The organism is Micromonospora andamanensis (genome assembly GCF_016863495.1).
GTDB lineage: Bacteria > Actinomycetota > Actinomycetes > Mycobacteriales > Micromonosporaceae > Micromonospora > Micromonospora andamanensis.
This window is the reverse complement of record NZ_BOOZ01000011.1, coordinates 114239-170639: the sequence shown is the minus strand read 5'-3', so window position 1 is coordinate 170639 and position 56401 is coordinate 114239. Positions and strand designations below refer to the sequence as shown.

53 protein-coding genes, 2 tRNA genes and 1 pseudogene (2 of these 56 cut by a window edge) are annotated in these 56401 nt (G+C 69.0%); 15 read left to right on the top strand and 41 right to left on the bottom strand.

All coding sequences use genetic code 11. The annotated features are described in order from the left end of the window. Window positions 1-168, top strand: the 3' end of a protein-coding gene (locus tag Van01_RS12085; protein WP_204005875.1) for an aminoglycoside phosphotransferase family protein. Its footprint begins 615 nt before the window's first position; 168 of the gene's 783 nt are visible here — the last part of the coding sequence; its start codon lies beyond the left edge, outside the window; its stop codon occupies window positions 166-168. Between the two features lie 110 nt (window positions 169-278). Here the strand turns inward: Van01_RS12085 and Van01_RS12080 are convergent, their stop codons facing one another. The 6 genes from Van01_RS12080 to Van01_RS12055 form a co-directional block, all read right to left on the bottom strand. Continuing rightward, on the bottom strand, window positions 279-1043 hold the full coding sequence (locus Van01_RS12080; RefSeq protein ID WP_204005873.1) for an ABC transporter permease: 765 nt from the start codon (window positions 1041-1043) through the stop codon (window positions 279-281). Continuing rightward, window positions 1040-1852, bottom strand: a complete 813-nt coding sequence (locus Van01_RS12075; RefSeq protein WP_204005871.1) for an ABC transporter ATP-binding protein — start codon at window positions 1850-1852, stop codon at window positions 1040-1042. Before Van01_RS12075 ends, Van01_RS12080 begins: the two co-directional genes overlap by 4 nt. Continuing rightward, the gene (locus Van01_RS12070; protein WP_204005869.1) at window positions 1849-2229 is read right to left on the bottom strand and encodes a DUF1048 domain-containing protein; all 381 of its coding nucleotides are present in this window, start codon (window positions 2227-2229) and stop codon (window positions 1849-1851) included. The genes Van01_RS12075 and Van01_RS12070 overlap by 4 nt, the downstream gene beginning before the upstream one ends. Window positions 2230-2231: 2 nt before the next feature. Next, window positions 2232-2579: a PadR family transcriptional regulator gene (locus tag Van01_RS12065; protein ID WP_204005867.1), complete on the bottom strand. Its 348-nt coding sequence runs from the start codon at window positions 2577-2579 to the stop codon at window positions 2232-2234. 262 nt (window positions 2580-2841) lie between these two features. Next, window positions 2842-3570, bottom strand: coding sequence for an MBL fold metallo-hydrolase (locus Van01_RS12060; protein WP_204005866.1), 729 nt, complete (start codon window positions 3568-3570; stop codon window positions 2842-2844). A gap of 26 nt (window positions 3571-3596) precedes the next feature. After that, window positions 3597-4496, bottom strand: coding sequence for an SDR family NAD(P)-dependent oxidoreductase (locus Van01_RS12055; RefSeq protein ID WP_204005864.1), 900 nt, complete (start codon window positions 4494-4496; stop codon window positions 3597-3599). An 85-nt stretch (window positions 4497-4581) separates the two neighbouring features. Between Van01_RS12055 and Van01_RS12050 the strand changes: the two genes are divergently transcribed. Beyond that, a complete protein-coding gene (locus Van01_RS12050; protein ID WP_204005855.1) occupies window positions 4582-5172 on the top strand; it encodes an SbtR family transcriptional regulator in 591 nt (196 codons plus the stop codon). A 106-nt stretch (window positions 5173-5278) separates the two neighbouring features. Here Van01_RS12050 and Van01_RS12045 read toward each other — a convergent pair. The 4 genes and pseudogenes from Van01_RS12045 to Van01_RS12030 all read right to left on the bottom strand — a co-directional run. Further along, window positions 5279-5359: pseudogene (locus Van01_RS12045) on the bottom strand (VapC toxin family PIN domain ribonuclease); the annotation flags it as partial. Between the two features lie 30 nt (window positions 5360-5389). Continuing rightward, window positions 5390-6052: a hypothetical protein gene (locus tag Van01_RS12040; RefSeq protein ID WP_204005853.1), complete on the bottom strand. Its 663-nt coding sequence runs from the start codon at window positions 6050-6052 to the stop codon at window positions 5390-5392. 419 nt (window positions 6053-6471) lie between these two features. Then, on the bottom strand, window positions 6472-6771 hold the full coding sequence (locus tag Van01_RS12035; RefSeq protein ID WP_204005851.1) for a helix-turn-helix domain-containing protein: 300 nt from the start codon (window positions 6769-6771) through the stop codon (window positions 6472-6474). A gap of 3 nt (window positions 6772-6774) precedes the next feature. Then, entirely contained in the window at window positions 6775-6924 is a 150-nt protein-coding gene (locus Van01_RS12030) for a hypothetical protein (RefSeq protein ID WP_204005849.1), read from the bottom strand. Window positions 6925-7256: 332 nt separating this feature from the next. Between Van01_RS12030 and Van01_RS12025 the strand changes: the two genes are divergently transcribed. After that, window positions 7257-7535 (top strand): type II toxin-antitoxin system Phd/YefM family antitoxin, encoded by a 279-nt coding sequence (locus Van01_RS12025; RefSeq protein WP_204005847.1) that lies wholly within the window; start codon window positions 7257-7259, stop codon window positions 7533-7535. Next, window positions 7532-7942: a type II toxin-antitoxin system VapC family toxin gene (locus Van01_RS12020; protein WP_204005845.1), complete on the top strand. Its 411-nt coding sequence runs from the start codon at window positions 7532-7534 to the stop codon at window positions 7940-7942. The genes Van01_RS12025 and Van01_RS12020 overlap by 4 nt, the downstream gene beginning before the upstream one ends. A 225-nt stretch (window positions 7943-8167) precedes the next feature. Here Van01_RS12020 and Van01_RS12015 read toward each other — a convergent pair whose 3' ends face one another. The 4 genes from Van01_RS12015 to Van01_RS12000 form a co-directional block, all read right to left on the bottom strand. Beyond that, on the bottom strand, window positions 8168-8482 hold the full coding sequence (locus tag Van01_RS12015; protein ID WP_204005843.1) for a transcriptional regulator: 315 nt from the start codon (window positions 8480-8482) through the stop codon (window positions 8168-8170). Further along, on the bottom strand, window positions 8482-8874 hold the full coding sequence (locus Van01_RS12010; protein WP_204005841.1) for a type II toxin-antitoxin system RelE/ParE family toxin: 393 nt from the start codon (window positions 8872-8874) through the stop codon (window positions 8482-8484). The genes Van01_RS12015 and Van01_RS12010 overlap by 1 nt, the downstream gene beginning before the upstream one ends. Window positions 8875-9335: 461 nt before the next feature. Then, entirely contained in the window at window positions 9336-9671 is a 336-nt protein-coding gene (locus tag Van01_RS12005) for a PPC domain-containing DNA-binding protein (protein ID WP_204005839.1), read from the bottom strand. Window positions 9672-9687: 16 nt separating this feature from the next. Then, window positions 9688-10788 carry a helix-turn-helix domain-containing protein gene (locus Van01_RS12000; protein WP_275410312.1) on the bottom strand — a complete coding sequence of 367 codons (1101 nt, stop codon included), beginning with the start codon at window positions 10786-10788 and terminating at the stop codon, window positions 9688-9690. 739 nt (window positions 10789-11527) lie between these two features. Here Van01_RS12000 and Van01_RS33765 point away from each other — a divergent pair. Together Van01_RS33765 and murC are read left to right on the top strand one after the other, a co-directional pair. Next, window positions 11528-12001, top strand: coding sequence for a helix-turn-helix domain-containing protein (locus Van01_RS33765; protein WP_204005834.1), 474 nt, complete (start codon window positions 11528-11530; stop codon window positions 11999-12001). Window positions 12002-12360: 359 nt separating this feature from the next. Then, the gene (gene murC / locus Van01_RS11990; RefSeq protein ID WP_204005832.1) at window positions 12361-13806 is read left to right on the top strand and encodes a UDP-N-acetylmuramate--L-alanine ligase; all 1446 of its coding nucleotides are present in this window, start codon (window positions 12361-12363) and stop codon (window positions 13804-13806) included. Window positions 13807-13809: 3 nt separating this feature from the next. Here the strand turns inward: murC and Van01_RS11985 are convergent, their stop codons facing one another. Then, a complete protein-coding gene (locus Van01_RS11985; protein WP_204005830.1) occupies window positions 13810-15207 on the bottom strand; it encodes a UDP-N-acetylmuramoyl-tripeptide--D-alanyl-D-alanine ligase in 1398 nt (465 codons plus the stop codon). A 635-nt stretch (window positions 15208-15842) separates the two neighbouring features. On the opposite strand from Van01_RS11985, the gene Van01_RS11980 reads away from it, so the two are divergent. Further along, window positions 15843-16910: a DNA-methyltransferase gene (locus Van01_RS11980; RefSeq protein WP_204005828.1), complete on the top strand. Its 1068-nt coding sequence runs from the start codon at window positions 15843-15845 to the stop codon at window positions 16908-16910. On the opposite strand, the gene Van01_RS11975 is transcribed toward Van01_RS11980, so the two are convergent. The 3 genes from Van01_RS11975 to Van01_RS11965 form a co-directional block, all read right to left on the bottom strand. After that, window positions 16889-18310: a 5-methylcytosine restriction system specificity protein McrC gene (locus Van01_RS11975; RefSeq protein ID WP_204005826.1), complete on the bottom strand. Its 1422-nt coding sequence runs from the start codon at window positions 18308-18310 to the stop codon at window positions 16889-16891. The genes Van01_RS11980 and Van01_RS11975 overlap by 22 nt on opposite strands. Next, window positions 18307-19116 carry an McrB family protein gene (locus Van01_RS11970; RefSeq protein WP_204005824.1) on the bottom strand — a complete coding sequence of 270 codons (810 nt, stop codon included), beginning with the start codon at window positions 19114-19116 and terminating at the stop codon, window positions 18307-18309. Before Van01_RS11970 ends, Van01_RS11975 begins: the two co-directional genes overlap by 4 nt. 147 nt (window positions 19117-19263) lie before the next feature. Further along, window positions 19264-19908, bottom strand: a complete 645-nt coding sequence (locus Van01_RS11965; RefSeq protein WP_204005815.1) for a hypothetical protein — start codon at window positions 19906-19908, stop codon at window positions 19264-19266. A 287-nt stretch (window positions 19909-20195) separates the two neighbouring features. On the opposite strand from Van01_RS11965, the gene Van01_RS32990 reads away from it, so the two are divergent. Then, on the top strand, window positions 20196-20846 hold the full coding sequence (locus Van01_RS32990; protein ID WP_239099014.1) for a hypothetical protein: 651 nt from the start codon (window positions 20196-20198) through the stop codon (window positions 20844-20846). A 61-nt stretch (window positions 20847-20907) separates the two neighbouring features. Here the strand turns inward: Van01_RS32990 and Van01_RS11955 are convergent, their stop codons facing one another. Then, the gene (locus tag Van01_RS11955; RefSeq protein ID WP_204005813.1) at window positions 20908-21915 is read right to left on the bottom strand and encodes a sigma-70 RNA polymerase sigma factor region 4 domain-containing protein; all 1008 of its coding nucleotides are present in this window, start codon (window positions 21913-21915) and stop codon (window positions 20908-20910) included. A 1244-nt stretch (window positions 21916-23159) separates the two neighbouring features. Between Van01_RS11955 and Van01_RS11950 the strand changes: the two genes are divergently transcribed. The 4 genes from Van01_RS11950 (at window position 23160) to Van01_RS11935 (ending at window position 26799) form a co-directional block, all read left to right on the top strand. Further along, entirely contained in the window at window positions 23160-23339 is a 180-nt protein-coding gene (locus Van01_RS11950; RefSeq protein WP_204005811.1) for a hypothetical protein, read from the top strand. Continuing rightward, a complete protein-coding gene (locus Van01_RS11945; protein WP_204005809.1) occupies window positions 23336-23725 on the top strand; it encodes a hypothetical protein in 390 nt (129 codons plus the stop codon). The genes Van01_RS11950 and Van01_RS11945 overlap by 4 nt, the downstream gene beginning before the upstream one ends. Further along, window positions 23722-25227 carry an FtsK/SpoIIIE domain-containing protein gene (locus Van01_RS33480; RefSeq protein ID WP_204005808.1) on the top strand — a complete coding sequence of 502 codons (1506 nt, stop codon included), beginning with the start codon at window positions 23722-23724 and terminating at the stop codon, window positions 25225-25227. The genes Van01_RS11945 and Van01_RS33480 overlap by 4 nt, the downstream gene beginning before the upstream one ends. Window positions 25228-25368: 141 nt before the next feature. After that, the gene (locus Van01_RS11935; RefSeq protein WP_204005807.1) at window positions 25369-26799 is read left to right on the top strand and encodes a replication initiator; all 1431 of its coding nucleotides are present in this window, start codon (window positions 25369-25371) and stop codon (window positions 26797-26799) included. A gap of 181 nt (window positions 26800-26980) precedes the next feature. Here Van01_RS11935 and Van01_RS11925 read toward each other — a convergent pair whose 3' ends face one another. After that, window positions 26981-27217: a hypothetical protein gene (locus tag Van01_RS11925; RefSeq protein WP_204005805.1), complete on the bottom strand. Its 237-nt coding sequence runs from the start codon at window positions 27215-27217 to the stop codon at window positions 26981-26983. A 74-nt stretch (window positions 27218-27291) separates the two neighbouring features. Between Van01_RS11925 and Van01_RS11920 the strand changes: the two genes are divergently transcribed. After that, a complete protein-coding gene (locus Van01_RS11920; protein WP_239099013.1) occupies window positions 27292-28884 on the top strand; it encodes a tyrosine-type recombinase/integrase in 1593 nt (530 codons plus the stop codon). On the opposite strand, the gene Van01_RS11915 is transcribed toward Van01_RS11920, so the two are convergent. The 5 genes from Van01_RS11915 to Van01_RS11895 all read right to left on the bottom strand — a co-directional run bounded on the left by Van01_RS11915 (window position 28885) and on the right by Van01_RS11895 (window position 33403). Further along, window positions 28885-28961, bottom strand: a tRNA-Ile gene (locus tag Van01_RS11915). It lies immediately after the preceding gene. Between the two features lie 152 nt (window positions 28962-29113). Further along, window positions 29114-30811: a M16 family metallopeptidase gene (locus Van01_RS11910; protein WP_204005804.1), complete on the bottom strand. Its 1698-nt coding sequence runs from the start codon at window positions 30809-30811 to the stop codon at window positions 29114-29116. Next, entirely contained in the window at window positions 30808-31758 is a 951-nt protein-coding gene (locus Van01_RS11905; RefSeq protein ID WP_239099012.1) for a tetratricopeptide repeat protein, read from the bottom strand. Before Van01_RS11905 ends, Van01_RS11910 begins: the two co-directional genes overlap by 4 nt. Before the next feature lie 46 nt (window positions 31759-31804). Further along, window positions 31805-33040 carry an FAD-dependent oxidoreductase gene (locus tag Van01_RS11900; RefSeq protein WP_204005802.1) on the bottom strand — a complete coding sequence of 412 codons (1236 nt, stop codon included), beginning with the start codon at window positions 33038-33040 and terminating at the stop codon, window positions 31805-31807. A gap of 290 nt (window positions 33041-33330) precedes the next feature. Continuing rightward, window positions 33331-33403 (bottom strand) — tRNA-Asn (locus tag Van01_RS11895). Window positions 33404-33677: 274 nt separating this feature from the next. On the opposite strand from Van01_RS11895, the gene Van01_RS11890 reads away from it, so the two are divergent. Next, window positions 33678-34061 carry a hypothetical protein gene (locus Van01_RS11890; protein WP_204005793.1) on the top strand — a complete coding sequence of 128 codons (384 nt, stop codon included), beginning with the start codon at window positions 33678-33680 and terminating at the stop codon, window positions 34059-34061. 170 nt (window positions 34062-34231) lie between these two features. Continuing rightward, window positions 34232-35410 (top strand): ROK family transcriptional regulator, encoded by a 1179-nt coding sequence (locus Van01_RS11885; protein WP_204005791.1) that lies wholly within the window; start codon window positions 34232-34234, stop codon window positions 35408-35410. A gap of 125 nt (window positions 35411-35535) precedes the next feature. On the opposite strand, the gene Van01_RS11880 is transcribed toward Van01_RS11885, so the two are convergent. The 16 genes from Van01_RS11880 to Van01_RS11805 form a co-directional block, all read right to left on the bottom strand. After that, complete coding sequence (locus Van01_RS11880) at window positions 35536-36543, bottom strand: sugar phosphate isomerase/epimerase family protein (RefSeq protein WP_204005789.1); 1008 nt, start codon at window positions 36541-36543, stop codon at window positions 35536-35538. Window positions 36544-36792: 249 nt separating this feature from the next. Continuing rightward, entirely contained in the window at window positions 36793-38511 is a 1719-nt protein-coding gene (locus tag Van01_RS11875) for a ThuA domain-containing protein (RefSeq protein WP_204005787.1), read from the bottom strand. A 77-nt stretch (window positions 38512-38588) separates the two neighbouring features. Beyond that, the gene (locus tag Van01_RS11870) at window positions 38589-41429 is read right to left on the bottom strand and encodes a carbohydrate-binding protein (RefSeq protein ID WP_204006169.1); all 2841 of its coding nucleotides are present in this window, start codon (window positions 41427-41429) and stop codon (window positions 38589-38591) included. Window positions 41430-41703: 274 nt separating this feature from the next. Next, a complete protein-coding gene (locus Van01_RS11865; protein WP_204005785.1) occupies window positions 41704-42771 on the bottom strand; it encodes a polyprenyl synthetase family protein in 1068 nt (355 codons plus the stop codon). Continuing rightward, window positions 42768-44156, bottom strand: coding sequence for an alkaline phosphatase family protein (locus Van01_RS11860; protein WP_204005783.1), 1389 nt, complete (start codon window positions 44154-44156; stop codon window positions 42768-42770). The genes Van01_RS11865 and Van01_RS11860 overlap by 4 nt, the downstream gene beginning before the upstream one ends. Then, the gene (eboE, locus tag Van01_RS11855; RefSeq protein ID WP_204005781.1) at window positions 44153-45376 is read right to left on the bottom strand and encodes a metabolite traffic protein EboE; all 1224 of its coding nucleotides are present in this window, start codon (window positions 45374-45376) and stop codon (window positions 44153-44155) included. The genes Van01_RS11860 and eboE overlap by 4 nt, the downstream gene beginning before the upstream one ends. Beyond that, window positions 45376-46227: a TatD family hydrolase gene (locus tag Van01_RS11850; protein WP_204005768.1), complete on the bottom strand. Its 852-nt coding sequence runs from the start codon at window positions 46225-46227 to the stop codon at window positions 45376-45378. Before Van01_RS11850 ends, eboE begins: the two co-directional genes overlap by 1 nt. Then, on the bottom strand, window positions 46227-46844 hold the full coding sequence (locus Van01_RS11845; protein ID WP_204005759.1) for an EboA domain-containing protein: 618 nt from the start codon (window positions 46842-46844) through the stop codon (window positions 46227-46229). Before Van01_RS11845 ends, Van01_RS11850 begins: the two co-directional genes overlap by 1 nt. A 71-nt stretch (window positions 46845-46915) precedes the next feature. Beyond that, on the bottom strand, window positions 46916-47821 hold the full coding sequence (locus tag Van01_RS11840; protein WP_204005751.1) for a sugar phosphate isomerase/epimerase family protein: 906 nt from the start codon (window positions 47819-47821) through the stop codon (window positions 46916-46918). Then, window positions 47818-48723, bottom strand: coding sequence for an SCO3242 family prenyltransferase (locus Van01_RS11835; protein ID WP_204005750.1), 906 nt, complete (start codon window positions 48721-48723; stop codon window positions 47818-47820). The genes Van01_RS11840 and Van01_RS11835 overlap by 4 nt, the downstream gene beginning before the upstream one ends. Beyond that, window positions 48707-49867 carry an inositol-3-phosphate synthase gene (locus Van01_RS11830; protein ID WP_204005748.1) on the bottom strand — a complete coding sequence of 387 codons (1161 nt, stop codon included), beginning with the start codon at window positions 49865-49867 and terminating at the stop codon, window positions 48707-48709. Before Van01_RS11830 ends, Van01_RS11835 begins: the two co-directional genes overlap by 17 nt. A 501-nt stretch (window positions 49868-50368) precedes the next feature. Beyond that, complete coding sequence (locus tag Van01_RS11825; RefSeq protein WP_373306248.1) at window positions 50369-51544, bottom strand: Gfo/Idh/MocA family protein; 1176 nt, start codon at window positions 51542-51544, stop codon at window positions 50369-50371. A 54-nt stretch (window positions 51545-51598) separates the two neighbouring features. Then, window positions 51599-52651: a substrate-binding domain-containing protein gene (locus tag Van01_RS11820; protein ID WP_204005737.1), complete on the bottom strand. Its 1053-nt coding sequence runs from the start codon at window positions 52649-52651 to the stop codon at window positions 51599-51601. Between the two features lie 89 nt (window positions 52652-52740). Then, complete coding sequence (locus Van01_RS11815; protein ID WP_204005736.1) at window positions 52741-53847, bottom strand: ABC transporter permease; 1107 nt, start codon at window positions 53845-53847, stop codon at window positions 52741-52743. Next, entirely contained in the window at window positions 53844-55424 is a 1581-nt protein-coding gene (locus Van01_RS11810; protein ID WP_239099011.1) for a sugar ABC transporter ATP-binding protein, read from the bottom strand. Before Van01_RS11810 ends, Van01_RS11815 begins: the two co-directional genes overlap by 4 nt. Beyond that, window positions 55421-56401 carry the 3' portion of an ROK family transcriptional regulator gene (locus tag Van01_RS11805; RefSeq protein ID WP_099850545.1) on the bottom strand. The gene runs 198 nt beyond the window's last position, so the window shows 981 of its 1179 coding nt (coding positions 199-1179); its start codon lies off the right edge, out of view; the stop codon is at window positions 55421-55423. Before Van01_RS11805 ends, Van01_RS11810 begins: the two co-directional genes overlap by 4 nt.

Here is a 56401-nt window from a genome sequence, read left to right as displayed (position 1 = left end):
ACAGTCGCCCGACTGCACGCACTCGTCGACTTCATGCACGCCCAGGCAGCCGCCGGAAACGCCGCCTTCGCCGGCCACCTCGCGGACGGACACCACACCCAGTATCTCAACGACGCGACGTACATCCGCGCGAACCGCCTGGTCTTCGACGACGCGCTGCACCGCTGAAGCGCCGGGCATGCTGCCGGCCGGTTGTCGGCCCGATCTCGTGGAGTGCGGACCCAGCGGAGAACAGCGCCACACCCGTACGGATGCGGCGCTGCTTCCTTCCGGTCGGGCTAGCTGATCTTCTTGCGGTAGATCGCTGTCGCGGCGACGTAGGCGACCACGAGCAGGCCGACGCACCAGCCGAGGGCGACCCAGATGTCGTTGCCGACAGGCTGCTGTGCGAAGAGTGCGCGGAGACTGTTCACGATTGACGTCACCGGCTGGTTCTCGGCGAACCAGGCGACCGGTCCGGGCATCGAGTCGGTGGGCACGAACGCCGAGCTGATGAAGGGCAGGAAGATCAGCGGGTAGCTGAAGCCGCTGGCGCCGTCGATGGTCTTGGCCGACAGGCCAGCCATCACGGCGAGCCAGCTGAGGGCGAGGGTGAACAGGCTCAGGATGCCGGCGACGGCGAGCCAGTCGACTATGGATGCGCCGGTGCGGAATCCCATGATCAGTGCGACGCCTATGACGAGCACGAGCGAGGCCAGGTTGGCGACAAGTGAGGTCAGGACGTGCGCCCAGAGCACGACGGGTCGCGAGATCGGCATCGACTGGAAGCGCTCGAAGACGCCGCCCTGCATGTCGAGGAACAGACGGTACGCCGTGTAGGCGATGCCGGACGCGATCGTGATGAGCAGGATGCCCGGGAGCATGTAGTTGATGTACGACTCGCCGGATCCGGTGTTTATGGCTCCGCCCAGCACGTACACGAAGAGCAGCAGCAGCGCGATCGGGGTCACCGCGGTGGTGATGATGGTGTCCGGGCTGCGGAGGATGTGACGCAGCGAGCGGCCGGTGAGGGCTCCGGTGTCGCTGAGAACGTGGGCAGTCATCGGGATTCCCCTCCTGCGGGCGTGACCGCTCTGTCGGCGGTGTCACTGGTCGCGCCGACGAGGGCGAGGAAGACGTCCTCAAGGCTCGGCTGCTTCTCGACGTACTCGACCTTGGCGGACGGGAGGAGCTGCTTCAGTTCGGCGAGGGTGCCGTGCTGGATGATCGTGCCCTGGTGCAGGACCGCGATCCGGTCGGCGAGCTGCTCGGCCTCGTCGAGGTACTGGGTGGTCAGCAGGATGGTCGTGCCACCCTGGGCGAGCTGCTTGACCGTCTGCCAGACCTCGATGCGCGCCTGCGGGTCGAGGCCTGTGGTCGGTTCGTCGAGGAATACGACAGGTGGGTTGCCGACCAGGCTCATCGCGATGTCCAGCCGTCGCCGCATGCCGCCCGAGTACGTCGCCGCCCGGCGGTTCCCGGCATCAGTGAGCGAGAAACGGGCGAGCAGGTCGTCGGCGATCGCACCCGGATCCTTCAGGTGGCGGAGCTTCGCAACCAGGGTCAGGTTCTCCCGGCCGGTGAGCACTCCGTCGACCGCGGCGAACTGCCCGGTCAGGCTTATCGACAGGCGTACGTCGGCCGGAGCCGAGGAGACATCGAAGCCGTGGACTGTCGCGCTGCCGCTGTCGGGCTTCAGCAACGTCGACAGGATCCGCACCAGCGTGGTCTTTCCGGCGCCGTTCGAGCCGAGCAGCGCGAAGATGCTCCCGGCCGCCACGTCGAAGTCGACGCCCCGTAGCACGTGCAGCTCCTTGTAGGACTTCGTGATGGCCCGCACCCTGATCGCGGGCTCTCGCGTCTCGACGGTCATGCCCCCTTCCCCTCTCCGTTGTTGTCGTCGGCGGCGTCGATCGCCTTCCGGAGGCGCTCGCGCTCCTTGTCGATCCACTGCCTGCCGGCGTACGCCTGCAGGAACGTCTCGGCGAACTCGACCGGATCGTCGCCGACGACCGCGCGGACCGGCGTTCCGTCGGCGACCGCACGCTCCCAGAGGTCGACGAAGTCGCCGAGCATCGTGGTGATCGTGTCGCCGTCGAGGATGCCGCCCTGGTACATGAAGTACCTGTGCAGCGCCTTGGCCGAGCCGCGATAGGGCTCCGGCAGGGCATCGATCCGAGCCATGTTCTGCCGGTACTGCTTCTTCTGCTCGAGCGATCCGACAAGCATCTCGATCCACTTCGCGGCCATGCTCATGCTCCCTTGTCCTGCTGGTTGCCGTTGTGCCGGAGTTGCTCGATGCGATCCGCGAGGACGCTCCACGTCCGCCAGAACTCGGCGAGCTGGTCCCGCCCCTTCGCGTTGAGCGAGTACACCTTCCGCGGGGGCCCTTTTTCGGAGGGAACCTTCTCCACGTCCACGAACCCGCGTTGCTCGACGCGGACGAGCAACGCGTAGATGGTGCCTTCGGCGATGTCCGAGAATCCGCGGTCCCGCAGCCACGCGGTGATCTCGTAGCCGTACGCGGACTCGCGGGCCAGGATCGCCAGGACGATGCCTTCGAGGGTGCCCTTCAGCATCTCCGTCATCTGGTTGCCCATGCCATCTTCTCCTCGCTACCCAGCGACGCTGACTACTGGTAGACAGTAACGCTAGGTACCAGTAGATAGCAACACTGAATACCGAGGAATTCCAGAACGAACTGCGGCACGAGCGGCAAGAAGCGCTGGTGATCTACTCCGGCCTCCGGACAGCGGTAGATCGCCGGATCTGTCCCGCTGACCGCTGACCAGCCCCCCTGCTGTTCGTCATGAACGGGGAAGAGAGCGTGACGGGCACGTCCGACCGGCGTCGACGCGCCCGTCAGTGTGGTGACCGGCCAGCCGCGACAGCCCGGATGCGCCGGATCGCTTCGGCCGGTCCGCCGTCGAAGGGCGTGCCGTGGCCGGGTAGGACCCAGGTGGCGGGCAGTTCAGCCAGCCGGTCAAGCGAGACGAGCGCCTGCTCCGGGTCGTCGCTGAAGGGCGCCGGCTGGGGGCCGCGCTCGCCGGTGAGCACGTGCCGGGTGGTGAGTCCGTCGCCGACGAAGACGGCGTTGGCGACGGGCACGTGGATGGCGATGCTTCCCGGCGAGTGACCCGGGAGCCCGAGGATGCGCGGCGCCCCCGGCAGGTCGAGTACGTCACCGTCGTGCACCTCGACCACCTCGGTGAGGTGCACCGGGCGGAGGACACCCTTGCGGCTGGCGTACCAGAGGAAGCTTGCGGTGGCGGTGATCCTGAATCGACCCCAGGAGTTGGTCACCTTCTCCTCGCCGCGGGCGCGGGCGGCGTCGGCCTGGTGGATGTGCACCGGCACGCCGTGATCGCGGCGGAGCCGCTCGGCGAACCCGAGATGGTCGGTGTCGCCGTGGGTGAGGATGACGCCGCGGATGTCGGCGACCGATCGGCCGAGTCCGGCAAGCTCGGCCGTGAGTTCCCGCCAGTGCCCGGGGAGGCCCGCGTCGATGACTGTCACGCCCTCGTCGGTCACGACCAGATAAGCGGCCACGAGATCGTTGCCGATGCGGTGCAGGTGTGGTCCGAGCTTCATTGCTTCTCCTTCGCTTGCGCTGGCGGTCAGCGCGTGCGACTTGGCAGACCGACAAGCACGCCGCTGTCGTGCCACAGGTCGGCACTGAGGTCGTCGCGGAGGGCCAGATCGGACGGGGCCGGCCAGGTCAGGCGTCCGCGCCGGAGCGCCGCGTGGATCGCTTCGGCGGGTGGGCGGATCTCACCGAGCGCGAGTTCGGCAAGCGTGCGGCCGGCCGTCGCCTTGCTGTTGAAGCGCGGCACGAGGCGCCGCAGCGGCGTCCCGAGCAGCCACCAGACGGCCCGCAGGGCGAGCGGCGTCGCCCGCATGAGGCGAGTGCCGGGCGTCGGGCCCGGGTCGTACGCGACCACCGAGAGGCCGTGTTCGCGTGCCTCCGGCTGAGCCGCCAGCGCCCGCGCGGTCAGGATCGCGCACAGCTTCGAGGTGGCGTAGGCACGACCGGCGGCCGTACGTGGCTGCCGATCGAGTTCGGGATCCTCGTCGGGGTGCGCAAGCAGCCGCGCGTCGGCATGCCGCGGCGGCGGGAGGATCGTCTGTTCGGCCGGGTTGTGCGTCCCGCTGGTTGTCAGGATCACGTCCGCGCCGTACGCGAGGCGGGGCAGCAACAGGCGCAGAAGCAGATAGTGAGCGAGGTGATTGACCGCGAAAGTCGTCTCGAAGCCGTCGACCGTCCGGCCGTACACGTCGGGCTGACTGGTGCCGGCGTTGAGCACCAGGGCGTCGATCTCGGGGGCCTGCTCGCCGACCGCCCGGGCGAACGACCGGACGCTGTCCAGGCTCGCGAGATCGAGCGGAAGCGTCGTCAGCCCTCGCGGGGGACGACCCCGCGCGCCGACGAACACCCGCGTACCGGGTCTGGTCGCGAGCCTGCGCGCGGCGACCTCGCCGATCCCTGACGTGCCCCCGGTCATCACGATCGTGGTCATGCCGAACCCCTTCCCACCGGCTAACATGAGTCATCACTCGACTACGAAAATATGAGTGACGACTCGACTTGTCAACGGAGCTGGCGTGGCCGACACACCTCACACAGGCAAGCCCCTGCGCGCCGATGCGCGGCGGAACCGGGAACGGGTCCTCGCGGCGGCGGAGGAGGTTTTCGCCGAGGGCGGACCTGCCGCGTCCACCGAGGAGGTCGCCCGGCGGGCCGGGGTCGCCATCGGCACCGTCTTCCGCCACTTCCCCACCAAGGAGGAACTGGTCCAGGCCGTCTTCGCCCAGCGGGTGCGTCAACTCGTCGACGAGGCCGAGACACTGTCCACAGCGGATGATGCGGGTGCGGCGTTCTTCGCATTCTTCGTCCGCCTGACCGAGCTCTCCATCGCCAAGCACGCCTTCGCCGATGTCCTGGCTGGCGCGGGCATCGACGTCGGGGCGATCGGGCGCACGCACCCGCAGGAGACGAGCCACCTCCGCGCGGCGGTCAGCACCCTCCTGACCCGGGCACAACGCGCCGGAGCCGTACGCGAGGACGTACGGACACCGGAGGTGCTGACGGTGATGATCGGAATAGCCCGGGCGGCCGAGCAGACCCCTTCCGATTCTCAGGTACTCGCCCGGGTGCTCGACATCGTCTTCGACGGGCTTCGCCCCGCGAGATGACCGCGCGGCCGGCAGGGCCGCCTGAGGCGGTCGCTACAAGCTGCCATTGGGCGTACCGGTTCGGGCGCGTACACCTGAACCACAAACATGCAGGTCAGTGGCATGATCACCTAAAGCGGACGCCGCTGGCTTTGGCGAGCCGACCATCACCGGTAACGAGTGGGCAGGCCATCAACTCCGCCGCCGCGCCCTGACCGCTTGCAGGTCTGTCCCGAGATCAGCCGGTGAACCCGGCGACGTACGCCGTGAGCGACATGCCGCCCGACCCGCCACCGCCGACTGTCACACAGCCGTCGGCCGGAGCACGCTCCCCAGCGGGATACGCGACGACCCGCAGCGGATGTTGGAAGTGCACGGTCAGGAAGCGCCAAGCCGCCGCGTTCAGCTCCGGTTGCCGAGAATTGGCCACCTCACCCGGTTCGCCCGCGTGGAACAGCAACAGGGCACCTGCGCGATCCCGCAGCGCCCGGCCGAGGGCCAGCCGCTCAGGGCAGCCTTCGCAGGTCAGAAACCCTTCGTCGGTGCCGTCGAAGCCGGCGGACAAAAAATCTGCGAACCCGTCCTCCGGCCAGCCGGCAAGGTAGGCCGGAAGGGGTATGCCCAAGTCGCCGTCCGCGTCCAGCATGGCCGGCAGCACACCGCTCTCCATCTGACGATGCAGTTCGGGATCCCAGTCGTGAGCCACCCGAAGCTGGTGACCGACGTGGTCGGCAAGCAACTTCCACAACGCGCTGGACGGCAGTCGGGACTGCGAAAAGACCGGCTGACCAGGATTGCCGGCATACCTGATAACAGTGCCGCCGGGCTGCTCGCTCAATGGCTTACCGAGCCCCCAGCAGATCCGGTTGCACGAGCAGTAAAGAAACGCCGATGCCCCCACGTGTCACCCCTAACCGGGTACGCCCATTCCACGAGCCCTCAGCATCCACAACCCGGCCGGCCGACCATCCGGCGTGTGGAACGCAACGTACACGTCCGCGTACCTCGCCAAGCGGCGATCGTCGCCGAACAGGGCCAGGCCGGCCACAACTCGAGCGAGACCGCGAGGAATTCGGCCGAGGGCATCCATACGGGGAACATACGGTGATGACACGTTCCGCCGCTGTCCCGTCACGCTGCGGTTTCAGCCGACCCGCTCGATCGACGCGTGATGCCAGCCGTAAGTGGGCCGGACGCGTCGCCGCGAACACCGCACATCACGGTCGCAGGCGTCCCGCTACTGGCCCGTTTGACCAGGTCACGGGCGCGAGGCGGTACGCGATGAGCGCCACCAGCTCCGCATCAGCGGTTGTCGGCGACTCAAGCCGCCGCATCGCGTGGCTCGAACCTCACGCTGAGACTCACATTCAAGGACGCCGCCAACCGCTCCAACACCGGCAGGGTCGGAACGGTGCCGCCGGCCTCGAACCGCGCGACCGCCGACTGGGTCATCCTGGATTCCTTAGCAAGTTGCGCCTGACTCCAACCTCGGCGTTCACGAAGCTCGCGAACCGCACGGCCGAGCTCGAACGCCAACCGCGCCGCGTCGTACGCCTCCGCCGCCCCAGGCTCAGCCATACGCCGCTCCCGCATCGCGGCCCAATCGCCACGCTCGCCCATGACCTACCCCTCCTCTTCCACGAGGCGGTGCGCCTCGTCAATGCATCTCGCCAGCAGGTCGACGTAGAACGCCGCTCGGGCGAACAGCGCGGTCGGCAGACTCTCCAGCCACTTCTCGACCTCCGGCTCCAACTCGACGGCACCCCATGTCATAGCAGCAATGCTATAACGGCCTCAGCTGCCAGCGTAGCCGAGGAGCGGTGTTCGCACCGTTCGATTCGCATCGATATAAGAGCAGGTCAAGGCCATGGTGGGCCGGAGGTGTCACCATGCGAACCGCGCCGCCACGATCGCAGGCGATCCGCTAACCCTGAACTTGCCCGGCCCCCGGACCTCGGGTCGTGCGCGATGATTCCGACACCACCCACCGAACCGCCGGCCAGTCGCCGTGGTCTAGACCCGTGGACCTCTCTGGACGGCGAACAGGCAGCCCGGATGACGCCAGGAGCTAGAACCGTAGAACATTTAGTTCTACACTTGTGTCCATGGAACGCATCGGTGTCCGGGAGTTGAACCAGAACACGAGCCAGGTGCTGGCTCGGGTGAGTGGCGGCGAGACCGTCGAGATTACCGATCGCGGACACCCGATTGCCCGACTTGTTCCGGTAGGCGACGACAGGTCGGTGTTGGCCAAGTTGGTAGCGGCAGGGCGAGCCGTCGCCCCCACCGGCGGCGGCTCTGTTCCACTTCCGCCGAAGCTCGGTGATGAGAGTGTGGACGCGGCCGCCTCACTCGCTGCGATGCGTGACGAGGAGCGCTGGTGATCTATCTCGATTCAGCTGCCGTCGTCAAGCTGGTTCGGCAGGAGATGTGCAGCGCCGACCTTGTCTCCTGGCTCAACAAGCACGACGACGTGCCGCTGGTTTCCTCCGCTCTCGTCGAGGTGGAAGTACCCAGAGCGCTGCGCCGATCAGCTCCGCAAGCTTTGATCGGAGTACCGGCTGCCGTCGGACGGCTGTTCCGACTGGAGATCGACAGCACGATCCGTGCGACCGCAGCTGCGTTCGCCGAGCCGACGCTCCGCAGCCTCGACGCCATCCACCTGGCCACCGCCCAAGTGCTGACCAACGAGTCCGGCGCGGCACTCACCGCCTTCGTCACCTACGATCGGCGGCTGCTCGAATGCGCCAAGCAAGCAGGACTACCCGTAGCAAGCCCCGGCCAGAACTGACCCACGAATCCACCACCCTGGTGCGGGGTCCGGCCGCCGTACGGCAGCGCGGCCGGCGACACCGACTGCGGCCTGCGCTTCTGGAACCTTGCACCCCTCCGTCTGGGTATCCGTTTCGGTGGGCCGGAGGTACCACCATGCGAACCAGACGGCGACCATCGCCGGTGATCCGTTGCCGCTGCGGATGTGCAGGTCAGGAGCGCGGCGCGGCGGCCCGGCGCAGGATCAGGCGATCTGACGGAGATCGCTGCCGTAGTCGAAGATGATCCGCATCCGCGCGCCCAGCGCTCGGGCGTACCGGCTCAGGGTCGCGACCTCGTTGGCCTCCAGGTCGCCGTTCTCGATCTGGCTGACCCGGCCCGGCGTGACCCCCATCAACTCGGCCACCTGCCGCTGAGTGAGACCGAGCCGCTTACGCTCCTCGGCAAGGTGGAACGCACTGACCCACGCCTCGGTACGGGCGCGCTCCGCATCGAGCGCGGCGTCGTCTCCGTCGTGCAACTCGGCACGGATGTCGTCCCAGTCATGGAAGTCGCCCATCAGCCCTCCCTCCGCTTCCTCTCAAAGGCGAGCCAGCCCTCGTACGCGACCTCGGCGACCGGGATCGCTTCCTCATACCATCGAGACCAGTCGCCAGCCTTGTTTCCGGCCACCAACAGCACCGCCTGCGACCAGGGATCAAAGACGAACAGAACCCGGATCGCGACGTCCCGCCCAGACCTCGGTCGCAACTCCTTGAGGTTGCTGATGCTCGAACCTTTGAGCATGTCGACCAGTGGACGCCCCAAACCCGGACCGGCGTCAGCGAGCATGTCGATCGCCACGTTGACCGACCGGTACGTCGCCGGATCAGTTTGGCGGAGCGAGCGCAACCAGTCGCGGACATCGCTTGTCGTTCTGATCGCCCAGCGACGATCGGAGCCGTGGGGCATAGGACCAACTATAGCCCAGCCTATATCTCCGGGCACCATGCGAACCTAGAAGTGCAGGTCGAGAGCTGAATGACATCGGTTGGTGGGGCGGGCGGGACTCGAACCCGCGACCGAGGGATTATGAGTTGAATCCCGATCGTGATTGCGGGTGACGGGCAGTCTGTAGGGGTGTCTATCTATGCAGGTAGACACCCCTACGGCTGTTCATTGGTAGTAAACGGTGTCGCTCAGTCTGTAGGCGTCCGGGCTCACACCGGGCTCACTTTGGCTGCTGCTCCGCCTGGGCCGCGCCGGGATCTGCGGAGCACGGTCCGAGCACCTGAGTCGGCCAGGTCGGTTGGCTTGGCCCCGCCGCGTGGGCCGGGCTGAGTCCCTCGCTTTGATGGAGCGGTCGCCTGCTGCCAGCCGGTGCAGGGGTAGCGGTAGGTGATTCGGCCGATTCCTTCTGACTGTGGTTACCCCTACTCCAACGGGATCGTGTACGCGTGCACGAAGAAGGTTTCGACGCGCGCCCAGTGCAGGTGACCGGCAAGTGCTCCGTCGCCCTCTCGGCCGAGGACCACATGCACATGGACTTTGCCGTCCCGGATCTCGCCGGTGCCGCTCAACTCGAATGGTTGCCGGTACTCGTTGACGATGTCCGTGCTTGCGTCGTCCGCAGGCATGTTGCTGATCGCGCACTCATCGACAGCACCGATGAGAGAGACGATTGCGCCATTGGCTATGCCCTCTTCTGCTGCACGCCGCGTAAGCGTGTCGATTACTTCTTCACCAGGCTTGACGCTCAACAGCTTCATCGGCTGCTTATCCAATCTATAGGGGAGTCGCACCGGCCAGCACTGCCGCATATGCGCGCAGGTTCTCGCGGCACGGTTCGTTCCTCACGGCCAACATCAGAGCGGATCGCATCCGCATGTCCTCGGCATCTACGCAGTTCGCGAGCAGCACCGCGCTACACCATCGGGCGGCAGCGTCCCGGTTGTTCGCAAGCTCATCAGCAAGACGGCGCGACGCCCAAGTTTTCGTGTCGTGGCCTTCGCCAAGCGTCCAGTCGGCTGCTTGTGTGTTTGTCGCGCCGGATAGATCGGCTGCTTGCCCCCACGGCAGTTCCAGGACTCGGCTGGCGACGGCTGTGACGTAGAGGTGTCGGGCGTCTTGGTCGCTGCGGATGGCCGAAATTGCCGCATCGCCAAGGTCAGCCGCTCCCACCTTGGCGAGGATGCCGGCGGAGTTGACTCTCAGGACTGCGGTGGCACCGCTACGCATCCATGCGGTCAGGCCCCGGCGTGCTTGCTCATTCTCGGCTGCCAGAGCGCTGATGGTGAGATCGGTGGCGTGACTGGTCTGGGCAGTGGCGAGGAGATGCCCGCTGCCCTGGGCGATGTCACCGAATACGCGGTGGGCGACGAGAACGTCGGTCAGTGCCGGGTCCGTGAATCGGTAGGCTCCGTCTGCTGTTCGTAGGACGTGTGGGTGCGTGTTCAGGCGGTAAGCGATTGGCTGGGGGATTCGGGAAGGATCCAGCTCGTCCTTACGGTTTTGCCAAAGCTGCCATGCGAGCCAATCGACGGCTTCGTGGTCGCCGATTGACTGACCAGGCATCGAAGGACCGCATAGAAGCCTGTTGGCGGCGGTGGCGGCCGTAGAGGAGAAGAACTGGCGGCGGTTCACTGTGCCCTCTTTCTCGTCCACCTCTTCGCTAGCGGATGGCAGGGCGAACCACAATCGGTCTTCCGGTATGTGTAGCACTGCTGCCCACTGCGCCAGGCGGTCAAGGTGGACGACGGGGGGACCGTTCTCGATCCGGCTTAGTTGAGCTTGGCTTATGCCGACCCAGGAAGCGGCTTGATCTTGAGATATCGGGTGGCGGCCATGGTGGGGGTGGGTTCGCCAGGCTCGGATCACTCGGCCCATGTGGCGGTCTTGTAGCGCTCGGGCAAGGACGACCTCGTTCCAAAAGTCGGCCGGAACCTTCGGCGCTGACTCTGGGTGCTGTCGGTCGTGGGACGAGCAGGGTGAACAGCGGCCACCGGTGTTGTCGCGTGCGAGCCGTGCGCCGCAGCGGCAATAGCGGGTCTGGCGGGTCGATGTCATCTTGGCGTCCTTGCGTGGCTGCCGAGCCTTGATGGTAGGCAGTGCCTCTCCAAGATCCCATCCGAGTGTCGGTTGTGCCCATGCATGAGGTGCATATCGACATCCGCCCTCTGTCATGTTGCCCAAGGTCCGCCCCGCGGCATCGTGTCGTAACGATAAGCGACAGGTCGATTACGGCGCTGCGGCTCCTGCTTTGCGCTGCTCAGTCCACGCAGGCAGGCGGTCGGCACGTTGCGCTAGGCCGGATAACGCCCGGTCTCCCGCTCGCAACGCGTACGGCCACCAGCGTGAAAGGCGGTTGAGGATGGCCCTGTACCCCGGCGGCGAACAGGTAGATGCCGCGCAGGTTGCGCTTGAGCGACACGCGGTGTCGAGCGCGGATGGTAGGTGTCTGAGCTGCGGAACGGCGGGGCCGTGCGCTTCCCGGGAAGCAGCGGTGTTGGTGTTCACGCGATCACTACGTCTGCCCAGCCGCCGGCCCGGGGCTACTCGCCCGGAGCTGATCGGCGCGCGTCGTGTCGGTGTGCCCATGCTGCTCGCGACGCGGTAGGTGGCCGTCATGGCAGTTGCCTCCGATGCGCTTATCCCCCTACGCGCTGCTGCGGAGCCGGTGACGCCGGCAACGGTGGCGGATGCTCGTCGGTTGTTGGGGGCTCGGTTAGCGAACACGCGTAGGGCTGCCAGCGTCAGGCAGGTGGACCTCGCCCGGATGGTGCGCTGGTCGCGCAGCACGGTCGCCAGCGTCGAGACGGGACGGCAGTCAACTCCAAGAGAGTTCTGGTTGGCGTGTGATCTTGCGCTGGGTGCCGGTGGTTTGTTGGTGGCCGCGTGGGCGGAAACCGAGGTGCTGTCGAGCCGCTTACGCGATCAGACAGCGATGGAGCGGATCCGGCTGCGCTTGTCTGAGTCGCCGCCAAGGTGCGTGTGCCGCGATCTTCAACTCCTGCTTACTGAAGTAGCAGGAGCTACGTCGGCGGCGCACCTCGGCCGTTCGTCCGTCATGCAAGCGGATAGAAGACAGCGCCGTGGATGAGGACGCGGGCCTGACCAGTCCTCGGCACCGTCCGCATCGGTCACGCCGTTTCCCGGGCGGCCGGGCGTGCGTCTGTCCGGCATGCCGGTCAGGGCGTAGGCGCAAGCGCCTGACCCCTTCGCCGACGGTGCCGCCTGCGGGCTACCTGCCGTCGCTTCGGGCCGCTCCACCGTCTGCTTCGGCCACACGAGTGTCGGATGGCCCGACACAGATCGATTGGACTCGCGCGGTCGAGATGGTGACTCGGGGTCAACCCGGCCGCGTGCAAGGAGTCGCACGAGTGGAAGGAGTGAATCCCTCTAGCACGTCAGCTCATGGCACGAACCCATCAGCTTTTACACAGAAGGAGACACGGCACCATGACCGACACGATCACTGGTAACCCGACAATCGAGGCGTACACCGGTCCGATTGACCTGTCCCGTCCGCACTTCGTGGGCATCGGCGGTTGCGCGATGTCCGGCCTGGCGCGGCTGCTGGCAGAGTTGGGTCACGAGGTCAGCGGCAGCGATCTACGTGACTCGGCCACGCTGGCGGCGCTGCGTGCGGCCGGCGTCCGAGCGCAGGTCGGGCACGATCCGGCGTACATCAAGGGCGCTAGCTGCGTCGTCTACACCACCGTTGCGCAGAACGCGCCGGAGGTGCGTGCGGCCCGGGTCGCGGGCATTCCGGTGGTGCACCGGGCGCAAGTCCTCGACGTGTTGGCCGCCGCGCGGCGGCTGGTGGCGGTGTCCGGGTCGCACGGCAAGTCCACCACGGCGGGCATGCTCGCTCACATCCTGCGCACGCTTGGTCAGGACCCGAGTTACCTGATCGGTGCCGACGTGACCGGGGCGGGCTCGGGTGCCCACCTCGGCGCGTCCCGGCTGTTGGTGGCGGAGGCGGACGAGTCGGACCGCTCGTTCCACTTTCTCACTCCGTCGATCGCGGTCATCACTAATGTGACCGACGACCACCCGGAGAACTTCGTCAGCCACGCCGAGGTTCTGCGTGCCTACGTCGGGTTCGGCGGCCGGGTCGCCCCCGACGGGTTCCTGATCGTCAACGCGGATTGCGTGGGGGCGACGGTGGCCGCCGACGTGATCGCCGACGAGCGTCCCGACCTGACGGTACTGCGCTATGGCCGGGACCGGACAGCGGACGTGCGGCTGTTGGACGTGCACACCGAGGGCTGGAGTGCGTCCGCGACGGTGCGGATGCCGAACGGAACGGAGGTCCGGCTGACCCTGCCGACTCCGGCGGCGCACCACCTGGACAACGCGGCGGCGGCCACTGCGTGCGCGGCGGCGCTGGGCCTGGACCCCGGCGACGTGGCCGGGGCAGTGTGCACTTTCGCCGGGGTGCGTCGGCGGTTCGAGCACATCGACACCCGGGCCGGGGTGACGGTGATCGACTCCTACGCCGATCACCCGCACGAGATCGCCGCCGATCTGGATGCCGCGCGCACCCTGGCGCGGGGTCGGGTGTTCGTGGTGTTCCAGCCGTCCGGGCACGCCCGCGTCCTGGCGTTCGGGGAACGCATCGGCGGCGTTCTGGCGGACAAGGCCGATCACGTCCTGCTCCTGGATGTGCACGGCACGGTGCCGACCGGTCGACCCGTGGCGGACGCCTCCGCGATCATGGCCCGGCTGCGCGAGGGCGACTACTGCCTGCCGCTCGGCCCGGGCCAGGCGGCGCGGCTCATCGGGCGGATGGCTGGCCGCGGTGACGTGGTGCTGACGATGGGCACCGGTGACGTAACCGGCTACGGTGCGGCGATCCTTGACGCCCTGAGCAGCCGGACCGAGGTCGCGCTGTCCGCGTGAGTCCTACGCCTGGGCGGTGACAGCGCCGGGTTCCTCGACGAGCTTGTCCGCGAGCGCGAGGAGCCCGGCGCTGTTGGCTGCCTTGACCAACACCACGTCGCCCGGCCGCAACCCGTCGCGCAGCAACTCCCACGCCTCGGCCACGTTGCCCGCCCGGTCTACGGCCGTGCCGTTGCCGGCTGCTCCGCTGGCGTACTGCTCGGCGTCGGCTCCGCCGATGGCGACCAGCCACCCGGCTCCGATCTCGGCCACCTGTTGCCCGATCTCGCGGTGTACCTGTGCGGCGTGCTCGCCCAGCTCGGCCATCTCCCCGAGCACCGCGACCGCCCGCCGACCGTCGCCGGCCATTGCGTGCAAGGCGCGCAACGCGGCCCGCATCGCGTCAGGCGCAGCGTTGTAGGCGTCGTTGATGACGGTCACCCCGTCGGCGCGGGTGCTGACCTGCATTCGACCCGGCGACACCGCCTCGGCTTGTGACACTGCCTCGGCTACCGCCTCGATCGGGTGCCCCAGACCGAGGGCAACCGTGGCGGCGGCCAGCGCGTTGGACGCCTGGTGCAGCCCGTAGAGGCGCAACCGCACCTCGGCGGCCTGGCCGTCGTGCATCAGCCGGAAGCTGGCGCGGCCCAACTCATCCACAGTCACGCGCTCGGCGCGCACGTCAGCCGGATTGTCGATGCCGTAGGTCAACACTCGGGCGCGGGTACGGCTCGCCATAGCGGCCACCAACGCGTCGTCGCCGTTGAGCACCGCCAACCCGCCGTCGCGGGCGTCGGGCAGCGCTTCCACGATCTCACCCTTGGCCTGGGCGATGTTCTCCACCGACCCGAACTCGCCAAGGTGCGCGTGTCCGACGCGGGTTACGACGCTGACGGTGGGCGGAGCGATCCGGGTCAGGTACGCCACGTGCCCGATGCCGCGTGCGCCCATCTCCAACACCAGATAGCGGGTGTCGGCGGTGGCGCGGGTGACCGTGTACGGCAACCCAAGCTCGTTGTTGTTCGACGCCCGGTTGGCCACCGTGGCACCCCACGAGGGCAGCATCTGGGCGAGGATGTCCTTGGTCGACGTCTTGCCCACCGAGCCGGTCACCCCGATCACGGTGGTTTGCGGCAGCCGGTCCACCACTGCGCGGGCGAGTCGCCCGTAGGCGGTGGGTACGTCCTCGACGACCACGGCGGGTACTCCGACCGGCCGTGACGCCAGCACCGCTGCCGCGCCGGCCTCGATGGCCTGGGCAGCGTAGTCGTGCCCGTCGACGCGCTCACCGGGCAGCGCCACGAACATGCCGCCGGCCTCGACGCAACGGCTGTCGAACACGACGGGCGCGGTGACGGTAACGCCTTCGGCCGCGTCGTGTACTGCCCCGCCGATCGCGGCCCTGATCTCTTGCAGAGTCATCGGAAGCACGAGATGAACCTACCGTGCCGGGTTTCCGTCGCGCCTGGTCCATCGGTCGCTGTAGTTGGATGGGTTCCAGCACCGCGCGAGCCTCCACCCCCGTGGGCGGCCGTAAGTCGTGGCGTTGTCGAAGTGGTTGCTGGTGTAACCGCAGGATTGTGGGGTGCCATCCGCTCTGCCTCCCGCCCTGCGACCGGCTCGTTTACACACAGCGAAGCGGACAGGATGGACCCTCGGCAACGTCGAGCACTCTTCGTCTGAGCGACCGTGCTCAGACGTCCCCTGTCTGCTTGGCCTTGCTGCTCGGCCCGCAGGCCAGACTGCCCACAGGAGCACCGCTCATTCGGACGTAACGGCGAACAGCGGGCGCACTGCCGTCAGCATGACTCGCCGGACACGGTCCTCGACGACCACCGATCTACCGGCTATACATGCCTGAGAGTTGTCGCGGTTGGCTGGATATGATCTTCGGGGACTTGTCCGGCCAGGTAACTGCCCGGCCCCTGACCGCAGCACCGATCCGAGCCAAGGCAGAAGGAAGGGAAGCCCGCATGAAGCGCCACTCCAGGACGTCTCCGGTGCCCGCACCGGAGACCGGATCGGAGCCCGCAGCAGCCCGACCAAACCTCGGCGCTGTGTCCGTCACCCAGCTTGAAGACTGGGAGCGCGAGCTTTTCGAGCCTCAGCTCACCTTCACGTCCGGCGATGCCCGCAAGACCGGCCTGCCCGAGAACTCAGTCGACCTGATTGTCACATCGCCGCCATACTGGAACAAAAGGGACTACGGGCACACGGATCAGATCGGGCAAGAGGCGACACCCCAGGCGTATGTCCACGCCATACTGGAATGCCTTGAAGAGTGGAAACGCGTTCTCCGGCCGCACGGCTCGGTCTTCCTAAACGTCGGTGACACCTATTTTAAGAAGTCACTGCTCGGCATTCCCGGCCGCATTGAGTGGGACGCTGTCAACAGCGGCGGCTGGCTAGTTCGCAACAGGATCATTTGGGCCAAGGAGTCTGGCATGCCAGACCCGGCAAAGAACCGACTTGCCAACCGCCACGAGTACATCATCCACCTTACTCCGTCCGCAGACTACTATTATGACCTTGTCGGGTACTCGGAGTCAGTCGGTAATGGCGCGAATCCGGGTGACGTTTGGATAATCAATCCGGAGCGAAACATGGGTGAGCACCTTGCCCCGTTCCCACGTGAGATAGTTCGCCGCGCGATTCAACTAGCCGCGCCCGCTCAGGTCTGCGCGACCTGCAACGTGCCGCGCCGTCGCGTGATCGAGCGCACGTCTGAACTCGATCCCAAGCGACCGCAAGCCAAACGGGCAATGGAGTTGGCCGAAGAACACAAATTGACGGCAGATCATATCCGTGCAATCCAGGCGTTCGGCGTCTCCGATGTCGGCAAAGCCACCAAGTTTCAGAGTGGGACCGGCCGTAACAGCCTCGAAGTGCAGAGACTTGCCATGGAAGCAAAGGCGGTTCTTGGTGGCTACTTCCGTGAATTTACTTTCGCCAAAAAGCGCACAGTTGGCTGGACTGACTGCGGACACGGAACACCCGCTCGCGGCGTCGTCCTTGACCCCTTCGCCGGCACTGGCACGACTTTGAAGACCGCGAATGTGGAAGGCCGCGACGCAGTCGGCGTCGATCTAGTACCTCTCATGAATCAGGCGGACGTCGGCGGCTGACCAATGGCTAGTCCGGCGAGGCCGGCCATGGTCGCTGCCATGTCGGCCAGTGCTGCATCAGTTCTGTCTTCCGTAGACAAATCAAGCCTGTAGTCGTATACGTCGACCGAGCGTACTCGACCGACGTATACAAGTCCCTTCGTACCCTTGAACCAAGGGTGGATTAGTACGGTGAAGTCGAGACCATAGCGTAGGGCGTATGTGACTGCCTGCTCGACCTCATCACGCTCGGGTAGGACGTCGTCAAATCTCGCATTTTTGCCGTGAACTGTATTCTTGACTTCGGCAATGAGTCGGAAGCTGCCGTCGAGACCTCGTAGGACAACGTCGGGCTGCGCCTTGCCCGGGTCAAGGCTAGCGAGTGCATTAATCGGCTTCCCGAGTGGGGAAGGAAGAGGATCTGGAACATCGTACAGATCGACTCGTCCCTCGGAATTCCCGTCGAGGACCTCCATCGGCCAACCCTGTCTTGCCGCAGATTTGGATAAGCTGACACGAACAAAATTCTCGAACAGCTTGTTGGTGTCGATTAGAAGGGAGCTTAATCGCACGTCGGTGCCGCCGAGTTCAAGCGCAATACCGACGCCACGGAGGATAACGATCGACAGGTCTAGCGCCGACCGATAATAGGCGCGCGCTTCGGGAAGAGGCGTCAAACCAAGCACTAATGAGTCATCGAGGAACTGGTAGCTTGTGTCCTCTTCGACCTCTTCGAAGGCGAGCAGTTGTCCAGCTAGCCGGGTAATCTTTGCGCGGTCGCCCTTGCGCGGCTTCGCCTTCGACTTCGAAAGATGAGCGTGGACCGCCTGCATCGCAGATTTGATGCAGCGGTTCGCCGGAATATCGATGGTGCGCTCGAACCATGAATAAGTGGCTTTATTCGGCACGCCGCGCGCAGCGAAGCGCTGCATCGTCCGAGTAAAGTCGATGCGGCCGTGCGGGAAGCAGCCCTCATCGTCCCGGCGCTCATAGGACCGCATCATGCCGGCGTCGAGCAGCTCGTCCAGGTAGTCGAGCAGCGCGTCGGCGTAGACGTCCATAGCCCAGTCGTCGGCACTGCCGCGACTAGAGTACTCGCGGAAGGCGGACAGAGCCAATACGTCGTGCCCAGTCTCGATCACCATACGCGTCAAGTTAGCGATCGGGACGCGAGGCTTAACTCGAACAATCACCCGGTCGTTCAGAGGGATTACACCGACGTATGACGTGGCTTGAAGTCGCAGCACACCTCTGCGGAAGTTCGCGCGAAGAATATCGCGTCCGTCAATCTCCGGGTTCAGGACCAAATGGTGGTCACCGCTGAGCCACAGCGCGGCATCGATCTCGATGTTGTCGTGTTCGGCGCACTCCACGACTATCAGATCCGCGGCGGCTTCAGTCACTTCGGCGGCTCGGGTCACGGCTGGCCGGTCTGGGCGGCTACGGGTTCCGGCACCGAGAAAACGTGGGCCCACGCCGTCTCCAGATCTGCGCGGGTATTCTCGTCGCGGCGGAATGCCCGCTGTACTAGGTACTTCAGCTGATACTCCCAAATGTCCCAGAGGGACGCCTCGTCTGTTGCGGTAGAAAAGTAGGCATGTCCTACTGCGGCGGCCGGATTTTTCCGCGCATGCCCGTTAATCCGCCCAAACCATCGGACAACCCCGGCCTTGAGCTTCTCTTCCATCCCGTTGTCATCGAGCATTTCCAGTAGGACGGCCTTGTCCGGATCCATCGAAACTTTGGCGAAGCGTCGCTCGAAGGCGGCGTCGACTTCGTCCACTCCTCGGTCGAATGGATTCATTGTCGCGAGGATTACTAGATTGGACGGAACTCTAATCTCTTCACCATTAGCAATAGTGAATGGAAGTTCGCGCTTGCTGCGTTCGACGTAGGTCAGGGCTTCGCCAAATACCCTCCCGACGTCCGCGCGGGACAACTCGTCGATGACCAGGGCGTACGTGTTGCCTCGATCTTTATCCGCGGCGTCCGCAAGCCTGAGGAACGGACCCTTCTTAAAACCAAATCCACCTTGGTTAGGGGACAGTCCAAGCATAAAGTCTTCGTACTGGTAGCTGGCGTGAAACTGAACGAATGCGCAGCGCTTCTTGTCGCCTCCAGTAAGCGCTTGCGCCGCAGAGTGCGCGAAGAATGACTTTGAGGTTCCTGGGGGGCCGGTGAGAATAACCCCGCCATAGATGCTGGCGAGGCGGGCGATCTCCTGCACGCGAGGATGATCTCCAGTAATCTCTGGCGCGTCCGGAGCGGAGGAGGCGTGACTGCTCGCCGCCTTCGCCCGGGAGCCGATACCCAAGTCGTCGGCGGTGAGAGTTCGAACTCCGGGAATTAACTTTTCAAGCATTGGCCCCCCAAATCAAGAATTAAGGGTGACGGGTGGATCTGATTGTGCAAACCAGTCGAAATCAACATTGGTGGGCAAATCGACATTGAATAGGATTGCGAATTCCTCCTGCGCATCATCGGGATAATCGAATCTCAACCGGAACGCTTCAATTAGATCGCTAGGACCAGGGGTGCCTGCGATGATGAAGCCGTCGTTGCGCAGAAAATAGGCCCCGAGTGCAAGCGCTGAGACCGGAACATCGTAAAGCAGTTCGCTCAGCGCTCGCCCGACGTGATCCCGGGGAAGAAAATACTCGCCCGTCGAGCGCCCCATCCATCCGCCGTGCTTCAGGCGGGAGATCGACCCTGGCGACCAGCTGCCAGGGATGTTTCCCGCGCGCCAGAAGCTAGACAGTAGTTCCCCCGGCCGCCGCTGCCCGCGATCTATAAGAGGGAAGTAGTAGGGCTTCGTTGGATTACCAGGCATTCTAATTAGGGCAAGCAACTCATCCGACGACGCGGATGCTTCGCTCAGCTTCCCTGCGCGCTGCTGCGTGCGCAGGTGTAGATACATCACGAACGTCGGGTGGAGCCGCTGAGACGCGAGGGCTTCGATCCCCCAGCGCACGGCTTCAGCTGTCAGGACGTGCGTCGGCGTTTGTTTCCTGTCAGGCACTCGATGAGCCTAGCGGCGTGTTCCCCAGTTACCCAGGCTCGCCCAAGCCGCGCGTCAGCGTCGTCGGCCGGCTGAAGCAACCCGCGTCGTGCCCGATCGGCGAACAGACGACAGAGCAAGCCGCCTCAGCGCGTCACGGCTCTAGTCGGGAATGGCACCAGGTCAACTCTCGCGAGGCTAACTAGCAGTGTGCCAAGCTGTGATTTATGTACCGCAACTCACCTGTTCGTCGCCAAAGCGTGTGGGCTCGGCGGTTGACGCGTGGGCGCTTGCGTTCGGGACGGTGGATGTTGCCGAAGCCGCGTACGCGGGCGGCCTGGGCGTCCTGGGCTGATGATCTGTACAACCTGCGGTCCGAGGTCGCCCACGATCAGGTATGGCGTGCTCAGGCGCAAGGCGCGGACGCGCCGGTGAGGGTGCTGCCGGTCGGTGATCCGGCTGTGCCGTTGGGCAAGCGTGCTGCCGAGCCTCGCGGGTTGTCCGAGGCGTCGCGGCGTCGTCGGGCGCTGGCGGATCAGGTGGCGAACAGCCTTGCGGATCAGCCGACGATCGACCCGTGGCGTGCGGGAACGGACGTGCTCGCGCAACAGGTGTTGCCGGCGCGGTTGGGCGATGATCCGGCGATGCGGCAACCCTTTGTCGATGCTGCCGCTGTGGTGGAGCGGGGTGGGCCGGGTGTGCTGCGGGTCGTTCCCGGTGACGGCGGGGTGGTGCTACGGGTGCACGGGCCGTCGTGGTCGCTGGTGTTCCGGGTCAGCCCGATCGTCAACGCCATCGTGGTCTTTGTGGATGCGACGTCCCGCTACGGCTGGCGGGTGGAGGACGACACGGAATCCCGTGAGCTGATCCAAGAAGCGGTCACGCGTGTGGTGGCGGAGGCAGCGCGCTACGGGTGGGGCGGAGACAAGTATGCGCGCCCGGTGACGCCGGTCGCCTAGAGGGCTGTCCGGCCGCCTCGTGGGTGCGGTGCGACGTTCACGGAGCGGCCGGACTCAGCGTCTAGCTGGGCGGTCGCTGCTGCGGTATACGGGCGATGAGTCGGCGGAGTTGCCGTACGGCGGTGGCGCGGCGTTTGGATGCGTTGCTTTGGGAGAGGTTCAGGTCGGCGGCGACCTGGCCGAGGGGTTCGCCGTCGAGGTAGGTACGTCGCAGGAGTTCGGCGCTGGCAGGGTCGATCCGGTCGGCGGGTGGCAGCTGGGCGGACTGCGCGACGAATTCTTGTAGGCGGGTGACGACGGCTTCCATGCCTCGCCGGTCGGGTCCGTCGTGGTGCCTGACCTGGTGCGCGCTGATCTCGTCGTCGCCGCCCACGGGCACCTCTCGGGATTCTTCCTCGCGGAGGCGCGTCATGCGATCCTCGTGCTCAGCAGCGGTTTCGTCGGGGCGGCGGGTGAGCTGTTTGCGGCGGTGCTTGGTGCGTCCGCTGGCGTGGTCGTACGCGCCGCCGAGTAGCCGGGGGTAGACGTTGGGCCGGTCGATGTCCAGCCGCCAGCGAGTGCCGGCCGTGGTGGTCACGGTGGCTTGCATCCGGTCGAGGAAGGCGTAGATCAGCGTGTATTGGGCGGCGATCAGGCGCTTGGCGGGATCGTCGGGCATGGCGAGTCGGGCGGCGCGGGAGAGCAGTCCACGGGCGGCGACGCCGAGGGCGTAGAGGTTCCAGTCTTCGCGGTTGTCGGGATCGTCGCGGACGTGGGCGACGATGTGCCGCCATACCTGGTCTTTGATTTCGCGGCTGGCGTCGTCAGCCAGCAGGCGGCGTAGGACCTCATCGGCGCGGGCGGGGCGGGGGTCGTCGGTGCCGGTGAGCCAGCCTTTCGGCACTCCGACGCGGCAGAGCGTGATGGCGGCGGAGAGCACTTGGCCGGCGGGAAGCGCCTTCTGTCTGACGAGGGCGGCAACCGGGTCGGGCGCAGCGTCGGCGGGTGGTGGTGGTGGTGCGGAGAAGGTGAGGTGGCCGGGCAGGGCTATGCCGTGGGGGTGCCTTGCGGGCACTCGGTGTTCGGGCACGGGTTCGTGTCCTCCCAACGTCGCCTCGGGCTGGGTGGAACACGCCAGGCCGCCTGTCGGCGGTGGTGAGCCGGGTCGACGCTGGCCCCTGATGCGGCCCGGCGTGCTCCGGACACCGCCGGGAGTCGCACAAGGGTGCGAGATTCGCTCGTGGGTGCCATGCCGTTTGCGTGGCCCCGCTGCGAGCCCTCGTCGTCGCTCGGCTCCACAACCGACAACCGGACCGACCCCCCATGCCGGCCAGACCTTGATCTCTGAGCGTACGCGCGGGCCTGAAGAAATCTTCGAGTTGCGCCCACCAATCTTTCGATCTTGGAATATCCGGGCCCCTGGCGGTCCCCTTTGGTGGGTAGAAGGATCCGTGCGCGTGGCGCGGCGACATGAGGAGGGGGATAAAGATCGGAGATGTCGGGACCGTGGATGGCCGGCGGTGGCGTCATGCCTGCTGCCGTCGCGTTCGCGCTGCTCAGCCTCGGCGTTCGGGGGCAAGCCGGCTTGCCGGCGCGGCAGCACCTCCAAGCCCGGCCGTGAATCGACCGTATGCGAGTCGTCGGCGCTCTTGATGCTGTGGCCAGCGGTTTCGGCCAGTGTTGGCCGCATCGGTGAGGATCGGTCGCGGTTCGGGCGTGTCGGCTGGCCTCCTGGTGACGATGGTGATCCGGTCGCCCGCCCGACTTGCCGACGGGTGAGGTCGCCGTGCCGTCGTCCGCTGTGGTCGGAGTCGGCGTGGTGTGCATCCGTGTTCGGGGGCCGGCGTGAGGCTGACGCCTGGTTGTTGGCTACTGGTCGTCTCCGGTGTCGTGTGCGCTCTGTTCTCTCTGGCGCGGGGCGGGGGACCGGCCGCCAGGCCGCAGCCCCCGACCCCGCCCACCGCTCCTTTCCCCCTCTCCCCTGTCTCGCGGGACCGGCCATGCCGATCTCGCTCTTGACCAAGTAGGGAAACTCGTACGCACCTCTACCCCTCCGGGGTGTTGACCGTGCTCGCCTCGCCCCTGGCGTCTTGGCCGTGATCGCCAGTCGCCCGGTGCGCGGGGTCCGCGCCGTTCCTCGTGGTGCCGTCCGCTCGTGGCCGTCCGGCTGCGAGTCGCTGCCGCGCCCGCTCGCCCGGAACGCGTCGCGCTTGGTCTGTCTGCCCGGCCTCCGGGTAGCCGACCTGGGTCGCCTCGACCCCGGCTCGGTCCATCCTGCTCGTCCTGCCTCTGGACGGCGCAGTCGCTGCCAACTGTCCTATTAGGAGGTTTGTCGTGCCTTCTCGCTACTGCCGCGCCCTTGCGGAGCCGATCCGGTCGCGCCTCGTACCGGTGGTGCGGAGTCGCGGTCCGCCCCGGCTGCCGGGCTGCGTGCTGTCCCTGTCCCGACTACCGCACCACCTGTACGGCACCACCTCCGAGCACTACCTCATCCAACCTTGGAGTTTGTTGTGAACAGCATTCCTGTTGATCTTTCTCGTCTGACCGGCCTGCTGTGCGTGGCTGCGCCGGAACCCAAGACCGATCTCGACGGTGAGCAGCGCAAGGACCGCGACGGTAACCACCTGTGGGTGACCGGACTCGCGGTACGTCGGGCCGGTACCCGTAAGGCGTCGGTGATCGACGTGCAGACCTCCGCCCAGCCGGAAGGCGTGACGGAGGGAAGCCCGGTCGGTGTGACCGAGCTGGACGTGTCGCTGTGGGAGATTGAGGGCCGGCACGGCTTGTCCTACAAGGCGGCGTCGATCTACCCGAAGCGGCCTGGCAACGGTGGTGGCTCGCCTGCGGTGCCGACCCCGCCCCAGCGGGAGCGCGGCGGCGGTAAGGCCACCGGCTCATGATCGCCGCAGTAGTGATGCCGGCGGCATCGGCCGCAGTGCCGACGCCTACGCCGTCACCGTCGATGGCCCCCGGGATTCCCGGCTTCGTGCCGCGCTTCCCGGGGGTCACCCTCGACCAGCTTCAGGCGTGGCTACCCACGATCATCACCGCCGTCGTGGTCCTGGTGGCCGTCGTCGTGGCGCTGGCCGTGGTGTCGCGGCTGCTGCGCCAGCTGGCACCCCGCGCCCACTGGTACCTGTTCGGGTTTGCGCTGCTGCGCATGCGGATGCGCCGCTCCTGGCGGCACCTGTGCCTCAACGCGCAGTTGACCGGCACCGACCGGCCCACCACCGGGCAACTCGGGCCACTCCTGGTCAAGGGTCGGCTGATCATGCCGGTCCTGCCGTTGCTGCGGCGTATCCGACCCCGCTCCTTCGGGGCGACAGCGGTGATCCTGCTGCATCCCGGGCAGGTCCCGGAGCCGTTCGTGAACGCGGCGGAGGCGATGGCACACGCCTGGGGTGTGCACGCCGTGCGGGTCGACGCACGACTACGCGGCCGGATCCGGTTGACCATCCTCACCGCCGATCCCCTCACCGCGCAGCGGACGGAGGCGGCGGCCTGGGCGACCGGACCGTCACCGAAGGAGACCGCGATGGCCTCCTGCCCCTCGGAGGCCATCGAACTGCTTGCCTCGGCGGTGGCGGTGCCGGCGGACCTGGCGGCCGATGTGGGGCAGCGGGAGGACGGACAGCAGTGGGTGGTCGACCTGGTGACCTTCCCGCACTGGCTGATCACCGGGGCCACGCAGTCAGGCAAGTCCACGCTGATCAACGCCGCCGTAGCGCGGTGGGCGGCGCGGCCGGTGGCGCTGGTCGGGATCGACTGCAAGGGCGGCATGGAGTTGGCCCCCCACGCACCCCGGCTGTCCGCTCTGGCTACCGACCGGGCGGAAGCGGCGGACGTCCTGGCCGCACTCGTCGCGGAAACGCAGCGGCGGATGAGCCTGTGCCGCCAGCACGGGGCGCGCAACATCTGGCAGCTCGCGCCCGAGGTGCGGCCGGTGCCGGTGGTCGTGATCGTCGACGAGTTGGCAGAGCTGTACCTGGTCGCCTCCCGTGCGGACAAGGACGAGGCGCTGCGGGCGACAACGAACCTGTTGCGATTGGCTCAGCTCGGCGCGGCCCTCGGCGTGCACCTGGTCGTGGCCGGGCAACGGGTCGGCTCCGACCTCGGTCCCGGCGTGACCGCGTTGCGTGCCCAGCTCGCCGGGCGGATCTGTCTGCGGGTCAACGATGAGGAAACCGTGGACATGACCTTGGGCGACCTCTACCCGGACGCGGTGGAAGCCGCCCAGCAGATCGACCCCGCCGTGAAGGGCATCGCGGTCACCACCGCCGACCACGCGGGCTGGATCCGTGCCCGCTCGGTCTACCTGTCGCCGGAGCAGTTGGCGGCCGTCATCGCGGCCACGGCACACCTGGCGCCGGTCCTGCCCGGCCTCACCCCACCCGCCGCCTGACCTGCGGCCATCCCGACGCGAACGGAGGTAACCGATGCGACCACGACCATCCCGCCCCGCTCCACCGACCCGTGACGACGGACCACCACCGGATCGGCACCCCGACGCCCGCCACCCCTACGCGAGGAGCAGAGGACCACCATGCCCACCCCCGCCCCCGGCGGGCCTGACGAGGGCCTGTCGTTCACTGACCGAGAGATCCTGTCCACCGCCACGCACCCCGACTTCCGGGCGTGGTTGGCCCGTGTGCGCCACATCGGCGGTTGCCAACACCCGGTGCACCTGGTCGGCCACACCTTGACCGTGGACGCCTCTACCGGTCGCCTGGTGCACTCCTTCACATCGGCCGAGCAGCCGCACGGGCGGCTCACCATCGCCTGCGGCAACCGGCGGCAGTCGCGCTGCGAACCGTGCGCCCGTCTGCACCAGGGCGACACGTACCACCTCGTCGTGTCCGGGCTCGCCGGCGGCAAGGGCCTCCCCGACACCGTGAGAAGCCATCCGCGCGTGTTCGTCACATTCACCGCGCCCAGCTTCGGCCCCGTCCACCGGCACACCACCGACAAACCCTGCCGACCCTCACGCGGCAGGCGGGGCCTCGTCTGCGGCCACGGCCGGCCCCTGTGGTGCCTCGACCGACACACCTCCGGCGACCCGCTCACCGGTGCCCCACTCTGCGCCGACTGCTACGACTACCCGGCCGCGGTGCTGTGGAACGCCCACACCCGCGACCTGTGGCAACGCCTGCACCGCAACCTCTACGAAGCCATCGCCACCACCCGGGGCATCTCCCGCACCGCCGTCCGCAACGCGGTCCGCGTCGCCTACGCCAAAGTCGCGGAATACCAGCGGCGCGGATCGGTCCACTTCCACGCCGTCATGCGCTTCGACGGCCCCACCCCCGACGCCCCACCCCCGGCCTGGGCCACCCTGGCACTGCTGGTGCGGACCATCCGCACCGCCACCCGCCGAGTGCACCTGGCCGTACCCGGCCTGGACACCATCCTGCGGTTCGGCGCGCAGCTCGACATCCGGCCCATCCTGCCCGGCCACCACGGCGACGATCTCACCGAGCGGGCCGTGGCCTCCTACATCGCCAAGTACGTCACGAAACCTGAGGTCGCCGGCATCACCGTGGACCGGCCCATCCGCGACGCCATCACCATCTCCGTCCTTCCCGTCACCGATCACGCCCGCACCCTCATCCGCATCTGCTGGACCCTCGCCAGCCGCGCCGAATACAAGTCGCTGAACCTGCGGCGGTGGGCGCACCAGCTCGGCTACCGGGGCCACATCGCCACCAAAAGCCGCGCCTACTCGACCACCTACACGGCACTGCGCGCTGCCCGTGAACAACACCGCCGCGACCACAACGACCAGGAGGAAACGTCCGACGACATCGACACCATCACCGACAAGGACTGGACCTACACCGGCAATGGCCACACCCCCGGACAAGCCATGTTCGCCGACGGCATCGCGGACGACCTACGGACCGCCCGCGAAGCCGCCCATGACGCTCGCATGAGCGTTGACACTCATCAGGAGACATGCAATGAGCACGACTATTGACAGCACTTGGACTATCGAAGCCGTCCGTGCACTTGGCTTGACGACGGACGTAGAAACAGCCGGAGCGATCCTCGGGATCGGCCGGAGCAAGGCGTACGCACTCGCCAAGCGTGGACAGTTCCCCGTGCGGGTGCTCCGCGTCGGGCGAAACTACGTCGTCCCCGTGCCGGCGATCCTCGAACTACTCGGCGTCCGGGCCGTTACCTGACTTCACTGTCCATTCAGGAACATGCCGACCCGACAGCACGTCATCGACCAGAAGCGCGACGATGCCGGCGGCGGTGAGATCCGGCCGCATGCTCACCAGCTTGTCAACCTCGCTGCGTGAGAGCCGGATCTTGACCTGCTGGTCGCGCTTCTCCTCGCCGGGAAGCGCCGGCAATCCCTGAGCAGCTTCGACCACCCGGCGTCGTCGCATAGCGCACCTTCCATCAACCATTCTGGGAAGTGGTACCATTATAGGTACCACTTCCCCTCTCCCAAGGAGGAACCTTGAGAGGATCAGTATTCCGCCGCTGCGCCTGTCGAGATCCGCTGACCGGCAAGCAGTACGGGCAATCGTGCCCCAAGCTCAACCAGCGGCGACACGGCACCTGGGGCGTACGCCAAGAGCTTCCATCGAACGCCGAGGGCGAACGTCGTACGTTCCGCCGGTCGGGCTACTCGACCGCCACGGAGGCCCAAGCGGATCTGGATGCCGTCCGCGCGCTGCTGGCCATACCCGACGCCGATGACGTCGACGGTCGCCAGCGCATGGGGGATCTGCTGGAGCGCGTGGCGTCCGACCGGGAGCCGCTTCCTGACCTGGAGGAAACGCGGCGCAAGTTCCGTAGCGGGCAGTCGTTGACCGCACGCATCACGGTCGGGGAATGGCTCGACACCTGGCTTGCTGGCCGGAAGATTCGTCGCAACACCATCAACCGGTACGGCCGGGATATCCGACTCCACCTCAAGCCGCGCATTGGCAATATCCGTCTTGACCGGCTGCGCGTGTCCCACCTGACAGAGATGTTCAACGCGATCGTTGAGCGGAACATCGAGATCGAGGAAGCGAACGCCCTACGGCGTGCCGCGATCGACGAACTGAAGTCGCTCAAGGGGCGTGAGCGCCGCCGCGCCGCGCGTGCCGCCATCGCTGAAATGCCGCCGTTCCGCCGTACCGTGGGGCCAACGACGCGACGGCACATCCGGGCGACGCTGCGGGCCGCCTTGAACGACGCCATCACGCAAGAGCTGATCACCTTCAATCCGGCGGCTCACGTTGAGCTTGACCCCGTTCGTCGGCCGAGGGCAATGGTGTGGACAGACGAGCGTGTTGCGCGGTGGCAAGCCACCAACGAAAGGCCATCGCCCGTCATGGTGTGGACTCCCGAACAGACAGGGGCCTTCCTCGACTTCATCGCCGACGACGAGCTGTACGCGCTCTTTCATTTGATCGCGTTTCGAGGGCTGCGCAGAGGCGAGGCGTGCGGCCTGCGGCCGGAAGACCTGGATCTCAAGGGCAAGACCCTCACAGTTGCCACGCAACTCGTGGAGATCAGCGGAGAGATCGAGGAGAACGCGCCGAAGAGCGATGCCGGAAACCGCATCGTCGCCCTGGATCGCGACAGCCTGAAGGTGGCCAAGCGCCACCTCAAACGACAGCGGAAGGCTCAGGAGGAAGCCGGAGCGGCATGGGTAGAGAGTGGGCGTCTGTTCACCCGGCCGACCGGTGAGTGGGTCGAGCCCAACTGGCTGTCGGACTACTTCGATCGACTGGTACGCAAGGCGGGCTTGCCGCCGATCCGCCTGCACGATCTACGCCACGGCGCTGCCACGATCGCTCTCGCGGCCGGCACCGAGATGAAAGTGGTCCAGGACATGCTGGGCCACTCCTCGATCTCACTGACGTCCGACACCTACACCTCGGTTCTGCCGGAGCTGGCACGGGAAGCAGCCGAGGCAGCCGTCCGCCTGGTCCCCCGTCAGGGCTCCAGGCGATCCGCCGGGCTCACGTCGGGCTCACAGCGGCCCTCTGCATCGACGCCGAGCAGTGGAAAAGATCGCAAGAGCGGCAAGAAACACCAGGTCAAGCGCGCTTCTTAATGGTGGGGCGGGCGGGACTCGAACCCGCGACCGAGGGATTATGAGTCCCCTGCTCTAACCGGCTGAGCTACCGCCCCGGTACCGGGCGGATCTTATCCCGCCCGGTCGATCACCGGCCAATGAGCCTTCCCGACCTTCCCTCGCGGCCCGACGGCCCGCCAGGTCGGACGCTGTCCGTGAGCGCCCGTGCGGTGCCCGTCGAGTGGGATTCCGTGTCGACGGCCTCTCCTCACCGGCGTCGCCCTCGTGTCAGCAGCACGATGGGCAACGCGAGGATAACAGTGAGCAGCCAGCCGATCACGACCGCACCCCACAGTACGGCGACGTCCTCCTCAGCTGTGGGACTGATGAACATGCCGATGGTGAGCAGCAGGGTGAACCCGCCCACCACGAGGGTGGCGAGGCCACTGAGCACCATCAGCAGGGTCTCCCACGCGGGCCGCTTCGGCTGGCCCGGGTGCTGGCGGGTCTCACGGACGGCACGCGGTTGCGGGATGTGCTCCGGGTCGCGCGGCGGCATTCGGATCTGCCTGTCGACAGGTACGCCGCTGTCGATGACCTGCATCGTCGCCGGGTGCGTGTCGAACAGGGTCGGCTCGATGTGCAGCACTATCGCGTCGTGACCGATGAGCTGCCGGGCGCCGTCGGGCCAGGCGAGCATCGCGGCGCAGTCGGCGTACGCGACGGTGACGGTGCCGCCGGTGCCCAGGTGGCTGACTCCCTCGGTGCCGACGAGCAGACGGCTGTTCCCGTCGCGGGAGTGGTAGGTGGTGCCCGACACGGTCGACTCCGACGAGGTGGGCGCGGCGGTGAAGCCGGCCCAGTCGGCGCTGGTCCCGTCCGGCACCATCAGCAGCGCGGAAGCGTACGCCTCCTGGGCGACCTCGCGCAGGTCCGTGACGGTGACCGTCTTGAGTTCGGCGAGGTGCTCGTCGATTGTGTGGTTCGGTTCGCCGGTGAGCAGGTTGAAGGCGTACGCGGGCAGCCGCGCGGCGTCGAACTCCGCGGTGGCGTACATGTCGACCCGCTTGGCCACCGCGGCGTCCAGGTCGCTCTGCTCGATCCGCCCGAACCGCAGCTTGGCCAGCACGTCGATGAATCCACCGACGACGGCGTCCTGCTTCTCGGCGAGGGCGTCGGCGAGGGCCCGCAGGTGGGCGTGCCCGTCGCCGCGCGGTTCGTACCCGGTGTTGATGGTGTAGGAGAGCCCGGCGTCCTGCCGCAGCGCCCGGAACAGCTCGCGCTCCAGCACTTCGGCGTAGACGGTGGCGGCGGCCCGACGCCGCACCACCGCGTCGAGCACCACAGCCCGCGAGCCGTGCACGAAGTAGGCCGGAGTGGTCGGCAGCGCCGACGACGCGGTCGGTACCGGCTGTCGGACACCGGTGGGCAGGTTCAGCCGCAGCCCCTCGGGCACCCGGTCACCGGCGATCCAGAGCACCGCGTTCTCCCGGGTGAACCAGCGTGCCGCCCACCGGCGCAGTTCCTCGGCGGTGAGCCCGCTCAGCCCCCACTCCGGGTAGCTGCTGAGCCCGTGGTCGCGGGCACCGTGACGCCACAACGGGATGTCGTCGATTGCCGCACCTCCCCGGCTGCTCCACTCGGTGCGCAGGATGTCCTTCTCCACCTCCAGCCGTCCGGTGGGCAGGTCGGTGAGGTTGGCGCAGACGGAGGTCAGGAAGGTGGCGATGTCCGCCGCCGAGCCCTGCATGTGGAAGGTGGTGAAGACCGGTCCGGTGGCACCGTTGAAGTGGTAGTCGGCGGTGCCCAACGGCGCGAGGACGAGGTGTTCGAGCAGGTGGGTGATGCCGTGGCGGGCCAGCGTCTCGTCGGCGGTGCCGACCCGGAAGGTCAGCCCGGCCCGCATCGGCCCGCCGGTGGGGGCGAGCAGGGTCGGCACCCCGTCGGTTTCCAGGTGTTGGATCACGGCCGGCCGCCCTTCGCGTACGCCTTGTCGCGGAACCGCTGGAACTGCGCCACCGCGTCGCCGAAGTAGCCGAACATCGACTCGTCACCGAGGTGCCCGAGGGCGGCGAACTGCTGCGCCGCAGGTGTCCACTCCTGCATCAGGCAGAAGGCGAGGGCGAAGGTGCTGCGTACCTGGACCCAGTCCCAGCCGTGGCGGAACTCGCGGTGCCAGATGGAGCGCTGGGCCGCGTCGTGGATCGCGGCGCGCACCTGCTGGCCGCGTAGGAATGCCCGCGCGGCGGACAGGGTGCCGTGGTCGAAGGCCTGCTCCAGGTGCACCTCGACGACGAGGACGGCGTTGGGCGCGCCGGCCGGTGCGGCGTCGGCGCATTCCCGGGCGAAGTCGTACGCCTTCTCCCAACTGCCGCTCCACTTCGGGCAGAACTGTTGCAGCAGGGAGCCCTGCGCCGGCAGGTGGTGCGGGTGCCCGGCGGCGAGCCGGTCGTAGCGGCGCCGGGCCTCGGCCTGGCCGAGTTGCAGGCCGCGGGCGCTGGTGACCCGCTGGGTCCAGGCTGCCGCGTCCTGCGGGTGGCGGGCGGTGGCCTCGATGAGGATCTGCTCGGCCCGACGCAGATGATCGAAGAACTGGACGAACTGTTCCCGGCTGACGTCCTGTGCCCGGCTGGCCGTCCGGATCCGCCATCCGGCGCGGATCAGGTGCGCCCCCAGCGTGGCCGAGGCCACCGGGTCGTCCGGTTGCTCGGCGAGCGCCTTCCGCAGGAGCGGCTCGGCGTCCGGTGTGTCACCTACCGCGCCGACGAGGACCGTCCGACCGTGGGCGTCCTGGGCGTCGACGAGGGCGCGCAGCGCCGGCCAGTCACCGGCGGCCAGCGCGCCACGGGCGGCGGCCACCTGGGGGTACGCCGCCGCGGCGTCGAAGACCGGCGGCGGGAGGGGTGCGGGCATGGCGAGGATCATAAGTGATCATCTTTGGCCCGGTGACCCCGAATTCTCAGTGCTGACGCAGGTGCCGCAGGGCGGCTCCGGCGCTGCGCCAGCCGCTGGCGAGCGCCCCCTGGATGGACGGGCTGTCGCGGTGGTCACCGGCGACGAACAGCCCGTTTCCCAGCGCCACAGGCTTTCGGAGCCGGCCCTGTGGCGGCGGCGCGGCAGGCAGGGCGGCGGGGATCGTGACGGTGGTCAGATGCTCCCAGTCGGCGGTGGGCCGCCCGTACAGCCGGGTCAGTTCCAGCCGCACGGCTGGCTCGGCCGGTACCGACGGCCCGACCACGGAGGTGGCGATCAGGTGCCGGCCGGCGGGTGCGTACCCAGGCACGGCGTGGCTGACCACGACCGTGTTGGCGATCATCTCGCGGCGGTCTCCGTCGACGAGCAGGATCGGTTCGTCCAACGGCGGCACGACGGACGCGTGGTAGTAGGTGGTGTAGCTGTGCATGCGTACCGGCGGCAGGTCCAGCAGCCGGGTGACGGCGGGCGGGTCGACGGCGACGACGACGGCCCGGCAGCGCAGCTCACCGATTGTGGTCCGGACCCGGCCCGGTGCCACCTCGGAGACTGTGGTGTTCAGGTCGAGCAGCCCGGCCGGCAACGGCGCGGCGACGGCCCGGGGCAGCGCCGCCATACCCTCGGCGGGCAGGCCGACCCGGCCTCGGGCGAACGATCGCAGCACCATCGCCAGGACGTGACTGGAGGTGGCCAGTTCCCGGTCGAGCAGCACGCCGGACAGGAACGGGCGCAACAGGTCCTCGATGATCGCGTGGGACAGGCCGGCACGGCGCAGCGCCGCCTCGGCGGTGGTCTCGGGCGTGGCGAGCAGACGCGCGGCGGGCAGCGTGGCGTAGCCGGCGGCGAGGACGGCGAAACGCAGCCGATCGGTAAGCGACCCGACGCGGGCCAGGGCGGTACCCGGCCCACCCGTCGGCTCGCGTAGCGGGTTGACCAGTCGCAGCAGCTGGCCGCCGCTGCGTACCAGCACCCCGGAAACGAAGAAGCCGAGGTCGAGACGGTCCACGTCGAGCAGCGCACCGACCCGGGGATACGCGGTGTTGAGGACCTGGAAGCCCCGATCGAGCAGGTAACCGTCGACGGCGTCGGTGGCGACCCGGCCACCGAGCCGGTCGGCGGCCTCCACCAGCCGCCAGGACACCCCGGCGCGGTGCAGGCGGCGGGCCGCGGCCAGGCCGGCCAGACCGCCGCCGACGATCACGACGTCGGTGTCAGCGGACATCGGGTACGCCCTGCCCTGGTCGTGCCGGTGCGGGCTGGCGGCGGGCGTGCCGCGCAACCACGGCGGGGCGCGCGGCGGCCTCGGATGGTCGCAGCTCTGCCGAGCCGATCTTCCAGTTTCCGGACATCCCACCCACCGGCTGTCGTCGCAGGATCGACGCGCACCAGCGTAGACGCGTCGGCCGGGTGCCGCCCGCTGAAGCCCGGCGTCGCGCCGGCCGGCCTGATCTGGTGGGGACACGAGTGACGCCCACCGGAACGGGCCGGTGGGCGTCGTGGTGAGGAAGGAGGCTCCCCCGTTTGGACTCGAACCAAAAACCTGCCGGTTAACAGCCGGCTGCTCTGCCAATTGAGCTACGGGGGACTGCAACAACGCCCGGAACGGATCGCTCCGCACCCGCGCCGGGCACAAGAGTACAGGACGGCGGGGGGTGTTGGTCCAGGGGGTTCATCGGCCACCACCGAGCGACCTGGCGGCCGTTTACCGGACAAATCGTCATCCTGGCACAAGGAGGTATGAGCGGAGAGCAGGATGGGTAGTTAGCTGCCGACGACAGGACGCAGGCGCGAATCGGTAGGTCCCGCCGCCCGGCTTCCGGGAGCGGGACGACGGCGCGTCAGGTACGAAAGGAGCCGCCATGCGCGGAAAGATCATGTTCCTTGGCGGGCTGGCTGCAGGGTTCGTCCTGGGCGCCCGTGCCGGCCGGGAGAAGTACGAGGAGTTGGTGGTCCGGGGCCGCAAGGTGCTCGACCACCCGACCGTCCAGGAGGCGGCCGGGGTCGCGCAGGCCCAGGCCAACCGTCTCTACCACGAGGGTAGGGACAAGCTCGGCAACTCCAAGCTGGGCGAGAAGCTGAGCTCCAACGGCAAGGAGGGGCTGACCCCCGCCGACGACACGTTCGCCGGCACGCCGGCCACCGCCGGCACCAAGTCGGGTTCCGGCTCGTCGAGCTCCGGTTCGACGTCCGCCACCCCCCGCAGCAAGCCGTCCAGCTCGGGAGCCAACGGCAGCACGCTCTGAGCACCCCCGGACGGGCCCGGCCATCGACATCGGTGGCCGGGCCCGTCCGTACGCCCGCCCGGCTGAGGGTCGGGTGGGTCGGACGCCACGACAGGCGTTGACGGGTCCGCTCACGGCCGGCCACCGGCTTGAAACACCGCCGTGGAAGACTCCGCACGGAGGTGGTGGCGATGGCCCTGGTCCGGCCGGAGAATTCGCAGCAGGCACGGCTGGTCCGGTTGCTGCGGGACGAGGGGCCCCGCTCCCGGGTGGAGCTGGGCGACCTGCTGGGCCTGTCCCGGACGGCCCTCACCACCGAACTGGACCGACTCGTCGCCCGTGGGCTGGTCGAGACCGCCGGCCCGGCGGCCTCCCGCGGTGGACGCCGCTCGTCGTTGCTCCGCCTCTCCGGCGGGGTGCGCTTCGCCAGCGTGGTGGTCGCCACGAACCGGGTCACCGTCGCGCTCACCGACGGCGAGCTGAACGTGCTGGCCGAGACGAGCGAGGCGGCGGAGGTACGCGACGGTCCGGAGCCGGTGATCGGCCGGGCCGTCGAGCTCGTCGACAAGCTCCGCGCTGAGCTGGGCGTCGCCGAACTCACAGGCGTCGGCGTCGCCCTTCCGGGGCCGGTCGACGGCGGTTCCTCAACCGCACCTGCGGTGCTGCCCCGTTGGCAGCGCTTTCCGGTCCGGGACGCGTTCGCCGCCGAGCTGGGCTGCCCGGTGCTCGTCGACAACGACGCGAACGTGCTCGCCCTGGGCGAGCGGCACGCCGGCATCGGCCGGACCGTCGAGGACTTCCTCTACCTGAAGCTCGGTACGGCGATCGGCTGCGGGCTGGTGCTCGGCGGATCGCTCTACCGGGGCGCGACGAGCAGCGCCGGCGACATCGCGCACCTACCGCTCGGCGAGGAGGGGCCGCCCTGTGCCTGCGGGGAGGCCGGTTGCCTCGAGGCGTACTGCGGTGATGCCGGGTTGGTCCGGGCGGCGCTGACGGTCGCCCGGTCGGACCGCTCCCCGGTGCTGGCCGCGCGGCTGGCCGAGGCGGGCACGCTCACCGTCGCGGACGTGGTCGCGGCCGCCACCGCCGGGGATCCGGCCACCCAGGTGCTGGTCCGGGACGCCGCCCGCCGCCTCGGTCGGGTACTTGTCGGCCTGGTCAGCTTCTTCAACCCCGGCATCGTCGTGATCGGCGGGGCACCCGAGGGGCTCGGGCACGTCCTGCTCTCCGAGATCCGGGGGGTGGTCTACCGGCGGTCCGCGCCGCTGGCCACCGGCACCATGCCGATCGTCCTCTCCGACCTGGCCGAGCGGGCCGCTGTGGTGGGCGCGGCCCACCTGGCCAGCGAACACGTCTTCAGCGCCGGCTGACCGGCGCTGCCGCGACGCTCCACGATGCCCGCTGCGGAACCGGGCGGCGGTCGTGGCTGGGGCGCACGCTGGCGGGACGGACGGGCGTCCGGGGGCCGGCCCCCGGCCCCCGGACGCCGTGGTGGTCAGTCCTTGCTGCTGAACGCCGCGTCGAAGGCGGCGGACGGTGCGTCGAAGGCGAGCCGGCGGACGAACTGGAGCGCCTCCGGGGCACCGACCAGCCGGTCCATCCCGGCGTCCTCCCACTCGACGGAGATCGGCCCGGAGTACCCGATGGCGTTCAGCGCCCGGAAGCAGTCCTCCCAGGGCACGTCGCCGTGGCCGGTCGAGACGAAGTCCCAGCCCCGGCGCAGATCCGCCCACGGCAGGTGCGAGGCCAGCCGGCCACGGCGGCCGTCGCCGGTACGCACCTTGGCGTCCTTGCAGTCGACGTGGTAGATCCGGTCGGCGAAGTCGAAGATGAAGTTGACCGGGTCGAGCTCCTGCCAGACGAAGTGCGACGGGTCCCAGTTCAGCCCGAAGGCAGGCCGGTTTCCGATCGCCTCCAGGGTCCGCTTCGTCGTCCAGTAGTCGTACGCGATCTCGCTGGGGTGCACCTCGTGGGCGAAGCGCACCCCGACCTCGTCGAAGACGTCGAGGATCGGGTTCCACCTGTCGGCGAAGTCCTGGTAGCCGCGCTCGATCATGGCCGGCGGCACCGGCGGGAACATCGCCAGGGTGTGCCAGATCGACGACCCGGTGAAGCCGACGACGGTATCCACGCCGAGTTTCGCCGCCGCGCGGGCGGTGTCCTTGATCTCCTCGGCGGCCCGCTGGCGTACCCCTTCGGGCTCGCCGTCGCCCCAGATCCGGGCGGGCAGGATGCCCTGGTGCCGCTCGTCGATCGGGTGGTCGCAGACCGCCTGGCCGACCAGGTGGTTGGAGATGGTGAAGACCTGGAGGTTGTGCTTGGCGAGCGTCTCCCGCTTGCGTTCGATGTACGACTCGTCGGCCAGGGCCTTGTCCACCTCGAAGTGGTCGCCCCAGCAGGCGATCTCCAGGCCGTCGTAGCCCCACTCGGCGGCGAGCCGGCACACCTCCTCGAACGGAAGGTCGGCCCACTGGCCGGTGAACAGCGTGATCGGTCGCGCCATGTGTCCTATTCCCCTGTCGTGTTGGGGATTCCGTTACCTGCGGGACCGGGGCGAGGGATGACCGGGTGTGGACGGCCCCGACGATGTACCGGTGGACGCGGTCGCGCCTGGGGCCGACGGGTTGCGCCTCCCGCCGACTCACCGGCCACCTCGCGGTCGCCGTCCCTCACTCTAGGCGGGCGGCGGGCGGTACGAAAGAGCCCCGGTGCGACGGGGTGACCGTCGCACCGGGGCGGTCAACCTGTTCGGTTACGGCAGCACCCAGCGCTGGTTGGCGTTGTTGTGGCAGGTCCACAGGTGCACGGCCTGCCCGTCCGCGGAACTGTTGTTCGACACGTCCAGGCACTTGCCCGAGTTCGGGTTGCGCAGCGTGCCGTTGGACTGCGCCGACCAGTTCTGCGCCCCACTGCCGTTGCAGGTCCAGAGCTGGATCTTCGTGCCGTCCGCGGACCCGGCACCGTTGACGTCCAGGCACTTGCCCAACGCCCGGATCGTCGAGTTCGGCGTCACCGTCCAGGTCTGCGCCGCGCCACCGTTGCAGGTCCAGATCTGGATCTGCGTGCCGTCGGCCGAGGAGCCGTTACGCACGTCCAGACACTTGCCGGCCAGTCCGGTGATCCGACCGGTCCGGTCACCGCCGGGCGGCGGGTTCGTGCCGCCGAGTTCCTTGATCCGGATGTTGCGGAACGAGACGTCGTCGCCGGTGCCGTGGTTCTGGATGCCGATGTGCCCGGCGAGCGACCGGACCGGGTCGGTGTTGGTGAAGTCGTTGATCTTCGAGCCGTTCAGGAAGACCTGGAGACGTTCCCCCTCCACCAGCAGCTCGTAGGTGTTCCACTCCCCCGCCGGGTTCAACGCGGCGTCCCGGGCGGCGAGGTCGGCGGCCTTGAAGCCGTAGACCGCGCCGGTGGTCCGGTCGGCGGCGTCGGTGGGGTCGATCTGCACCTCGTAGCCGTTGTTGATGGCGGAGTTCGGGTCACTCGACGGTGGGAAGCCGATGAAGACGCCTGAGTTGTCGTCGCCGGCCACCCGCCAGTCGAGCTTCAGGGAGTAGTTGGTGAACTGCTTGGCGCTGTGCCAGAACAGCCCCATCCCGCCCACCGAGGTCAGCGTGGCGTCGGAGTTGCTGAAGCTGCCCGGACCGGCCTGGGACCAGCCGTTCGTCGAGCCGTTGTAGAGGGAGGTGTAGCCGGTCTCCGGCCGGCAGTCGGCCTTGGTGCGGCCGGCCGCGTACCGGATGCCGCCGAGCAGGTGCGCCCGGAAGGCCGGCTCGGAGTACGACGCCTGGGTGTGGCCGCCGCCGGTGTAGAAGGACCGGCCGCCGTTGTACGTCTTGCACCAGGCGATCGGGTGGTCGGCGCCCATCACACCGCCGGAGTACGTCGACTCGTTGAGGTTCGCCAGCACCCGCGCGTTGGCCCGGGGGTTGCTCTGGAAGTCGTACCACTCGTCGGTGCGTACCCAGTTCTGCGGCAGGTGGGCGGTGGCCGCGTGGGCGCGGTTCTCCACCCGGACGGTGGCCTGCTGGATGGCCGGGTGGGAGCGGAAGTACGCGCCGACCAGGTTGCCGTAGAAGGACCAGCCGTATTCGGTGTCGGCGGCGGAGTGCACGCCGACGTAGCCGCCGCCGGAGCTGATGTACGACTCGAAGGCGCTCTGCTGGCTGGCGTTGAGCACGTCGCCAGTGGTGTTGAGGAAGATCACCGCTTCGTACTGGGCCAGGTTGCCGGTGGTGAAGGCGGCGGCGTCCTCGGTGGCGGCGACGGTGAAGCTGTTCGCCGCGCCCAGGTCCCGGATGGCCTGGGTGCCCACTGCTATGGAGTCGTGCCGGAAGCCGGCCGTCTTGGAGAAGACCAGCACGTCGTACGGGGCGTCGGCGGCGCTGGCCGGGGTGGCCGGGGTGGTGCAGGCGAGGACGGCGAGGGCGGCGGTGGCCAGGCCGACAGTGGCTCGGAGGAGTTTTCGCATCTAGCTCTCCCAACGATCGTTGTGTCAGGAGGGGCCCCTTACCAACACTAGGCGTTGACGTGGGGCCCCTCCTCGGATCAGGGCAGGACCCAGCGCTGGTTGGCGTTGGTGTGGCAGGTCCACAGGTGCACGGCCTGCCCGTCGGCGGAACTGTTGTTCGACACGTCCAGACACTTGCCCGAGTTCGGGTTGCGCAACGTGCCGTTGGACTGCGCCGACCAGACCTGCGCGACGCCGCCGTTGCACGTCCACAACTGGATCTTGGTACCGTCCGCCGAGGCGGCGGCGTTGACGTCCAGGCACTTGCCCAACGCCCGGATCGTCGAGTTCGGCGTCACCGTCCAGGTCTGCGCCGCGGTGCCGTTGCAGGTCCAGATCTGGATCTGCGTGCCGTCGGCGGTGGCCGCGTCGCGCACATCCAGGCACTTACCGCCAAGCCCGGTGATCGGACCGGTTCTGGTGGTGCCACCACTGCCGGTGGTGAAGGAGAACGAGTCCAGGTCGTAGAGGTGGCCGGTGCCCGAACCGGCGAAGGTCAGGTACAGCGTGGTGGTGCCGGTGGGCGGGTTGGTGATGGTGCCGGTGACAGTGGTGAAGGTGTCCCAACCGCCGGTGACCGGCACTGTCGCCGAGCCGAGCACCGTGCCGGTGGCCGAGCCGGCCCGCACCTGGAGGGTGCCACCGGCGCCGGCCGACGAGACCCGGGCGCTGAACGAGGTGGCGTTGCCGATCCGGTACGGCTCGAACGCGATCCAGTCACCGTTGTTGATGTTGCCGACGGTCCGGCCGCCCTCGGCTGTCGCCTTGTCGAACGGGTCGACGCCGGAGGCGCTCTTGTAGTGCTCCGCCTGCCGCTTGCGCGGCTGGAGGGTGTGCTGGGTGTGCGTGGTCAGGCCGCCGGCATCGGTGTACTCGGCGTCGAAGATGCCGAAGATGTTGGCGGCGTCGTCGTGTTCACCGTCGACCGGCACGGCGATCGAGCCGGAACAGCCGTTCTGCGAGGTGATCTGGTGACCGTGGTTGTCGTGGCCCAGCACGTATGTCATCTTGACCTTGGAACAGTCGATGGTGCCGTCCTCCGGATCGGTCACCGTGATGCTGAACGGCACGGTGTCGCCGAAGCTGAACAGCTGGCCGTTGCCGGGGCTGTTGATGGTGACCGTCGGGGCGGTGTTGCCGACCCCGATCCGTACGCTCGCCGTACCTGTGGCGCCCTGCGGGTCGCGTACGGTCAGGGTGGCGGTGTAGTTGCCGTTGGCGTTGTACGTCTTGGTCGGGTTCGCCGCCGTCGAGGTGGTGCCGTCACCGAACGCCCACGAGTAGGTGAGCGCCCCACCCTCCGGATCGGACGACCCGGCCGAGGAGAAGTTCACAGTCAACGGGGCGACGCCCGAGGTCCGGTTCGCCGAGGCCACAGCCGTCGGAGCCCGGTTGCCGCCGCCGACGTAGTCGTAGCGGTACAGGGCGGAGTTGGCATCACCGTTGTAGAAACCGGTGCCGTAGTCCAGCACGTAGAGCGCGCCGTCCGGACCGAACGCCATGTCCATGACCTGCTTGCCGTTCCACGGGAAGGACCCGTCGATGCTGGCGATGGAGCCGTTCGCGTTCATGTGGATCGGCTTGATCCAGCCCCTGCCGAACTCACCGGCGAAGAACAGCCCGTCGAAGCTCTGCGGCCACTTGGTGGCCGAGTTCAGCGCGGCGTCGTACCGGTAGACCGGGCCAGCCATCGGCGACTCGGAACCGCTGCCGAACTCCGGCGGGCTGCCGGCGTCGCCGGCGTAGCGGATCCAGGACGGCTTGGCGGCCGGCAGGGTGGTCAGGCCGGTGTTACGGAACGAGTTGTTCGTCGCGCCGCCGGTGCAGTTGTACTTCGCTCCGGCGGTGTTGTTGGCGAAGTTCCACTCGGCGTACGTCTCGTTGCTGGTGTTGGTGCCGGTGCAGTACGGCCAGCCGTAGAAGCCGGGCGAGGTGATCCGGTTGAACTCCACCTGACCGCTGGGACCGCGCGCGGAGGTGGAACCCGAGTCCGGCCCGTAGTCGCCGACGTAGACCACACCCGTGGCCTTGTCGACGCTCATCCGGAACGGGTTGCGCAGCCCCATCGCGTAGATCTCGGGCCGGGTGCCGGCCGTGCCCGGGGCGAACATGTTGCCGGCCGGGATCGAGTACGAACCGTTGGCGTTGACCTTGATCCGCAGGATCTTGCCGCGCAGGTCGTTGGTGTTCGCCGCGCTGCGCTGCGCGTCGTACGCCGGGTTGCGGTTGGTCCGCTCGTCGATCGGTGAGTAGCCGCCGGAGTCGAAGGGGTTGGTGTCGTCGCCTGTGGACAGGTACAGGTTGCCCGCGGCGTCGAAGTCGATGTCGCCGCCGGCGTGGCAGCACATGCCCCGGTCGGCGGCGACGTCGAGGACGTCGACCTTGCTGGACTGGTTGACCGTGAAGTCGGCGTTGAGGGTGAACCGGGACAGCCGGTTGACGCCCTGCCAGGCGGACCAGCTGGTGCCGGTGGCCGGGGCGTCGCCGCTCGGGGTGGACAGCGGCGGGGCGTAGTAGAGGAAGATGTGCCGGTTGGTGGCGAAGTTCGGGTCGACCCCGACGCCCTGCAACCCGTCCTCGTCGTGGGTGTAGACCGGGATGTTGGCGATCACCGAGGTGTTGCCCGCGGCGTCGGTGCGACGCAACGTGCCGTTGCGGGCGGTGTGCAGAACCGATCGGTCCGGCAGCACCGCGATGCTCATCGGTTCACCGACCTCGGCCAGCCCCTTGGCGAGGGTGACCTGCTGGAAGTCGCTGGCGACGATCGGATGGGCGAGAGCCGGGGCCGGGCCGGCGACGGCCACGGTGCCGGCTGTGACGACGAGGAGCAGCGCTGAGGCGCTTGTGGACCACCGTGCGGGGTGGTGGGTGGTACGCATGGTGGACATGGCTGTGCTGTCCCTTCCTGACGAGTGCTCTGCCAGGGCGGGGCGCGCGCCGTCGCGCCGGATGCCGTAGCGGGAGGTGCCGAGGGGGGTGCCGCGCCGCCGGTTCACCTCGACGAAACATGTTGGTCCTAGCGACGACACTAAACGTCATACGTTGATGTGTCTATATCTTCTGCCCGCCGGATGCCGACTTTCGTCAGATCGGTCAAAAGCCGTACGGGAGGGCTCCGGCGCGACAGCGCTCAGCACCGCCGGTCAATGGCACTCAGCACTGTCGGTCGATGGCCTGGGCGGCCAGCTCGATCAGGGCGGTCCGGCTCTCCGCGGCCAGCTCTGTGTGTTCCAGCGCCGCCAGCCCGGCCTCGGCGCGGACCTGGATCATCTGCTCGATCTTCCGACGGGCACCGGTGCTCTCGATGATCTCGCGCAGCTCGGCGGCGCCCTCCGCGTCCAGGTCGGGATTGCCGAACAGCTCACGTAGCCGGGCACCCTGTGCCCGGTCGGCGGCGTCGCGGGCCAGCGCCATCATCACCGTCGGCTTGCCCTCACGGAGGTCGTCAAGCACGGACTTGCCGGTGACCGCCGGGTCGCCGAAGACCCCCAGCACGTCGTCGCGCAACTGGAAGGCGTCCCCGAGCGGGTCGCCGAACTCGGCGAGGGTGTCCAGCAGCTCGGCGGGCGCGCCCGCCAACGCGGCGCCGATCTGCAACGGTCGGGTGACCGTGTAGCGGGCCGCCTTCATCCGGATCACCGTGAGCGCGCTGGCCACCGAGCCGTCGCCCACCCCGGACACCAGGTCGAGGTACTCCCCCGCGATCACCTCGGTCCGCATCAGCGCGAACACGGCGTACCCCTGGTGCACCTGCTCGGGGCTCAGCCCGCACTCGTGGAACATCTGGTCCGACCAGGCGGCGCAGAGGTCACCGCAGAGCAGGGCGGTGTTGCGCCCGTACGCCTCGGGGTCACCCCGCCAGGACGAGCGGGTGTGCAGGTCGGCGAAGATCCGGTGCACCGACGGCTCGCCCCGGCGGCGGTCGCTGCCGTCCAGGATGTCGTCGTGGATCAGCGCGAAGGCATGGAACAGCTCCAGCGCGGCGGCAGCGGCCACGATCGGCGTGCCGTCCCGGCCGCCCGCGCCCCGCCAGCCCCAGTAGCAGAAGAGGGGACGCAGACGCTTGCCCCCGGCCAGCACGAACCGGTGCAGCGTGGTGAAGACGCCCCGCGGCGCGCCGTCCGGCCAGTCCGGATCCTGCCGGTCGAGGAACGCGGTCAGCTCGGCGTCGAAGCGGGCCCGCAACCCTGCGGCATCGACAGGTGCCTCGGCGACAGTCACCGCCCCTCCAACCCGGCCAGCTCCAGCAGCAGCCCCTTCACCTCCGTGGCGGCTATCCGGTCCCGGGCCATCGACGCGTCGGAGCAGAGCAGCACCGGCCCGTCGGCCGGATCGGTGGGCAGCCGTCCGTGTGAACCTCGCACCGCCCGCGCGCCGGCAGCCAACCCGACGACGCTCATCAGGTACCGCATGCCGAGCTTCTTGCGGGCCAGCGCCACCCCGGCACGGCGCTTCGCCGCGCCCGGCGCGGCCGGGTCGAAGAACAGCTCCGCCGGGTCGTACCCGGGCTTGCGGTGGATCTCCACAAGCCGGGCGAAGTCAGGCGCGCGGGCGTCGTCGAGCCAGTAGTAGTACGTGAACCAGGCGTCCGGCTCGGCCACCAGCACCAGCTCACCGGCGCGCTCGTGGTCCAACCCGTGGGCCGCCTTGTCCTCGGCGTCGAGCACCTCGGCCACCCCGGGCAGACCGGCGCACAGCTTAGCCACCGCCGGTACGTCCGCCGGGTCACGCACGTACACGTGGGCGATCTGGTGGTCGGCGACCGCGAACGCCCGCGAGGTCCACGGGTCCAGGTACTCCATGCCCGCCTGGGTGTGCACCCGCAGCAGCCCCTCGGCGCGCAGCAGCCGGTTGACGTCCACCGGCCGGGACACCTCGGTGATGCCGTACTCCGACAGCACCACCACCGTCGCGTCACGGCCCTGCGCGGCGTCCAGCAGCGGAGCGAGCACGCCGTCCAGCTCCGCCGCCGCGGTAGCGGCCTGAGGTGATGACGGGCCGAAGCGTTGCAGGTCGTAGTCCAGGTGCGGAACATAGACCAGGGTCAGGTCGGGCGACTGCTCGGCGAGGATCTGCTCGGCCGCCCGGCAGATCCAGCGCGACGACGGCAGGCCCGCGCCCGGCCCCCAGTAGGTGAAGAGCGGGAAGGTGCCGAGCCGGTCGGTGAGCGCGTCGTGCAGCTGCGGCGGGTCGGTGTAGCAGTCCGGTTCCTTACGACCGTCGGCGTAGTAGACCGGGCGCGGGGTGACCGTCCAGTTCACGTCCGCGCCCATCGCGTACCACCAGCAGACGTTCGCCACCGTGTAGCCGGGCCGGGTCCGGCGCGCCGCCTCCCACAGTTTCTCCCCGCCGACGAGCGCGTTGTGCTGCCGCCAGAGCAGCACCTCGCCGAGGTCCCGGAAGTACCACCCGTTGCCGACGATGCCGTGCTCGGCGGGGAGGGCTCCGGTGAGGAAGGTCGACTGCACCGAGCAGGTCACCGCGGGCAGCACCGTGCCCAGCTCGGCGCGGAACCCGGAGTCGGCGACCGCGCGTAGCCGGGGCATGTGCGCCAGCAACCGGGGGGTCAGCCCCACCACGTCCAGCACCACCACTTGTCGACTCATGCTGGTACCGCCGTTCCGGTCGGGGTCAGCCCGAGAGCGACGAGTTCGTCCCGGGTGAAGGCCAGCTCGGCGGCGATGCCGGCGGCCAGCTCCGCGTCGGTGCTCGGCCGTCGTGCCGCCGGCAGCACCCCCCAGGTGTACGTCTCGACGTCCAGGTGGTCGCAACCGGCATCGGCACCGGCGAAGAGCGCGGCCAGCGCGGCGCGCAGCACCGGCAGGGTCGAGGCCAACGGTGGTTCGGGCGGAGCGTGCAGTGGCACGTGGTAGTGCACCCGCCACGGCCCGGGCAGCGCGGCGTCGAGGGCGGCGTCGAGGTCGTCCGCCGCCCAGCTCGGATCGGCCGGATCGGCGGCTGTCGGCCCGTCGGCAGGCCCGGCACCTGTCGCGGCGGCGCAGGCGGCGGTACGGGTCTGGTGCAGGAACCGTGGCTCGACCCAGCGGCGCAGCGCGGCGGCGTCGCCGCCGGGATCGGCCGCCTCCAACGCGGCGGACACCTGCACCTTCACCACCGGCAGGCCGGCGGTGGCCAACCGCTCCAGGGCGACTGCGGGTTCCTCCCAGGCACAGGCGAGGTGGGCCAGGTCCAGGCAGATCCCGAGCCGGTCGTTGTCCATTCCGGACAGCGCGGTGACGGCCTGCGAGGTGCTCTCCACCACGCAGCCCGGCTCCGGTTCGAAGCCGACCCGCACCGGCCGGCCGGTGTCCCGCTCGACGGCGGCGAGTCCGGCGGCGAGCCTGTCGAGCTGGCGGCGGGCGGCGTCCGCACGGGCGTGGTCCCACGGCGCGCGCCAGGCCAGCGGCAGGGTGGAGATCGAGCCGCGGACCGCGTCGTCGGGCAGCAGGTCGGCCAGGACCCGGGCCAGGTCGAGGGTGTACCCGAGCCGGTCGTCGGTGGTCCAGTCCGGCCGGTACACGTTTCCCTTGACCACGAGCGCCTGGAAGGCCGCGTACGGAAAGCCGTTGAGGGTGACCACCTCCAGCCCGCGTACGGTCAGCTCGGTGTGCAACCGACGGCGGGCGACCGGGTCGGCGGCCAGTTCGGCGGCGACCGGGGCGGCCAGCCACAGGCCCAGCCCGAGCGGGTCGGCACCGAGCGTCTCGCGGATCGGCACCGCGTAGGTGTCCAGTTGGGCGACGATTCCGGCGAGATCCTCGGCCGGATGCACGTTCGTGCAGTATCCGAGGTGGACGGTGCGCCCACCGGTGTGGCGCAGCCGCATCAGCTGCCGCCGCGCAGGATCGAGTTGCCGGCGAAGGTCGGCTCGGTGAGGTCGTCGTCGGTCAGGTCGAGCCGCCCGGACTGCCCGTAGAACTCGACCGGGTTGCGCCAGAGCACCCGGTCGACGTCGTCGTCGGTGAAGCCGGCGAGCAGCATCGCCTCGCCTGTCGCCCGGGTCAGCAACGGATCGGAGCGCCCCCAGTCGGCGGCCGAGTTGACGAGCATCCGGTCGGTCCCGTACGCCTTGAGCAGCTCGACCATGCGCGGCGGCGACATCTTGGTGTCCGGATAGATGGAGAAGCCGAGCCAGCAGCCGGTGTCGCGGACCAGTTTCACGGTCATCTCGTTGAGGTGGTCGAGCACCACCCGCTCCGGCGCGATGCCGGACTCGGCGACCACCGCCAGGCTGCGCTCGACACCTCGGACCTTGTCCCGGTGCGGGGTGTGCACCATGGCCGGCAGGTCGTGCGCCACGGCCAGGGCGAGCTGGGCGGCGAAGACGTCGTCCTCCTCGGGCGTCATCGAGTCGTATCCGATCTCGCCGACCGCCACCACACCGTCCTTCTCCAGGTAGCGGGGCAGCTCGTCGAGCACCGGCCGGCAACGCCTGTCGTTCGCCTCCTTCGGGTTCAGCGCGATCGTGGCGTGATGACGGATGCCGAACTGCCCGGCCCGGAAGGGTTCCCACCCGACAAGCGAGTCGAAGTAGTCGGTGAACGAGCCGACGCTCGTGCGCGGCTGCCCCAGCCAGAACGCCGGTTCCACCACCGCCCGGACGCCGGCGGCGGCCATCCGCTCGTAGTCGTCCGTGGTGCGGGACGTCATGTGGATGTGCGGGTCGAAGATCCGCATCACACCTCCCTGGGCTCGGGCTGGCTGGCGGCGGTGAGCCGGTCCAGCAGTTCGGTGGCGTCGGCGGGCATGCTCCGACCGGCGGCCCGACGCTCGGCGGCCAACGCGGCGAGCATCGCCGCCAGTTCCCCGTCCGCGCGGGCGTCGAGGTCGGCCACCGCCGCCAGTGGCACGCCTGTGAAGACGCACTTGAGCACCGCCTGCCGCCAGGCTGGCGGGTCGAGCTGCCGGGCGTACGGGCCGAGCGCCGCGGCGACCAGCCGGGTGTCGTTGGTGCGGATCGCGTCGTGCAGCAACGGCACCCCGGCCGCACCTATCGGCAGCAGCGGCAGGGCCTTGAGCACCGCCCGCTTCTCCGCGGCGTCCCCGGTGCGGTAGAGCGTCTCGGCCTGGCCGGCGTGATCGGCGGGCAGGCTGGCCAGCAGCAGCGCCCGGGCCGCCTCGTCGGCGGTCCAACCGGGCAGGTCGGGCAGGTCGTCGCGACCGCAGCGGCGGCCGACCGCCGGGAAGAATCGCGCGATGGTCGCGGGTTCGGCCGCGACGCGGTCCAGGGCCGTCGCCAACCAGTCCGGATCGGGTACGCCCCGCAGGGCCGCCCGCAGCTCGTCCACTGTCATCGCGTCTCCTCCCTGGTCCGCCGCCGTCGGTGGCGGTGGCGGTGGTACCGCTCACGCCCCTTTGCTCTGCTTCACTCCACGCGTCGGTCGTTGTCCGGATGGCGGACACCTGGTGGTGCGCGTTCGGCGGTGCGGAGGAAGTCCAGCGAGTGGGCGGCGACCGTGGGAGCGGCGTGCGAGTGACGGGGCAGCTCGACCGCCACCAGGCCCCGGTAGCCGATCTCGCGCAGCGCGGCCAGCACCGGCGGGAAGTCGATCTCGCCGGTGCCGAACTCCAGATGTTCGTGCACGCCCCGCCGCATGTCGTCGATCTGCACGTTGACCAGGTGCGCGGCGACATCACGGACGCACTCGGGCACCGGCAGCGACTCCAGGCAACGGCAGTGTCCGATGTCGAGGGTGATGCCCAGGCGGGCCGGCGAGCCGAGGGCGGTGTGCAGTCGACGCCAGTCGGCGATGTTCTCGACGAGCATCCCCGGCTCCGGCTCGAAGCCCAACGTCACCCCGACGGCCTCGGCTGCCTCGACCACTGTGGCGCAGCCGGTGACCAGGCGGTCCCAGGCCACTGCCGGCGTGACCGACTCCGGGCGGACGCCGGCCCAGAACGAGACCGCCTCGGCACCGAGGTCCGCGCCGATCGCCACCGCCCGGCGCAGGAACTCGATCCGCAGCGTCGGGTCGTCGTGCAGCAGCGTCGGGGCGTGCTTGTGCCAGGGGTCCAGCAGGAACCGCGCGCCGGTCTCGATCACCAGCCCGAGGCCGAGTTCGGCGAGCCGGCGCGCGACGGCGTCGACCCGTCGCGCCAGCTCGGGCGCGAACGGATCGAGGTGGTCATGGTCCAGGGTGAGCGCGACACCGGCATAGCCGAGGTCGGCGACAACCGCTAGCGCGTCGTCGAGGCGGTGGTTGGCGAAGCCGTTGGTGCCGTACCCGAACCGCAGCGCGTCGGGGGGCGGGGCGGTGCCGGCGGCCGTCATGTCGGCGAGACCTTCCGGGCCAGGCGTCGACCCAGCGGCGCGGCAGCCGCCACCGCCAGCCCGAGCAGGCCGGACCCGGTGCGGGCGGTGAGCGCTCCCTGCAACGCGGGCAGGCCGGTGATGCCGGCGCCGACGGCCGAGCGGACCCGCGCGGCTGTGGGTTCGGCCGCCACCCGCGCCTGTGCGCCGCCGTAGCGGGCGGCGTACCAGGCGGCGAGCACAGCGGGCAACGCCGCCGCCACCGTGTCCACGGCCCGCCGCGCACCGGACCGGGCGACGTCCGCCGCCGGCGGCCGGCCGGGCGGCAGCCCGGCGCTCGCCGCGACGAGTGCGGTGCCGGCGAGGGTACGCAGCGGCAGAGCGCGGTCGGCACCGCTGACCTCCCGGCGGGACAGCGCGGTGACGGTCCAGGTGTGCGCGGCGACGGTGACCGCCGCCGGCAACGCCCGGACGGTGCGGCCTCCGGCGGCACCGAGCAGCACGTCCAGACCTCGACAGGTGGCCATCACGGCGGGTCCGGCGGCGGTGTTCTTGGCCGCGAGGTCGTACCCCCAGACGGCGGCGGCCAACGGCAACGCCACGGCGGTGGCCCGCCGGCCCCCGGCGGCGGCGGCGAGCCCGACACCGGCGACGGTGAGGCCGGCGGCGAGGCCGACCGCCACGCCGGGGGTGACCCGGCCGCTCGGTATCGGCCGCTCGGGGCGCTCGACGGCGTCCAGCTCACGGTCGGCCCAGTCGTTGGCGGCCATGCCGGCCCAGTACAGCAGCACCGACGCGGCGGCGAGGGCGGGGGTACGCCGTCCGAGGGCACCCGCCGCGGCGGCACCGGCGACCACGTCTCCGGGTACCGAGAGCGCGGCCGGGGCACGGACCAGTTCGGCCAGGTCAGCCACGCGCGGCATCGGCGCCTCCGGGGTCCAGGCTGCCGGCGAACGCGCACAGCCGGGTCCACTGGTCGGCAAGCGAGTGGGTCGCGGTGCCGAGCGGATCCTTGAAGAAGAAGGCGAGGTCGTGCAGCGGCCCGCTGCGGCCGGCGGCGTGCGCGGCGGCGGTGAGTCGGGCCAGGTCGAGCACGAGCGGGGCGGCCAGCGCCGAGTCGCAGCCGTGCCAGGTGAACTCCAGCCGCATCCCGGTGCCCAGGAACCCGGCGAAGGTGATCAGATCCCAGGCGGTCTTGAAGTCACCGAGTTCCTCGACGTATCCGATCCGGGTGTCGCCCTGCGGCAGGTAGCCGAGCGTCTCCCCGAGCACCCGTTGCTTGCTGCGCACCTTTGCCGCGTTGGCGTCGGGGTCGGCCAAGGTGGCGCCGTCGCCGCCGCCCAGCAGGTTCAGCCCGGACCAGGACCGGACGGTGAGGTGGCGCATCGCGAACATCGGGGCGAGCACCGACTTGAGCAGGGTCTCCCCGGTCTTGCCGTCGTGGCCGGCGTACGGCACGCCGTGGCGGTCGGCGAGCGCGGTAAGCGCCGGCAGCCGCAGACCCGTCGACGGGGTGAAGTCGACGTACGCGCAGTCCGCCGTGACGGCCGCAAACGCGTACAGCGAGCTGGGCGGCAGCACCTCGTCGGGACCGGCGAGGGCGGCCCGCAGCGCGTCCGGTTCGGCGTGCCCGGGATGCGGGCGGGGGGCCGGTTCGGTGGCGGCGACGTTCACCACCACCACCCGGGCGAGCCCGTGCCGCTGCCGGAAGGTGGTGAGGTCGCGGACGATCTCGGCGGCCCGGTCGGCCTGGGTCCCGGCGGTCGGCGCGGGGCGCAGCTCCGGTTCCACGGCGGCCAGTTCCTCGGACAGCGCGGCGACCAGGCGGGCCGGCAGCACCCCGGCGTCAGCGAGCGCCTCGGCGCGCTTGGCGATCGGGGTGGCGACCACGTCGTGGCCGCCGAAGACCAGGTCGCCGAAGCCCGGCAGAGCGGGGCTGTTGACCCCGGGCAGTTCGGTGACGCAGCCGGTCGGCCCGGTGAGCCCGGCGCGCAGCGCGAGCGCCCCGACGATGCTGGTGGTCGCGACCGAGCCACGTACACCCACCAGCCAGACACCTGTACGCATAGCGCTCCTTCCGGTGTCCATAAACCGACATGCATCGATTGAATCTTGATATCAGGAAAAAGCTGAAAAAGATACGGGTTAGACCGATGCGCCCCGTCCGCCGCCCGTTCCGGTGGGTAATCGCCGGCCGACGCCGAGGTCGGCGGCGACGACGTCGGCCCGGCGTACCGGATGGGCGGACGGACGGGGCTGGCAGGCAGGGACAGTCGGCGTCTCGCCCCTGCCTCCCCCGCATCCGGCCCGGTCAGGACGACGATGTCCCGATCGGACGACTCGTCGGACGCGGTCCGCCTGGCGGCGGGAGTCTCCAGGTGGACGGTCAGTGAACTTGTCGGTGGGCGGCGGCCCTCCGGTGCTGCCGGGGAATCCCGGTCCGGCGGCACCGGAGGAACCGCATTGCTCGTGCCGCCGGTCGCCCGGCGACACGACCTCCGGACCCGACCCGTACCGGCCACGGGGCGCAACCGTGGCCGGCCCTCGCCGGTCGACTCCGCAGGTGGTTCAGGCGGCGGCCGTCGCCAGCGACGGCTCCACCTCGGTCCAGGACGAACCCAGGTCGGCCGAGCGGGTCACCGCGTCCAGCACCAGCTGCACCTGCAACGCCTCGGCGAACGAGGGCGACGGGTCGACGCCTGTCGCCACCGCCTCGATGAAGTCGCGCATCTGGTGCGTGAAGGAGTGCTCGTACCCGATGATGTGTCCCGGCGGCCACCAGGCCGACAGGTACGGGTGCTCGGCCTCGGTCACCAGGATCCGGTTGAAGCCCTGTTCGGCGGCGGGCCGGGTGGCGTCGAGGAACTCCAGCTCGTTGAGCCGTTCCAGGTCGAAGGCGACACTGCCCAACGATCCGTTGATCTCCACGCGGAGCGCGTTCTTCCGGCCGGTGGCGAACCGGGTCGCCTCGTACGTGGCAAGTGCCCCGCCGTCGAGACGGGCCACGAAGATCGCCGCGTCGTCGACGGTGACCTGACCGGTGGCGGCACCGGCCCCGTCGGCCTGTGCCGCCAGCCCGCTCGACTCGGCCGGCAACGGCCGCTCCTTGACGAACGTCTCGGTCACCGCGCTGACCCCGCTGATCCGCTGTCCGGTGACGTACTGGGTCAGGTCGATGATGTGCGCGCCGATGTCGCCCAGCGCGCCGGAGCCCGACACCTCCTTGCGGAGCCGCCAGACCAGGGGGAACTGCGGGTCCACGATCCAGTCCTGCAGGTAGACGGCCCGGACGTGCCGGATCTCGCCGAGCCGCCCGTCGGCGATGAGCTGGCGCATCAGCGCCACCGCGGGCACCCGCCGGTAGTTGAAACCGCACATCGACCGCGCCCCGCCGGCCTGGGCGGTGGCTGCCGCGGCGGCCATCTCCCGGGCCTCGGCGACCGTGTTGGCCAACGGCTTCTCGCACAGCACGTGCTTGCCCGCGGCGAGCGCGGCCAGCGCGATCTCCGCGTGGCTGTCGCCCGGTGTGCAGATGTCGACCACGTCGATGTCCGGGCGGTTTACCAGTTCCCGCCAGTCGGTGGTGTGCTCCTCCCAGCCGAGCCGGTCGGCGGCGTCAGCCACCTTCCCGGGATCCCGGCCACAGACGAGCGCCATCCGGGCCCGCGCCGGCAGGTCGTACACCCGGTTCACGGTGCGCCACGCCTGCGAGTGCGCGGCTCCCATGAACGCGTAGCCGACCATGCCGACCCGCAGTTCGTTGTTTGTCGTGGACAAGGTGGGTCTCCCCCCGTTGTGTCAGAACCCGAGCTTGAGGTAGTCGCCCGCGTTCTCCTTGGTGATCGTTTCGGAGGCGAGGACGATCTCCTTGGGAACCTGGAGTTCCACCAGGTCGGACATGCCCCTGCTCTGGCCGATGAGGCGGGCCAGCGAGATCGCCGAGGACGCCATCGACGGGCTGTAGGTCACCGTGGCCTTGAGCACCGTGTTGTCGGCCTGGATGTCCTCCATCGCCTTCTTCGAGCCGGCGCCGCCGACCATGAAGAACTCGGTGCGGCTGGCCTGGCTGATCGCGGCCAGCACACCGATGCCCTGGTCGTCGTCGTGGTTCCAGATCGCGTCGATCTTCGGCTCGGCCTGCAGGAGCTGGCTCGCCTCCTGCTGGCCGGAGTCCGCGGTGAATCGCGCCGCGCGGCGGTTCTTCACCTTCAGGCCGTGCTGGGCCAGGGTGTCGTTGAAACCCTTCGTACGCTCCTGGGTCAGCTCCAACTCGTCCATCCCGGCGATCTCGGCGATCACCGGGTTGCTCACGCCCTTGGCCTTGAGCTGCTCGACGATGAAGGTGGCGGCGGAGACGCCCATGCCGTAGTTGTCGCCCTTGATCTGCAGGCGGTACGCCTTGGCGTCCGGGAAGGCCCGGTCCAGGTTGACCACCGGGATGCCGGCCGCCATCGCCTCCAGCCCGAACGAGTTGAGCTCCTTGCCGTCGTGCGGCAGCAGCACGATCACGTCGGGCTTCTGCGAGATCAGGGTGGACAGCGCGGCCCGCTGGGCCGCCGCGTCCGCGCCCGCCTCGACCGTCTTGAACTCCACGTCGGAGTACGCGGCGGCCTGCGACTTGGCGTTGTTGGTGATCGCGGCGATCCAGCCGTGGTCGGCGGCCGGCGCGGAGAAGCCGATGGTCACCTGCTTGCCGGGCTCGGCGTTGGCGTTACCGTCGGCCGCCTTGGTCTGCGCCTCGGTCGGGGTCTGCTCGTTGCTTGTACAACCGGCGAGCAGTACGCCGGCGCCGACGGCCGCCCCGCCGAAGAGCAGCCGGCGCCGCGACATGTCGCGACTGTGCTGGGTCATGACGACCTCCTGGTTATTCAGTGATGGGGATTTTGGGTGTACGAGGCCCGGCCACCGTCGGTTGCGCGGGTGGCCCGGATGGAGCGTGGTCAGCTCGTGGTGAGCCGGTTACGACGGAAGAACTGGGAGAGACTGCCGAATTGGATCTGCTGGATCAGGACGGCGGCGACGATGATGCCGCCCTTGACCATGTTCTGTGCCTCGGTGGAGAGGCCGTTGATGGCGAAGAGGTTGGTGATGGTGGCGAAGATGATCACACCGAGCAGGGAGCCGACGATGGTGCCCCGCCCGCCGCTGAGCAGCGTGCCACCGATGATCACGGCGGCGATCGCGTCCAGCTCGTAGAGGTTCGCCATCGCCGCCTGGGCCGAGGTGGCCTGCGCGGTGAGCATGATGGCGGCGATGCCGCAGCACAGGCCGGACAGCGCGTACAGCAGCAGGGTGTGCAGCCTGACGTTGATGCCGGCCAGCCGGGCGGCCTCCGGGTTGCCGCCGACGGCGACGGTGCGCCGCCCGAAGGTGGTGCGGTTGAGCAGCACCCAGCCCGCGGCGACCACGGCGGCCAGGATGTAGACAAGCAGCGGAATGCCGAGCAGATCGGTGCTGGCGATGCCGTTGATCGTGCTGTTCTGCGAGATCTGGGTCTGCTTCTGGGAGATCTCGGCGGCCAACCCGCGCGCGGCGACGAGCATGGCAAGGGTCGCGATGAACGGCACCAGCCGCCCGTACGCGATGAGCGTCCCGTTGACCAGGCCGACCGCTATCCCGACGATGATCGCCGTGAAGATCATCCCACCGGCGCCGAAGCTCTGGGTCGCCACAGTGGTGCACCAGACCCCGGCCAGCGCCACGATCGCGCCTACCGAGAGGTCGATACCACCTCCGATGATCACGAAGGTCATCCCGACGGTGACCACGCCGACCACCGAGGCAAGCTTGAGGATGCTGAGCATGTTCGCCCAGACCCAGTCCGGGTTGGAGTACAGGTCCGAGCGGGTCGCCGCACCGATCACGAAGAGGGCCAGCAGCACCCCGATCAGGGCGAGGTTCCGCTTGGCGCCCTCCCCGCCGTCGCCGTGCCACCAGGAGAGCCGACCGACGCCGGCCGCGGCCCGGCCCCCCACCGCCTCGGTCTCGGCCGGGTCCACCGGCGGCGACTGCGCCGGCAGCTTGGTCGTGGGCGGACTATCGGTCATGCCGGTGCGCCTTCCATCAGGGACCCCGCCATGACGAGGTCAAGCACTGTGTCTTCGTCGAGTTCGCCGGCCGGGGCGGTGCGGACGACCCGCCCCTCCCGCATCACCAGCACCCGGTCGGCCAGGCCGAGCACCTCGGGTACCTCGCTGGAGACCAGCAGCACTCCGACGCCCTGGGCCGCCAGCTGCCGGATCACCTGGTACAGCTCGGCCCGGGCACCGACGTCCACCCCTCGGGTGGGTTCGTCGAGCAGCAGCAGCTTCGTGTCGCCGAGCAGCCAGCGGCCGACCACCACCTTCTGCTGGTTGCCGCCGGAGAGCGTGCGGACCGCCCGCCGGACGTCGCGCGGGCGCATCTCCAGGTTCTCGGCGATCCGGTCGGCCTCGGCCCGTTCCCGGGAGGCGTCGGTAAAACCGAAGCGGGCGTAGCGACTGAAAGTGGCGAGGGTGACGTTGCGGTAGATCGGCTCACCGAGCAGCAAAGCCTGGCTCTTGCGCTCCTCGGGGGCCATCCCCATGCCGGCCTTCACCGCCGCGCCGACGCTGCCCGGCCGCAGCGCCCGGCCGGCCATCCGGACCGAACCGGCCTCGGCCGTCCGCGCGCCGTAGATCGTCTCCAGCACCTCGGAGCGGCCGGAGCCGACCAGGCCGGCGATACCGACGATCTCTCCGGCCCGGACGCTCAGTGACACGTCGGCGAACTCGCCGCTTCGGGTCAGCCCGTCGACCTGGAGCAGGTCGTCGCCGACCACCGACTCGGTGGGGCGGTCCGGGAAGACGTACTCGATGGTCCGCCCGGTCATCCGGGAGACCAGGTCGCTTGTCGGAGTCTCACGGGCGGGCAGGTTCGCCGCGGTGGTCCGGCCGTCCTTGAGGACTGTCACCCGGTCGCCGATCTCGCGGATCTCCTCCAACCGGTGCGAGATGTAGATAACCGCGATGCCCTGCGCGGTCAGCTCACGGATGATCCGGAAGAGGTTCTCCACCTCGTCGTGGGCCAGCACCGCGCTCGGCTCGTCCATGATGATCAGTCGGGCCTCGTGGGACAGCGCCCGCGCCATGCTGACCACCTGCTTGCCGGCCGCCGGCAGCGCCCGCACCATCCGGTTGGGTGGGATCTCGGCGTGGCCGAGTCGGCCGAGGATCTGACGGGTCCGGCTCGCCATGTGGCCCCGACGGATGAACCCGAACCGGCGTGGCTCGTGGCCCAGGAAGGCGTTCTCCGCCACGGACAGGTCCTCGACCAGGTCGAGCTCCTGGTAGATGGTGGCGATCCCGCTGCGCATCGCGGCCTGCGGGTTGGCGAAGCTGACCGCCTCGCCGCGCCACTCGACGTGCCCGGAGTCCGGCCGGTGCACCCCGGCGAGCACCTTGATCAACGTGGACTTGCCGGCGCCGTTCTGTCCGAGCAGGCAGTGCACCTCGCCCGCGCGGACCTCCAGTTGCACGCCGTCGAGGGCGCGTACGCCCGGAAAGGTCTTGACCACGTCGGTCAGGCGCAGCACCACCTCGCCGCCTTCGGCGGGCGCCTCGGCCGGCGACACTCCGGTGCCGCTCACCACGTCGTTCCCGGTCATGCCGCCTCCCCGAAGGCCAGGTCGCTGGCGAGTACGGCGGCACCGGCCACACCGGCACGCGGGCCGAGTTCGGAGAGCACCACCGGCAGGTTGCCGGTCGCCAGTGGCAGCGACCGGCGGTACACCACGCTGCGGATCTCGGCGAGCAGGACGTGCCCGAGCTGGGCGAGCCCACCGCCTATCACGATCATCGAGGGGTTGGTGAAGCTGACCAGCCCGGCGAGCACGCCGCCGACCCGTCGTCCCCCCTCGCGGATGAGCTGGATGCAGGTCACGTCCCCCTCGAGGGCGCCGGCGGCGACGTCGAGGGCGCTGACCTCGCCGTTGGCCTCCAGACGTTCGGCCAGGGAGGGCGAGGTGCCGGCCCGTGCGGCGGAGGTCGCGTCCTTGGCCAGTGCCGCCCCGCTGAAGAGTGCCTCCAGGCAGCCGGCGTTGCCGCAGGAGCAGACCGGCCCGTGTGGATCGACCTGGATGTGGCCGATGTCGCCGGCACACCCGTCGGTGCCCCGGTAGACGTCGCCACTGAGGTAGATCCCGCAGCCGATACCGGTGCCGATCTTGACAAAGAGGAAGTCGTCCACCGAGTGGGCCACCCCGCCGTGCCGCTCACCGATGGCCATGATGTTCACGTCGTTGTCGACCACCGCCGGGCAGCCGTGCTCGCGGGTGAGCAGCTCACGCACGGGGAAACGGTCCCAGCCGGGCATGATCGGCGGCGAGACCGGCACTCCGTCGCGGAAGCTCACCGGGCCCGGCACCCCGATGCCCACGGCGTTGAGTCGCTCGTAGACGCCGTCGACCCGGGCCTTGTGCAGCAACTCGTTGACGCGCTGAAGGATCGCCTTGGGGCCGGACCGGATGTCGGCCGCCTCCGCGTACGCCGCCACGGGCTCCAGCCTGCCGTTGACCACCTCGACGTCGATGGAGCTGGCACCGAGATCGACTGCCGCGAAGCGCAGCTCCGGGCTCAGCTCGAC

Bases quoted from the DNA above. Each gene is read 5' to 3' on its own strand.
- Van01_RS12080 (WP_204005873.1), bottom strand. From the start codon at position 1,043: ATGACTGCCCACGTTCTCAGCGACACCGGAGCCCTCACCGGCCGCTCG.
- Van01_RS12075 (WP_204005871.1), bottom strand. From the start codon at position 1,852: ATGACCGTCGAGACGCGAGAGCCCGCGATCAGGGTGCGGGCCATCACG.
- Van01_RS12070 (WP_204005869.1), bottom strand. From the start codon at position 2,229: ATGGCCGCGAAGTGGATCGAGATGCTTGTCGGATCGCTCGAGCAGAAG.
- Van01_RS12065 (WP_204005867.1), bottom strand. From the start codon at position 2,579: ATGGGCAACCAGATGACGGAGATGCTGAAGGGCACCCTCGAAGGCATC.
- Van01_RS12060 (WP_204005866.1), bottom strand. From the start codon at position 3,570: ATGAAGCTCGGACCACACCTGCACCGCATCGGCAACGATCTCGTGGCC.
- Van01_RS12055 (WP_204005864.1), bottom strand. From the start codon at position 4,496: ATGACCACGATCGTGATGACCGGGGGCACGTCAGGGATCGGCGAGGTC.
- Van01_RS12035 (WP_204005851.1), bottom strand. From the start codon at position 6,771: ATGGGCGAGCGTGGCGATTGGGCCGCGATGCGGGAGCGGCGTATGGCT.
- Van01_RS12030 (WP_204005849.1), bottom strand. From the start codon at position 6,924: ATGACATGGGGTGCCGTCGAGTTGGAGCCGGAGGTCGAGAAGTGGCTG.
- Van01_RS12025 (WP_204005847.1), top strand. From the start codon at position 7,257: ATGGAACGCATCGGTGTCCGGGAGTTGAACCAGAACACGAGCCAGGTG.
- Van01_RS12015 (WP_204005843.1), bottom strand. From the start codon at position 8,482: ATGGGCGACTTCCATGACTGGGACGACATCCGTGCCGAGTTGCACGAC.
- Van01_RS12010 (WP_204005841.1), bottom strand. From the start codon at position 8,874: ATGCCCCACGGCTCCGATCGTCGCTGGGCGATCAGAACGACAAGCGAT.
- Van01_RS12005 (WP_204005839.1), bottom strand. From the start codon at position 9,671: ATGAAGCTGTTGAGCGTCAAGCCTGGTGAAGAAGTAATCGACACGCTT.
- Van01_RS12000 (WP_275410312.1), bottom strand. From the start codon at position 10,788: ATGGGCCGAGTGATCCGAGCCTGGCGAACCCACCCCCACCATGGCCGC.
- Van01_RS33765 (WP_204005834.1), top strand. From the start codon at position 11,528: ATGGCAGTTGCCTCCGATGCGCTTATCCCCCTACGCGCTGCTGCGGAG.
- murC (WP_204005832.1), top strand. From the start codon at position 12,361: ATGACCGACACGATCACTGGTAACCCGACAATCGAGGCGTACACCGGT.
- Van01_RS11985 (WP_204005830.1), bottom strand. From the start codon at position 15,207: ATGACTCTGCAAGAGATCAGGGCCGCGATCGGCGGGGCAGTACACGAC.
- Van01_RS32990 (WP_239099014.1), top strand. From the start codon at position 20,196: ATGTTGCCGAAGCCGCGTACGCGGGCGGCCTGGGCGTCCTGGGCTGAT.
- Van01_RS33480 (WP_204005808.1), top strand. From the start codon at position 23,722: ATGATCGCCGCAGTAGTGATGCCGGCGGCATCGGCCGCAGTGCCGACG.
- Van01_RS11935 (WP_204005807.1), top strand. From the start codon at position 25,369: ATGCCCACCCCCGCCCCCGGCGGGCCTGACGAGGGCCTGTCGTTCACT.
- Van01_RS11925 (WP_204005805.1), bottom strand. From the start codon at position 27,217: ATGCGACGACGCCGGGTGGTCGAAGCTGCTCAGGGATTGCCGGCGCTT.
- Van01_RS11905 (WP_239099012.1), bottom strand. From the start codon at position 31,758: ATGCCCGCACCCCTCCCGCCGCCGGTCTTCGACGCCGCGGCGGCGTAC.
- Van01_RS11900 (WP_204005802.1), bottom strand. From the start codon at position 33,040: ATGTCCGCTGACACCGACGTCGTGATCGTCGGCGGCGGTCTGGCCGGC.
- Van01_RS11890 (WP_204005793.1), top strand. From the start codon at position 33,678: ATGCGCGGAAAGATCATGTTCCTTGGCGGGCTGGCTGCAGGGTTCGTC.
- Van01_RS11885 (WP_204005791.1), top strand. From the start codon at position 34,232: ATGGCCCTGGTCCGGCCGGAGAATTCGCAGCAGGCACGGCTGGTCCGG.
- Van01_RS11880 (WP_204005789.1), bottom strand. From the start codon at position 36,543: ATGGCGCGACCGATCACGCTGTTCACCGGCCAGTGGGCCGACCTTCCG.
- Van01_RS11875 (WP_204005787.1), bottom strand. From the start codon at position 38,511: ATGCGAAAACTCCTCCGAGCCACTGTCGGCCTGGCCACCGCCGCCCTC.
- Van01_RS11870 (WP_204006169.1), bottom strand. From the start codon at position 41,429: ATGCGTACCACCCACCACCCCGCACGGTGGTCCACAAGCGCCTCAGCG.
- Van01_RS11860 (WP_204005783.1), bottom strand. From the start codon at position 44,156: ATGAGTCGACAAGTGGTGGTGCTGGACGTGGTGGGGCTGACCCCCCGG.
- eboE (WP_204005781.1), bottom strand. From the start codon at position 45,376: ATGCGGCTGCGCCACACCGGTGGGCGCACCGTCCACCTCGGATACTGC.
- Van01_RS11850 (WP_204005768.1), bottom strand. From the start codon at position 46,227: ATGCGGATCTTCGACCCGCACATCCACATGACGTCCCGCACCACGGAC.
- Van01_RS11845 (WP_204005759.1), bottom strand. From the start codon at position 46,844: ATGACAGTGGACGAGCTGCGGGCGGCCCTGCGGGGCGTACCCGATCCG.
- Van01_RS11840 (WP_204005751.1), bottom strand. From the start codon at position 47,821: ATGACGGCCGCCGGCACCGCCCCGCCCCCCGACGCGCTGCGGTTCGGG.
- Van01_RS11835 (WP_204005750.1), bottom strand. From the start codon at position 48,723: ATGCCGCGCGTGGCTGACCTGGCCGAACTGGTCCGTGCCCCGGCCGCG.
- Van01_RS11830 (WP_204005748.1), bottom strand. From the start codon at position 49,867: ATGCGTACAGGTGTCTGGCTGGTGGGTGTACGTGGCTCGGTCGCGACC.
- Van01_RS11825 (WP_373306248.1), bottom strand. From the start codon at position 51,544: ATGGTCGGCTACGCGTTCATGGGAGCCGCGCACTCGCAGGCGTGGCGC.
- Van01_RS11820 (WP_204005737.1), bottom strand. From the start codon at position 52,651: ATGACCCAGCACAGTCGCGACATGTCGCGGCGCCGGCTGCTCTTCGGC.
- Van01_RS11815 (WP_204005736.1), bottom strand. From the start codon at position 53,847: ATGACCGATAGTCCGCCCACGACCAAGCTGCCGGCGCAGTCGCCGCCG.
- Van01_RS11810 (WP_239099011.1), bottom strand. From the start codon at position 55,424: ATGACCGGGAACGACGTGGTGAGCGGCACCGGAGTGTCGCCGGCCGAG.